Here is a 56,921-nt window from a genome sequence, read left to right as displayed (position 1 = left end):
CGGATCGGTCGCCCATGCTGATCGCGACGGATCACCGCGCGACCGAAGCCGTGATCAAAGAGGCTGGCCTGATCGCCACGATCCTGCGCAACGGCTGGTATACCGAGAACTGGACCAGCACACTTGCCGGTGCGATCAGCGCGGGGGCGATGATCGGGGCTGCGCGTGATGCCCGCTTTACCCCCGCGACCCGCGCCGATTACGCGCAGGCGCTGGCGGTGGTCGCGGCGGATGACAGGCATGCGGGGCAGGTCTATGAACTGGGCGGTGATACGGCGATCACGCTGTCCGATATCGCCGCCGAACTGTCGCGCCAGACCGGCAAGGACATTCCCTACACCGATCTGCCCGCCGATGTGTATCAGGGCATTCTGGAAAGCTTTGGCTTGCCCGCCGGTTTTGCTGCTGTGCTTGTCGATGTCGACCAGCACGCCGGCGAAGGCTGGCTGGCCGATGAGTCCGGTGCGCTGCGTCAGCTGATCGGCAGGCCGACCACGCCGCTGACAGAGGCGGTGCGCGCGGCCTTGGCCTAAGCTGCGGTCCGGGTGAATACCGCCATCTGGCTGGCGCCCCCCAAGGTCGGATGCGCGCCTGCGATGTCGTGAAACGCAGGCGTGTATCCCGCCGCCTTGGCTGCGCGCGTACACCAGGCGCGAAACCGCGCGCGATCCCATTCGAAACGGTGGTCAGGGTGCCGCATCCGGTGGGCAGGCACGCCGAGCAGCGGATTGAATTCCGCATTGGGTGTCGTGATGATGATCGTTTGGGGGCGCAACACAACGAACAAGGCGCGTTCCAGGCGCGACAATTGGTCGGGCGCGATATGTTCGATCGTCTCCAGCAGGACGGCACAATCATACCCGGCCAGATCGCCCGTGGGGTCTGTCATCGACGCATGGCGCACGTCCACCTTTCCCGCGCGAACCTGCATCCGCTGCAACCGTGCCCGCAGCCGATCCAGAGAGGCGGTGCAGATATCAAGGCCGACGATCTCTGTCAGGGTTGGCATCGCGGCCAGCCTGACAAAAAGATCGCCGTCGCCGCAGCCCAGATCCAGCACCCGCGCCGCTTTGCTGGCGATGACGGCAGCGCGGACGGCCTCGAGGCGGTCTTCGTGCAGCCAGCTTGTCATGCCGCAGGCACCGGACGGCGACAATCATGCGGTCGGGCGATCACGAAACTGGGGGCGGGGGGATCATCAATTCCGCCCGCACGCCGTCGGCTGCAAAGTCGCGCGCAAAGCTGCCACCGAACATGGCGGCGGCGCGGTCAATGATCATCGTGCCGGAGCCGCTGCCGGTGGGCGGCACAACAACCGGGCCGCCTGTTTCCAGCCAGATCAGGCGGATGCCGTCATCCTGCGGTTCCCAGTGCACGCTGATCGCGCCATCGGGCGCGGACAGGCTGCCGTATTTGACCGCATTCGTGACCAGTTCGTGCAGCACAAGGCCGACGCCCAGCGTCGCATTCGACGATAATTCGACCTCCGGACCGGCAATATCGATCCGCGTGCTGTCGTTGCGGTAGGGCGCCAGCGAGGCCTGCACCAGATCGACGATCTGCGCCTTGTTGCGGACCTTGGCATCGACAAGCACCAGATGGCAGCGCGCCAACGCCTCGAGTCTGGCGGGAAAATCGTCCCGGAAATCCTCGATCGTGTCGCTGGACCGCAGCATCAGCCGGGTCAGCGCGAGAATGGTCGCGAAGGCATTGCGCACCCGGTGGCTCAATTCCTGCATCGTGACGTCTTTTTGTTCGATCGCCATCGCAAGGTCGCGTGTCCGGTCGCGTACATCGTTTTCCAACATCGTCGCATAGGCCTGATTGCGCGCGCGTGAACGGTACAAAAGCCACAAGATCACCATGCTGGCCATTCCGACGACAAGGGCGAAGGCGGTGATCCACATCATCTGCGCCAGCCAGCGTGCCTCCATCGCGGCGCGCGAAACGCCAACGACGATCCGGCTGCCATAAAGGGGCGCATCGCTCCAGAAAAACATCCGTTCCTTGCCATCGACGCCCGATTCCACATTCAGTACGTCCGCCGATGGGATGGTATAGGCACGGTCGTTCGACCAGTTCTTGGGCCAGTCGGCAGCGCCCGGCGGCATCTGGTCGTCCAATTGCTCGGGTGGCAAGGCAGGTTCGCGGATCAGGGCCTGTCCTTCGGGACCGATCCACCACAGCGACGCGTCAAAGCCGATTTCGACTTGCTGAAAGGTCCGGCTGATCGTGGCTGGATCAAGCGATATCTGGATAAAGCCTCGCATCGTGCCATCGGCCTGCGACAGGCGGCGGCTGGTATTGATCAGCAACGCCTCGGCGGGGTATTGGGTGTCGATCAGATTGCCGATGAACAGCCTGTCGGGATCATCGCGGACCGTGGTGAAATACGCGCGGTCCCCTGCATTCAGTCGGGGGGCGGGAAACTCGCGGGTGGTCAGGACCGCATTGCCCGCAGCGTCGCCGACCCAGATCGAAACGATGGCGGTGCTGCGGCTGATCAATTGCACGAGGTCGTCATATGTGGCGCGGTCGACCCCAAAGGGATCCGCATCGCCGACGATCCGTTCCGCGTGGTCGCGTATCAGATCGGCGTTCAGCAGCAACTGGTCCGATTGCCCCGCCAACAGCCGCGATACCGTGGTGGCGGTTGATTGGACGACGTCCATCGTGCCGTCCCATTCGCGTTTGCCGATCACGGCCACAACCGACCCGATCACGAGCCAGATCAGCAATCCGGCAAATACGACGATCCTGATTTCGCGTTTGAATGTCGGCGGTTGACGGGTGGACAGGCCATCTGCCGCCAGACGTCCGTCCGTATGCTCGATCGCCATCCGCCGCTACCTATCCTGCTCGCGATTAAGATGTCAGGATAGGCTATAACAACCTTTCGGTGTCAATCCCTTGGCAAAGGTGACGCCAAGATAGTTTCGCGGTTGCACGTCATGCCGGACCATTGCCGCGCAACGTGCCCCGGTCCAGCCGCAAAAGATGATCCAGCGACAAGCGCCCGGGCCCATGGGCGAGCACCACAACCAAGGCGACAGCCCAAAGACCATGCGTCACCCAGGCTTCCGGGAAGACGAAAATCTGGATCACGGCTGTCATGACCAGCAGTCCCAGCGCCGAAAACCGCGACAAAAGCCCGAGGATCAGCAGGACCGGCAGCAAATGTTCGGCCAGTGTAGCCAGCAGTGCGGCCGTCGCAGGCGGAATGACCGGCAGCGCATAGACCTGTTCGAACAGGAAATAGGTCGAATCGGTGATCGTGAAGCCGTCGACCTTGGTGCGCGCGGATTGCCAGAACACCACAGCCGGAAAGACGCGCGCGGCCAAGGCGACGATATCCGGCGGCAGGTGATCCGCCCAGCTGTTGATCAGACGGATGACATCGCGCAGGCGCGTCACTGGTGTGCGGGACGGGGTGGTGGTGGCGTCGGTCATGTCGGAACTCCTGTCTTTATCGCGGTGATCAGCCCGTGGCGCAGCAAAAGCGTCAGCGCGGCGGTCGGGTCGTTGTGTTTGGCGGCGCTCTCCAGTGTCGCGCCTGCCGCCAATGCCGCGAGCACGGCAAATGTGCCTTGGTCAAGCGGTGCCACAATGATGCTGAAGTCCGGCGCGCGTCCGATCAGCGCGTGATCGGGTCCGGCTGTCAGCATGTGGCGCGCGGCACCTGTCTGGTGCGATTGCCAGATTTGCAGGGCAGGGTGAGGTGACTTGAACAGCTGCACCGACGGATGCAGCCCCAGCCGCAGCGTTTCCAGATCGGCCACCGCAAGCGCATCGGGCGCGACAGGCGCCGCATCGGCGGCGTGATAGGCAAGGCCGCGCGCGTATTCCAGCCGTGCCACATCACCCATGAAGGGCAGATGCCCGACCGGCGCGAAGCCGTCCAGAAAAGCGGGGAACCCAGCGCCCCAGTTCAGCAACACGGGGCTCGTCGGCGGGTCCTGCGCGATATGCACCCGCGCCATCGCGGTAAAGAAGGTCGCGCCGACCAGTTGTTCGATCACCGGAAACCGGCTCGCCAGCGCGCGTGTCAGGCTGTGCTGCACATTGTTGCGGTAAACGGAAAAGCGCTGTGCCACCTCGTCCATCGCGGGGGCGGTAAGGCCGGCAGGCGGGTCCTGCCGCCAAAGCGCGGCCTGAAACGCGTCCTGCTGGGCGGCGTGGGTATCAGGCTGCATCGGTCCGCTGCCTTTCGATATCGTGCAGGATGGCGTTCGCGCGGGTGGCCTCGGCCAGTAACACGGCGAAATCGGGGACGTCATTGTCCCATTCGATCAGCGTGGGCAGCGCGCCGGTGCGCGCCAGGACCTCTGCATAAAGCGTCCAGACCGGGTCGGCCACCGGCGCACCGTGGCTGTCGATCAGCAGCGGGCCGGATGGCAATTCTTCGGTCTCATGCCCGGCCAGATGTATTTCGCCGATAGCAAACAGCGGAAAATCGGCCAGATAGGCGCGGGGATCGAAACGGTGGTTTGTGGCCGAGACAAAGACGTTGTTCACATCCAGCAGCAGGCCGCAGCCCGTGCGGCGCACAAGCTCGGTCAGAAAATCGGTTTCCGAGATGGTCGAACTGGCAAAGGTCACGTAGGTCGCGGGGTTTTCCAGCAGCATCCGGCGGCCCAGCGTCTCCTGTACCTGATCGACATGGGCGCAGATCGTGGCCAGCGTTTCGCCGGTATAGGGCAGGGGCAAAAGATCGTTCAGCCACGCCGCGCCGTGGCTCGACCATGCCAGATGTTCGGAAAAGCTTTCTGGCTGATAGCGGTCGATCAGCTTGCGCAACCGCGCAAGGTGGGCGCGGTCAAGCCCGCCCGCACTGCCGATGGACAAGCCGACCCCATGGATCGAAACCGCATGGCGATCGTGCAGGGCGGCCAGCATCGCATGCGGCGCACCGCCGTCACCCATGTAATTCTCGGCATGGACTTCGACGAAACCGATCGTATCGGTGGCCATCATGTCGGCGAAATGCTGCGGCTTGAAGCCCAGTCCGGTCGTGCGCGGAAGCGAAAGCATGGCAAAATCCCTTTTCGTGGAAAGGGCGGGGATATGTCCCCGCCCCGGCAGGTCGGATCATGCAGGTGGCAGATCGCGATCCAGTGCTTCAAGCGAACCCATCCGCTCGCCTTCTTTTTCCATTGTCACGCAGGTGCCGGCCGGGACCAGTTTCCAGGCATTGCCCTGGTAATCCACGGTCGATGTGCCCGAACAGGTCGTGCCGGGGCCTGCGGCGCAATCATTGGCACCGGCCAGTGCAATGCCGAAGCACTTTTCCATCGTGGCGGCCTGTGCGTGGACTTGCCCGGCGGACAGGGTCAGCGCAGAGGCGAGCGAAGCGGCGAGAGTAAGCGAAAGCGTTTTGGTCGTCATGAGAGGTAACTCCTGTTGGCGGGGTGCGTCAGTGCAGTCCCGCAAAGCAATTCGCGCCGATGGGGCGATGTGTTACGCTGGTCACGCGCACGTGAATGGCTGAAAGCTCGATCATTTGTTTCTGGGCAAGTTGCGGGCCATGCCTGTAACATTTGCCCGACGCGTGGCGAACAGGGATCAGAACTTGCACACAACCGACCCTTGGGAAGATCTGATGCGCGCAGCCATCCACGGTGATACGGCGGCCTACCGCCACCTGTTGCAGGCGATCACGCCTGTGCTGCGCCGCGTCGTGCAGGCGCGCGGCACGGGCCTTGGGCCTGATGCCTGCGAGGATGTTTTGCAGGACGTCCTGCTGGCAATCCACACCAAGCGCCATACATGGGTCGAAACCGCCCCGCTGCGCCCCTGGCTATATGCCATCGCAAGGCACAAGGTGGTCGATGCGTTCCGCGCCCGCGGCCGCCGCGTCGAAGTGGCGATCGACGATTTCGCGGACGGACTTGCCGCACCGCAGGGACCCGACCCGCTGGAAGGGCGCGACATGGAAACGATGTTGAACGCGCTCGACCCGCGTGCGGCAGAAATCGTGCGAAGCTTCGGGCTGCGCGGCGAAACTACGGCCGAGACGGCGGCACGTTTGGGCATGACCGAAGGGGCGGTGCGCGTGGCGTTGCACCGGGCGCTGCGGACATTGGCGCAATTGCGCGAAAGGATGATCGAATGACGACGGATGACCTGATCGCGGCCCTTGCTGCCGACACCCTGCCGCAGCCGACCGTGGCGCAGCGGCTGGCACGGTCCTTGCCCATCGCGCTGGCGGTCAGCGTGGCGGCGTTCATCGCGTTCTGGGGGCCGCGTGCCGACATCGGCGCGACACTTGCGTCGATGGCTGTGCTGAAAACCGTGCTGCCTGCGCTGCTTTTGGTGGTGGCCGGCGCGAGCGCCCTTGCATTGGCGCATCCCGGCATGCGGGCGGACAGGCGTCTGGCGGTCATCGGCGTCTTTGCGGGTGCGGTGGTGGTGGCGTTCCTGTTCTATCTGCTGCGCGACGGAGTCTCTGGGCTGGTCATGGCCCTGTCAAAGCCCAGCCTGGTCGTCTGCCTTGTTTCGGTTCCCTTGCTCGGGATGCCGCTTTTGGGCGCCATCCTGTGGTCGCTCTCCACCGGGGCTGTGCTGCGACCGCGCCTGACCGGGGCCGTTGCCGGGCTGATGGCGGGCGGGGCGTCGGCATCGGTCTATTCGTTCTACTGCGATACGGACATGGCGCTTTATGTCATTCCTGCCTATGCGACAGCGATCCTGTTGGTGACGTTGATCGGCGCATGGGTCGGCCCGCAAGTCCTGCGCTGGTGATCTGTCGCGCATCGGGCATTTTCCGCTTCAACCCTAAAGGCGCGGATGCGATACAGGTGGCAACACCAAAAACCGAGGTCACATCATGCGCAGGATATTCCCTCTTTCCGCCCTTGCGGTCCTGTTCGCCGCAAGTTGCGCGGCGAACGGCAACACCGTCGTCACGGGGGCGGGGCCTGATGACCTGCTCAAGCTTCGCGCCGGTCCAAGCCTTGGGTTCAATGTCATCATGGGCCTGCCCGACGGCACGCGGCTTATTCGTCAGGACTGCGTGACGGAATTGGGGCAGCGCTGGTGCCGGGTGTCGCTGGCGGATGCGCCGGGGGTCACGGGATACGTTTCGGCCGATTATCTGACCGAGCAGTGACGCAAGCCGCTATTCGCCGTCGCCCTGCGTGAACGCAACGCCGTCCAGAATGGCGCAGGACCCGTCGCTGTCCGCCAGCGTCAGTTCCGCGTCCGCGACGGTAAAGCCGCAGTGCATCGGAAAAGTCGCAGCACCCAGATCGCCGTCCACGTCGCGCAGCGTGATGATACCCTCGGACAGGTCAAAGGCCCCCGTCACGCCTTTTTCCGTGCGGGTGTTCGTCATCGCGAACGTGCCATCCGTCAGAAACAGCAAACGCGTTGAACCGTATGTATATGGCGTATCCGTCGCGACGCCCGATGCCGACGCTCGGATCGTGGCCCCTGTGGACTCCAGCATGCGGCCGATGCGGTCCTCGACCGCGCGCAACTGCGCGCTGCGCGTGACAAGCACCTGCGACAACTCGCTGGTCATGTCTTGCAAGGCTTGCAACTGTTCTTCGGCCGCCAGTGTGTCGCTGGCCAACGTGTCCTGTTGCTGCGTCAGGGTATCGACGGATTGCCGAAGCGTGTCGCGTGTCGCGGTCATCTCGGCCTGTTCGGTTTGGGCGGTCTGCAACCGCTGTTCCAACGACGCCTCGGCGTCGCGCGCGGCCTGCACCCGTTCCTCGGCACCTGCGGCGTCTTGGGACAATTGCGACGCTTCGGCAGAAAGGTCCGCGATAATGCCCTGCAAATCCGCCTCTTGCTGGCGCGCGGCTTCCAGTCGTTCGCCGATGGTGGACAATTCCTGTGTGGATTCCGTGATCCTGGTCTGGGTTTCGCCCAAGCCGGTTTCGATCTGGGCAAGCTCTGCGCGGCCTTCGTCAAGCGCGGTTTGCATCGTGTCCCGCTCTGCCTGCAAGGCTGTCGTTTCCGCGTCCAGTGCCGCAGTTTCGCTGCGCGCCTGTTCAAGCTGCTGCTCCACACCTGCAAGCGCGCCGATGACCTGATCGCGGACGGCGATGGCCTCCTCCGCCTCGTCGCGCAATGCCGCGATCTGGCTGGTCAGGTCTTGTGCGGTCTGCTCCAGCGTCACTTGCTGCGCCAGCCGATCTTCGGCCTCGTTGGCGACGGACCAGAAATACAGGCCGAAAAGCCAGCCGATAAGGGCCGCGCCCGCGACGGCGACCCCGATCCAGCGATAGCGTCTTTCTTCCTGACTGATCTGCTGCATGGCTCTCTCCCGACAAAGTGCGATTTGGCCCAAGGGTTAGGGCGACACGGTTTCCAACGCCCTGTCGCCCGGAAGGTTCCCCCCAAATGGCTGGCGCGCCTGCGCGGTTGTCGCATGATGCGGGGGCTGTGGCATCGCGGGCGCCCGAGCGGGGTGCAGCGCCGAAAAGGACGACGGGCCGCGCATTTTCGGGAACCAATGTTTGTGGCGGCGGTTGCCACCACATGGACCGCATATTTTTTCCAGCACTTCTTTTGTCCGTGATCGGCGCCATTCTGGGGCTGATTGCTTTTTTCGGACCGTTTGGAAACACGGGGGTCGACGGGACGGTCGGCGCAGGACTTGCCCTTTTGGGAAGCGTCACGATCACGCTGATCGTGATCATCGTCATGATCTGGCAGCCCTTGGGTGGCTGGCGCCTGACGCTGTGTGCTTTGGCCATGTTTGCGGCCTTCCTGACGGCGATCGCAGCCTTTTTCCTGATGCAATACATGCTCGCCTTTGCCATGGCGCTCGCGTTTTTCGTGCTGATCCCCCTGATGATCAATGGTCGGAGACACCCATGAAAAAGATCCTCTTTCCCGCCGCAATGATCCTGCTGAGCGCACAAACTGCGCTTGCCCAGCAAGACAGCTGGACGTCTTTCCACGGCGATCTGGGGTCAACCAAGTTTTCGAATACCCAAAGCCTTACCCCCGACACTGTCGGTGATCTGGAACGGGTCTGGGAATACCGGACCGGCGACGTTGCCGACGGATCGGGGGATCTGCCGGAAACAGTCTGGTCGGCCACACCTGTCTATGCCAACGGCACGCTTTATCTTGGCACGCCGTTTTACAGGATCATCGCGCTTGACCCCGCGACTGGCGGGGAACGCTGGTCCTATGACAGCGAATCCGCGCTTGAACCTTTGACCCAGCCCGCGCTGAAAAACCGCGGTGTCGCCTATTGGGAAAGCGGTCAGGACGGCGCATGTGAAAAACGTGTCTACCTTGGCACGATGGACGCCGAATTGCATGCGGTCGATGCCGACACCGGCGAACGCTGCGCCGATTTCGCTGATGGTGGCGTGCTCAACGTCAACCAGTGGAACGACGTCAACGACGTTTTCCCCTTTTCGCTGCTGCAACCGCCGCTGGTTGCGGGCGACACCCTGCTGTTGGGGTGGGCTGGCATGGATTGGGAATATTCCGTCGCGCCGCCCGGCAATCTTTTGGCGATCGATGCGCGGACAGGCGAATTGCTGTGGGACACGGGGTTCATTCCAGAAGAGTTGATTCCGCGTACCGGCACGGCGAACATCTGGACCGCGATGACCGCCGATCTTGATCTGGGATTGGTTTATGCGCCGGTGTCCTCGCCCAGCCCCAATTATTGGGGCGGCGACCGGACCGATCCGATCCCGTTGGCAACCTCCGTCACCGCGCTTGACATCGCAACCGGCGAAATTGTCTGGTCTTTCCAGCATATCCGGCACGACATCTGGGATTATGACACGCCCTCGGCACCTTCGCTGGTCGATATTCCCCGCGACGGCGAAATCATCCCTGCGCTTGTCCAGGCGACCAAACAAGGCTTTCTGTTTGTCCTTGACCGCCGCACCGGAGAACCGCTCTTCCCCATTGAAGAACGCGCAGTGCCGCAAAGCACCACCCAAGGCGAAGTCACGGTCCCGACCCAGCCGTTCCCGACGCTGCCCGCAGCTCTCGGCAATCCCGAGCAATTGCCCGATGTCTGGGCTTTGTCCGATCTCGTCAGTCTTGGCCAATGTTCGCGCGAGCGCGAGCAATACCTGTATGAAGGCATGTTCACACCACCGTCTGAACAAGGGACATTGTTCTTTCCGGGCACTGCGGGCGCGACAAACTGGGGCGGTGTCGCGATTGATCCGCGCAATGGCATTCTTTACGCCAACGCGTCGCGGATCGTGCAGTTCATCCGCCTGATCCCGCGCGCGGAATACGAACAGATCAACGACGGGGGCGGCGGTAACGAGGAAGGCTTTTCTCCGCAGGCCGATTCTCCCTATGGAATCTATCTGACAGACTGGAGCAACTGGCTGGGCATTCCCTGTTGGGAGCCACCGTTCGGCACATTCTCGGCCATCGACCTTGCAACGGGTGACTTGCTTTATGAAGTGCCTTTCGGCATGGCCCAGTTCAACGGTTTCTATGGCCTGCGCGACTGGGGGTCTCCGACGCTTGGCGGGCCTGTCGTGACGGCGGGTGGGGTTGTGTTCATCGGCGCGTCGATGGATTCGCGTGTCCGCGCGCTTGATGCCGCGACCGGCGAAGAAGTCTGGTCCGATCTGGTCGAAGCGCCTGCCGTGTCGATACCTGCGGTCTTCACCCATGAAGGCGAGGATTACGTCGTCTTCGCCGTCGGCGGCAATTCGATCCTCAAGCCAGAGGTATCGGATCAGGCGGTGGCATACCGGCTTCCGCGTGACTGAGGCTGGTCGCGATGCCGCATCTGTTGCCCGCGCGTTTCAACCCGCAGCCGTCCACAGCCCATGCGGCAGCACGAATGTCGCTTGCGCGTCGGGCAGGCGGTTCGCCTTGATCGGACAGCCGTAGGCCTCGGCCAGGGCTGGCCCGCCGATGACCCGCGCGGGCGATCCAGCGTCCAGAAGCAACCCGTCATTAATCAGCCAGACATCGTCGGCCACCATCGCGGCAAGGTTCAGGTCATGCAGCACGATAACCACACCGCCCCCTGCATCGGCAAAGCGGCGTAGCACGCGCATCACGCCGATCTGGTGCGCAATATCCAGTGCGGCGACAGGTTCGTCCAGAAACAGCCAGCGGGGGCGGCCTGCGACGACCGGTTCCCAGACCTGCGCGCGCACGCGGGCCAGTTGCACACGCGCCTGCTGACCACCGGACAATTCCTGATAATACCGCCCTGAAAAGCCGGCCAGATCGACCTCGGCCAGCGCGCGCCCGATCAGGTCGGCCCGGTCCGCCTGCGTGCCGCTGGTCAGCCCAAGGCGCACGACCTCGGCCACGGTGAAAGGAAAGGCCAGCGCCGCCGCTTGTGGCAGCACGCCGCGCCGCGCGGCAAGCTCCCATGGTTTGAGGTCGGCCAGATCATCCCCGTCCAGCGCGATCCGCCCGTCATAGGCGACATCGCCGGAAATGGCGCGCAAGAGCGTGGTCTTGCCCGACCCGTTTGGCCCGATCACCGCGACGATCCGGCCGGCGGCGGCGCTGGCGCTGATCCCGTGCAACACGGGTGTCCGACCGAGAGAGGCGCGCAGAGAGCGAATGCTCAGCATCACAAATCCACCAAGCCACGGCGGCGCAGCAGGATCCACAGGAACACCGGCGCGCCGATCACCGCCGTGACGATCCCGATGGGCAGTTCGGCTGGTGCGATGATGCTGCGCGCGATCAGATCGGCCAGCAGCAAAAGCGTCGCGCCCAGCAAAGCTGCATTGACCAGCAGATAGCGGTGGTCCGGCCCTGTGGCGAGCCGCAGCAGATGCGGCACCACGATCCCGATAAACCCGATGCCGCCCGATACCGCCACGGCGGCCCCAGTCGCCGCAGCAACCGTTAGGATGGCCACATGTTTGACCCGTTGCACCGGCAGCCCGATGTGATGCGCCGCAGCCTCACCCAAGGACAGCCCGTTCAGCCCGCGCGCCAGAAAAGGTGCAGCCAGCAGCGCCAGCAGCATGACGGGACCGGCCGCCGCGATCTTGGGCCATGACGCGCCGCCCAGCGACCCCAGACCCCAGAAGGTCAGGTCGCGCAATTGCCGGTCATCCGCAATATAGACGAGGATCCCCGTCGCCGCCCCCGCCAGCGCGCCAAGTGCGATCCCCGCCAGCAGCATCGTTGCAGTCGAGGTGCGCCCCGCGCGGGTCGAAACGCGGTAAAGCACCATGGTCGACAGCCAGCCACCGATAAAAGCCGCAACCGGCACCATGTTCCAGCCCAGCCAAGCAGCGACCCATGCAGGCGCCTGTCCGCCCAGCACGATGGCCAGCACCGCACCCAGACCCGCCCCGGCACCGACACCGACCAGCCCGGGATCGGCCAGCGGATTGCGGAACAGGCCCTGCATCACCGCGCCGCCCACGGCCAGTGACGCGCCGACCAGCACGCCGGTCAGCATCCGTGGCAGCCGGATTTCCCACAGGATCAGCCAGTCGCGTGCGGGGACAGCCTCGCCCGCGAGCCAGTTTTGCAGCACAAGGTCGAGGCGCACGCCCGACGCGCCATGCGACAGGCTGAGAAGGCCGGTCAGCCCCAACAGCCCCGCCAGCCCGAAGGCCACACGCCGCGCGCGCTGGGACCTGTCGCCCGCCATCACGGGGGTATCGGCAAGGGCGACCATCAGCCTTCCCCCTCATCCGCCAGCAGGCGCAGGTGGCTGTTCAGCTCCAGCGCCGCAGCCCCCGTGCGCGGGCCAAAGCCCAGCAGATAGAGCCCGTCCATCGTGACGACACGCCCGTTGAGGGCGGCATCGGTCAGCCCCAAGGCCGGATGGGCGGTGATATCGGCACGTGTCACGGCGTGATCCCCACCACGGTCCATCATCAGGATCAGGTCAGGGTTCGCGGCAATGGCGGCCTCGTCTGTCAGCGGCTTGTAGCCTTCCAGCCCCGTGACGGCATTTGTGCCACCGGCCATGTCGATCATCGCCTCGGCAGAGGTGCCCGCCCCGCCGACCAGCAAGCGGCCCCCCTGCATCGACAGGATGAACATCACGCGCGGGGCGGTCGGCAAGGCATCGCCCGCGATCCGTGCCGCCTCCAGCTGCGCTGCGACCTCGGCCTGCAGGGCGGCGCCTGCCTCGGGCAGGTCAAGTGCGGCGGCCACAGTGGCGATCTTGGCGGCCACACCGTCAGGGGTTAGCGCCTGGGGCACCATTACCAGCGGGATATCTGTCCGCGCCAGCATATCCAGCACTTCGGGCGGGCCTGCATCATGTTCGGCGATGATCATGTCCGGGTCCATCGCGATCAGGTTTTCCGCCGACAGCGCGCGCACATAGCCTATATCGGGCAAGGCTGCGACCTCGGGCGGGAAAGATGACGTGGTATCGCGTGCGATCAAAGCCTCGCCCGCGCCCAGCGCATGGATGATTTCCGCGACAGACCCGCCCGCAGCGACAACGCGCGACGGCGTGTCGGCAAAGGCTGCAGGGGCCAGCGCCACCACCGCCGCAAGGCTGGTTGTGATTTGGCGGATCATGCCACCACCTCGCCTGCCAAGGCTTCGGCCAAAGCATCCCAAGCGCCGGTATCGGTCGCGGCCTCGCTGCGTTTGCCGAAAATCTGCAGGATCAGGCGGCCGTCCTTGTCGAACGCCTCGACCGAAATGGCGTCGCCGCGTTTGGTGGGTTTGCGCACCAGCCAGACCTCGGCCACCTTGTCGGCGCGCAGATGCAGGTTGAAACGGGGGTCCAGCACGTTGAACCACGGCCCCATCGGTCCCAGTCGTGCGACAGGGCCGGAATGGATCTGGATACAGCCGCGATTGCCGACAAAGACCATGATCGGCACGCCCTGCGCCCTCGCTTGCCCCAGCGCCTGTTCGACGGCGTTGACCGGCAGCGGCACAGCCCAGGGCGCACCGATGGACCGGTATGCGCCCAGGCGGTCGAATTTCAAACGGCTGGTCAGCGCAAGAAACTGGTGCGTATCGGTCATCTTTTCCCAAGCACTGCGCAATTCGCCCAGCTTGGCGTCGTTTACGCGCACAGGTTCGGGCAAGGCGCGCGGCGCCAGATCGAAAGGCGCGTCATCGGCCACCGCCAGATCGGTGACCAGCGCATCAAATGCGGCAAGGTCGGAGTCTGGCCCCAGATAAATCTTGTGGACCGCATCGCCTGCGGCGTCGAACACCTGCAGGCTGCGCCGTGTGCCGTCTGCCCCGGTGCGTTCGACCGCAAAACCGTGGACCCAGTGGCGCGGAAAGATCCGCAGGTCGATATCGGGGCCAAGCACCATCGCCGCATGTGCGCCTGCATGAAAATCCGTGTACTGGCCGCGCCGTTCATGCACGCAGAAATCATTGCGCGTCAGCGCCATCACATCACCCAGCGCCGCCACACGCGGCAAGAGCTGGTCAGGGTCCGCGATGATGCGGCGCACGCCATGCCCCAGATCGGCGGCAAGGATCTCTGCCTCGCGGATGCCCAGCACATCGGCGAGATCGCGTTCGCGCATTTTCGGTTTCTCGGCGCGGGCGGTGGCAATCGCCGCGGCGCGGTCGGGGGATAGAATCATGGGTTTGACCTCCGTTAGGCCCGCATTGGGCAGGCGTGGAAGCGCGAGGTCCCGGATCTGGCGTTGCCGCAAAGGGCATGGCTGGAAGATCTGGCGCAGTACTTGACTGTTTCTATCAGGTTAATTAGAACACCGCTCGTCGGGGGTCAAGACACCTTGAGACATGCCAGCCGAACAGCCAGCCGAAAACAATTTATCCGGATGGAGACTCGGAATGACGATGCGCATGCACCCCCGCAGGCTGGGCATGACCTGCCTTTTGACGACGACAGCGATCCTTGCGGCGGGCACAGCCGCCGCCCAACAGACACAACTGGACAGTGGCACCTTTCTGGGGCGGCTGATCTTTGGTGCTGGCCAGCAGAAGGTCGCGATCGACACGCCACAGGCGGTCAGCGTGCTGGACCAGCAGGACATCGACCGCGAACAGGCGGCCAACGTGGGCCAGATCCTGCGCAACGTGCCCGGCGCGCAGACCGCAGGGTCGGACCGGCCGCTGGGCTTTGCCTTCAACATCCGCGGGATTGGCGCGACGGAACAATCCGCATCCGAGGCGCGGATCATCGTCAACGTCGATGGCGTGCCGAAATTCTATGAACAATACCGGTTGGGGTCGTTCTTTTCGGACCCCGAGCTTTACCGCCGGGTCGAGGTGTTGCGCGGGCCGGGGTCGGCCACGCTGTACGGTTCGGGGGCAATCGGAGGTGTGGTGAACTTTGAAACCAAGGACGCGGGCGATTTCGTCCCCGCAGACGGCACCGGCGCGCTGCGGCTGAAGTACGGGTTTGAGAGCAACGGCAACGGCCAGTTCGGGTCGCTGATCTATGCCGCACGGCCGACCGAGGGGGCCGAATTCCTTGCCGCACTCGGCTATCGCAGGTCCGAGGATTTCGAGGATGGCGCAGGCAATCCGGTCGTCGGCAGTGAATTCGAGGCACCATCCGCCTTGCTCAAAGGCACGTTCCGGCTGAACGACACGCAGACCCTGCGGCTGTCGGCACAGCGGTTCTTGTCAGACGCGGATGATACGACGCTGGCGCAGACCGGCGGCGGTGATCCGATTGCGGGGGCCTTTGGCAATGTGGACAGGTCGGTCGTCGACGATACGCTGAGCGTGGAATGGGAAAATGCGGGCGGCGGCTGGTTCAATCCGCGCGTGCAACTGGCCTATGCGGACACGACCGTGGAACAATCCGACGCGCGCAGCACGGCGGGCGCGCCGCAGACTTGTCTGCCGTTCGCGTCCAATGCCAACGTCTTTTGCGACGTGACCTACGCCTATCGCACGACGATGCTGAAGGCCGAGAACACCGCCGATTTCAGCGGCGCGGGCTGGCAGAATTTCCTGACCTTCGGAATGCAGGCGACATCGCAGGACCGTGTCGCCGACAGTGCCGGTATCCTCGGGTTCCACCCCGAAGGCAGCGACCGCAAGATCGGCGTCTATGCGCAATCCGAATTCGTGTTCGGTGACCGGCTGACCATCATCCCCGGCGGGCGGATCGACTTTGCCGAACGCGAGGCAGGTGATGGCGTGCCGGGCGGTGAGAATGTCAGTGACGACGCCAGCGCGCTGACGCTGGCCGCCCTATACGACGTGACAGATGATATGTCCGTTTTCGGGTCGGTCGCGCGCACCGAACGGCTGCCGACGCTGGACGAGCTCTATTCCTTCTCGACCACCAAGGCCCCCGCGCTTGATCTGGACAAGGAAGAGGCAACGAATGTCGAACTGGGCCTGACCTACAGCCGCGACGGGCTGTTTGTGGCGGATGACAATCTGCAACTGAAACTGACCGCCTTCCGCAACCGGATCGACGGGCTGGTCAGCGTCACGGCCCCCAGCGACCCGGTATTCTTTGCCAACCTGTCCGAGGCCGCATTCGAACGTGCCGAGATTGAGGCGGGGTATGACATGCAAAGCCTGTTCTGCAGGCTTGCCCTGTCGACCGTGCGCGGCACCGACCGGACGTTCGACTATACCTTGCCCACGACGCCTGCCGATACGCTGGCGCTGACATTGGGCGGGCGGCTGCCCGATCAGGGGCTGGAATTCGGCTGGCGCGGTACTTTTGTCGACGACATCACCACCGCGACCCGCAGCAGCACGACCGGCGCGATCACCCAGACCGCGTTTGAGGGCTACAGCACGCAGGACATTTTCGTGACATGGCAGCCCGAGACTGGCGCGCTCGACGGGTTAGATGTGCAATTGGCGGTCGAAAACCTGTTCGACACCGAATACCGCAACAACCTGTCCTTGGACGAAGGGCGCGGGCGGAGCGTCAAGGTCAGCCTTGCGCGGATGATCACATGGTAAGGATCACACTTCTTGCCCTTGCCGTCGCAGGGTCTGCGGCGGCAGAGGATGCGGGCGGGATCGCGCTCGATCTCAACCGGCTTGATCCGGTGGACAATGCCTGTCGCCTGACCTTTGTCGCGGATAACGCGCTGGTGCCTTTGACCACGCTGGCGCTGGAAACGGTACTTTTCGATCATGCAGGGCGGGTTGCGGCGCTGACGCTGTTCGATCTGGGCGACCTGCCGCTCGGGTCGCGCCGTGTGCGGCAATTCGATGTGGCAGGGATCGCCTGCACGGATATCGCGCAGGTGCTGGTCAACGGTGTCGCGTCCTGCACGGGTGCTGAACCGGCAACTTGTGCGCAGGCGTTGCGCGTTTCGGGGTCGGTCGCGGGTGTGGAGGTGATGCAATGATCCATCTTCATCAGGCGCGCGATGCGCTGCTGGGTTTCATCGACCTTGGCGGTTGGGTCGTCGCGCTGATCATCGGGCTGTCGGTGCTGTCAGGCGCGGTCGTGCTGTGGAAACTGGTGCAGTTCTATACCGCTGGCGTCGGGCGGCACGCACCCTTGCTGGCGGCGCGTGCGGCGTCCGATGCGGGCCAACAGGCCCGCGCGCTGGCCTTGGCCGAGGCGGCGCCGTCGCATCTGGGGCCGCTTCTGGCGCTGGCCTTGCAGGCGCGCGACTCCCGCGAAAGGCTTTATACCTACGCCGAGGCGCGGTTGGCGCGGCTAGAGGCCGGGTTTCGCCTGATTGATGTCGTGGCGCAGACCGCCCCACTTCTGGGGCTTTTCGGCACCGTGCTGGGGATGATCGCGGCCTTCCGCGCGATGCAGGACGCAGGACAGACCGTCGATCCGTCCGTGCTGGCAGGCGGGATCTGGGTCGCCTTGATGACGACGGCGGCAGGGCTGGCCGTGGCAATGCCGCTGGCCGCGATCCTGTCGTGGTTCGAAGGCCGCATGGCGCAGGAACGGCGCATGGCCGAGGCGCTGATCGAAGGCGCGCTGCGCCCCGGTCTGGTGGCAGCGCAAGGGGATGCCGTCGTGCCGCGCGGTCTGGCCCATGCCTAGGCCCCTGCTGCGCAGGCGGCGGCTGTCGCTTACCTCGCTGATCGACGTGATCTTTCTGCTCTTGCTGTTTTTCATGCTGTCATCGACCTTTACCGGTTTCGGGGACCTGCCCTTCATGGCCGCGACCGGCGGGGCCCCCGCCCAAGGCACGCTGCCCGCCTTTTTGCGCATCAGCGCCGATGCCATCACGCTCAACGTGGCCGAGGTGACTTTGGCCGGTCTGCCAGCCGCGCTTGGCACGCTGGACGGCGCGCTGGTGCTGGTCGCCCCGGCCGAGGATGTGACAGCCCAACGGCTGGTCGATGTGCTGGTCGTGGCCCAGACCGTGCCGGGCGTCAGCCTGCGCCTGATCGGAGGCTGACCCGATGCGCCTTGCCCCCACCCCCCGCGCCAAGCCCGAACCGACGATTGCGCTGATCAATATCGTGTTCCTGATGCTGGTCTTCTTCCTGATCGCAGGGCAGGTGGCCCGGCCCGTGGACCCTGACTTGCGGCTGGTCGATGCCGATCTGGCCAGCGCCCGCGTGCCCGACGATGCGCTGGTGCTGCGCGCGGATGGTGCGATGCTGTGGCGCGGCCAGACAACCACGCCGGAAGAATTCGCCGCCGCACGCGCCGTGGACGAAGGTCCGCTGCGCATCCTGCCAGACCGGAACCTGCCCGCGCGCGACCTGATCGCGGTGGCCGCAAGCCTGCGCGCGCAAACGGGTCGGGATGTGCGGCTGGTCACCGAACGGGGGCTGACACGATGATGCGGCTACGCGTTCTTGGCGGGGGTGCTGCGGCATTGGCGCTGTCGGGGGCTTTGCATGCAGCGGGCCTGTTGATTGTCGTGCCGCAGGCCCCGACGACTGAGATCGCAGGCGGTGGTGTGCCAGATATCGCCGCCCTCGGTGCCGCCTTCGAGGATTTCGTGGCAGGCGCCGTGCCTGTCACCCCTGTCGCGCAGCCAGCCGTGCCGGCGACAGCGGCGGAACGCAGCCTTGTCTTGCCCGCCTCATCCGTGGCCGATCTTGCCGTGCCGGTTGCACCGGACCAGCCCGCCAGCGCCCCTGTCCCGACAACCGCAACCACGGTGGCGGTGCGCGAGACAGCGCCGCCAGTTGCGCCGGAGCTAACCCGCGCCGTGCCTGAGACGGCACCTCTTTCATCTCTGCGCCCGGTCGCCCGCCCCGCACCACGGCCTGCGCCAGTGCAACGGGCGGCCGCCCCACGCCCCGCAGGCAATGCCGAAACGGACGCCACGCGGGGCAGTGCGCAAGGTCAGGCGCAAGGGCAGGCCGCAGCGGCGGGTGCTGCACACCAGACGGACAGTGCAAGCGGGCAGGCCGCCGCTGCCGCCTATCCCGGTCAGGTGCTGCGCCAGATCACGCGACTGCGCCCGCAGCGTGCGACCGCACGCGGGATTGTCTTGGTCCGCTTTGCCATTGCGGGGTCGGGCGCGCTGGCCGAAGTCGGCGTCGCGCGCTCTTCGGGGTCGGCGACGCTTGATGCGCTGGCAGTGGACCATATCCGCCGCGCGGCCCCATTTCCGCCGCCGCCCACCGGCGCGCAGACGACGTTCAGCTTTGAATTCGTCGGCCGTTCCTGACTGCGCCGGCATTGGCTGATCGTCTTGCGCCGCTTGCCTGTAGCCCCTCGCAGCGGCGCGGCAGGCATCGCGCTGCCGCCCGGAATTGGTCAGCGACTTTGCCCTTTTTGCATTGCAAATGGCGGATGAATCATCTTTGTTAAGAGGCACAAAGCACCGCCGCCTGATGCGGGCATCGAAAATCATCCAACAGGAGCTCTCGATATGACCAGAAAAATCCTTGGCCTTTCCGCCATGTTACTGTCGTCCACACTGATCGTGTCGCAGGCGTCGGCGGAAACGATCCGCTGGGCGCGTGCGTCGGACGCATTGACGCTGGACCCCCATTCGCAGAACCAGGGCGTGACCCACAACTTTGCCCATCACGTCTATGAGACGCTGATGGACCGCGATGTCGAAGGCACGTTGACACCACGTCTTGCGACCGCATGGGCGATCAAGGACGGCGCGCCCGACACGTGGGTTTTCACCCTGCGCGAAGGTGTGACCTTCCATGATGGTGCAGCTTTCACCGCCGAAGACGTCGTCTTCTCGCTTGACCGTGCGCGGTCGGACAAGTCGAACATGCGCCAGTTGCACGTCGATGTGGCCGAAGTCACGGCCGTCGATGACTACACTGTCGAAGTCCGCATGACCGCGCCATCGCCGCTTTATCCCAACAACCTGACCAACACCTTCATCATGGACAAGGATTGGTCCGAGGCGAACAACGTGGTCGAGGTGCAGGATTATGCCGCCGGTGAAGACAATTTCGCCGTGCGCAACACTAACGGCACTGGCCCCTATATCCTGCAATCGCGTGAAGTCGACGTGCGGTCCGTGCTGACGGTCAACGAAAACCATTGGGCCGAAACCCCGCCCGAAGTGACCGAAATCATCTATCTGCCGATTTCCGACGCAGCGACGCGCGTGGCGGCCCTGCTGTCGGGCGAGGTCGATATCGTGCAGGACGTGCCTGTGCAGGACATCGAACGCCTGAGCGCGACCGACGGGATCAAGATCGAAACCGGCCCGGAAAACCGCGTGATCTATTTCGGTTACAAGTTCGGTGACGAACCTCTGGCATCGTCCAACATCACCGACAGCAACCCGTTCAACAATCCGCTGGTCCGCGAAGCGATGGAACTTGCCGTGGACCGCGATGCGATCCAGGCGGTCGTGATGCGGGGCCAGTCGATCCCGACAGGCATTCCCAACCCGCCATTCGTGGATGGCTGGACCGAAGAACTGAACACCTATCCTGCCGTCGATCTGGAACGCGCTCAGGCGCTTCTGGCCGAGGCAGGCTATCCCGACGGGTTCAGCGTCACGCTCGACACGCCCAACAACCGTTACGTCAACGACGAAGCGATCAGCCAAGCCGTCGTCGGCATGCTGGGCCGGATCGGGATCAACGTCACACTGGCGTCGCGGCCCGTCGCGCAGCATTCGCCGCTGGTCACCAGCAACGAAACTGATTTCTATCTGCTGGGCTGGGGCGTGCCGACCTTTGATTCTGCCTATGTCTTCAATGACTTGGTTCACACCAAAGAAGGCAGCTATGGTGCCTATAACGGCGGTCTGTATTCCAACCCCGACCTGGATGTAATGATCCAGTCGCTGGGCACCGAAACCGATCTGGAAGCACGTGCCGCGACGGTCGCTGAAATCTGGGACGTGGTGAAGGCGGACCGTGTGCTGCTGCCCATCCATAATCAGGTGTTGGCCTATGCGATGAACGACCGTATCACGCTGCCGGTTCACCCAGAGAACCAGCCGCTGATGACCGGCGTCACCTTCGCAGACTGATCTGTCACGTTACCATGAACCGCCTTGTCTCGGGCAACCGACGCAAGGCGGTTCTTTCATTCAGGAAGGGGTCGCCCGATGCTGGCCTTCATCATTCGACGGCTTGCGCAATCCGTCGTCGTCATGCTGTTCGTGGCGCTGATCGCATTCATCGTGTTCCGCTATGTGGGTGACCCGATCGCCAGCATGGTCGGCGTGGATACGCGGCTGGAAGATCAGGAAATCATGCGCGAAAGGCTGGGCCTGAACGACAGCGTGTTCGTGCAATTCTTCCGCTTTATCGGCAATGCAGCACAGGGCGAATTCGGTATTTCCTACCGGCTGCAGCAACCTGTGACCGAACTGATCCTGAGCCGTCTGCCCGCCACGATCGAACTCGCGGTGGTGTCGGCCACGATCGCATTGGTGTTCGGCGTGATCTTCGGCGTCTATACCGCGCTGCGTCCCAAGGCGTGGTCCTCGGCCGGGATCATGGCGCTGTCGCTGGTCGGCGTCAGCCTGCCGACCTTCCTGATCGGGATCGGGCTGATCTATATCTTCGCGGTCGAACTTGGCTGGTTGCCGTCCTTCGGGCGCGGCGAGGTCGTCGATCTGGGCTGGTGGCGTACCGGGTTCCTGACCGAAAGCGGGCTGAAATCGCTGATCCTGCCTGCGATCACGCTGTCGCTGTTCCAGCTCACACTGATTATGCGGCTTGTGCGCGCGGAAATGCTGGAAGTGCTGCGCACCGAATACATCCGTTTTGCCAAGGCGCGCGGACTGACCCAACGCGCGATCAATTTCGGCCATGCGCTGAAGAACACGATGGTGCCGGTGATCACGATCACGGGCTTGCAGCTCGGGTCGGTCATCGCCTTTGCCATCGTGACGGAGACGGTGTTTCAATGGCCGGGGGTCGGCTCGCTTTTCATCGTGTCGGTGCAGGTGGTGGATGTGCCTGTCATGGCCGCGTATCTGATGTTCATCGCGCTGGTGTTCGTGCTGATCAATCTTGTCGTCGATATTCTATATTACGTCGTCGATCCGCGTCTGCGCGTCGATGGCGGGGCAGGGAAGTAAACCATGGAAAACCGCACCCTTTTCAAAGACGTCCCCGCCGAGGACCTGATCGTGCCTGTCCGCGTCCAAGGCCGGCTGGCGCGCGCGCTGGACAGTGATATCTTTTATTCGTGGCGTACCTCGCCTGTGACCGTGGTCGCAACGCTGGTGGCCTTGGCGCTGATCCTGATGGCCCTGTTTGCGCCGTTGATCGCACCCTATGATCCGTTCAACCCCGCGAGCCTGAACCTGATGGACGGCTTCACGCCGCCCGCCAGCACGGGAGCTTTCACCGACAATTATTTCCTGATGGGGGCCGACAACCAAGGCCGCGACGTGCTGTCCACGATCATGTATGGCAGCCGTGTGTCGCTGTTCGTCGGTATCCTTGCCACGCTGTTTGCGATGACGTTGGGCGTGTCGCTGGGCCTGATCGCGGGCTATAATGGCGGCACCATCGATGCCGTCATCATGCGGATCACCGATGTGCAACTGTCGTTTCCGGCCATCCTGATCGCATTGCTGATCTTTGGCATTGCACGCGGTCTGATCCCGCCCAGCCAGCAGGAAAGCATGGCTGTCTGGGTGTTGATCCTGGCCATCGGCCTGTCGAACTGGGCGCAATTCGCGCGCACGGTGCGCGGGGCGACGATGGTGGAACGGCAAAAGGATTACGTCTCCGCCGCGCGGATCATGGGCGTGCATCCGATCCTGATCCTTTTGCGCCATGTGCTGCCCAACGTGCTGGGGCCGGTGCTGGTGATCGGCACGATTTCTCTGGCTCTGGCCATCATCGAAGAGGCGACATTGTCCTTCCTCGGGGTCGGTGTGCCGCCAACACAGCCGTCGCTTGGCACGCTGATCCGCATCGGGCAGCAATTCTTGTTCTCGGGCGAATGGTGGATCCTGTTCTTCCCCGCCGTGACACTGATTGCGCTGGCGCTGTCGGTCAACCTTCTGGGTGACTGGTTGCGCGATGCGCTGAACCCCAAATTGCGATAGGACGCGCTATGACCGAACCGCTATTGTCCGTCCGCAACCTGACGGTGGAATTCCCGACGCGACGCGGCATCCTGACCGCCGTGCAGGATATTTCCTTCGACATCATGCCCGGTGAGGTGCTGGGCGTGGTGGGTGAATCCGGTGCCGGCAAGTCGATGACAGGGGCCGCGATCATGCGGCTGATCGACAGGCCGGGCCGCATCGCCCAAGGCGAGGTGATCCTGCAAGGCCGCCGCATCGACAACCTGCCCGATGCCGAGATGCGCAAGATCCGTGGTCGCAAGATCGGGATGATCTTTCAGGATCCGCTGACATCGCTGAACCCGCTTTACCGGATTTCGGAACAGCTGATCGAGACGATCCGCACGCATCTGCCGCTGTCCGAAACCGAGGCTTGCAAAAAGGCCGTGGGCCTGCTGGACGATGTGGGCATCCCCGATGCCAGCCGCCGGATCGATGATTACCCGCACCAGTTTTCGGGCGGCATGCGCCAGCGCGTTGTCATCGCGCTGGCACTTTGCGCAGGGCCTGATCTGGTGATCGCGGATGAACCAACGACGGCGCTTGATGTGTCGGTGCAGGCGCAGATCATCGATGTGATGAAACGGCTTTGTGCCGAAAACGGGGCGGCCATCATGCTGGTCACGCATGATATGGGTGTGATCGCCGAAACCGCCGACCGTGTGGCGGTGATGTATGCAGGCCGGATCGCGGAAATCGGCCCCGTGCGCGATGTGATCAAGGACGCGCAGCACCCTTATTCCTCCGGCCTGATGGGTGCGATCCCGCGTCTGGGCGCGAACCTTGAACGGCTGACCCAGATCCCCGGATCGATGCCGCGCCTGTCGGCCATTCCCAAAGGCTGCGCCTTCAACCCGCGTTGCCCGCATGTGATGGACAAATGCCGCATCGACCAGCCGCAGGCCGTGCAAACCGCCCCCGGTCGCCGCGTGGCTTGCTGGCTTTATCCGCCGCAGGACGGTACGACCGCATCCGCAGAAAGGCAGAGCGCAGAATGACCAAGACGCTTTTGGATGTGCGCGACCTGTCGCGCCGCTTTGACGTGTCGCAGCCATGGCTGAACCGCAAGATCGAAGGGACCGGCAAACGCTTTGTCAACGCCGTCACCGAGGTCAGCTTCAGCGTCAACCAGGGTGAGACTTTCGCCCTTGTCGGTGAAAGCGGTTCGGGCAAATCGACCATCGCAAAGCTGATTGTCGGCCTTCTCAAGCCTAGTCACGGCGACATCGTGTTCGACGGCATCTCGCTCAAGGATGGGCTCAAGGGGGCAAAGGCCCGCGCCCTGCGCCGCCGGTTCCAGATGATCTTTCAGGACCCTCTGGCCAGCCTCAACCCGCGCTGGCGGGTCGTCGATATCGTGGCCGAACCCCTGCGCGTCTTTGAACGCGGGATGAGCAACCGCGACCAGCGCCTGCGCGTGGGTGAATTGCTGACGCTGGTGGGCCTTGCCCCCGAGGATGGCGTGAAATTCCCACACCAGTTTTCGGGCGGCCAGCGCCAGCGCATCGCGATTGCACGCGCGCTTGCTGCCAACCCCGATTTCATCGTCTGTGATGAACCGACATCCGCGCTCGACGTCTCCGTGCAGGCGCAGATCTTGAACCTGATGAAGGATCTGCAAAAGGAATTCGGCCTGACCTATGTGTTCATCTCGCATAACCTGCAGGTCGTGCGGCATATGGCGAACGACATCGGGGTGCTGTACCTTGGCCGTCTGGCCGAATTCGCTGAGGCGGGTGCGCTGTTCGATGCGCCCAAACATCCCTATACGCGGATGCTGCTTGATGCCGTGCCCGATATCGAGATGACAGGCCGGCGGCGCAAACAGGTCGAAGGCGAAATTCCATCGCCCATCGACCCGCCGTCGGGCTGCGCTTTCCACCCGCGCTGTCCATTCGCCAATGACCGCTGCAAGCGCGATGTGCCACTGGTGATCAACGGTGTGGCCTGTCACGCGGTCGAGGAAGGGCGCATCGGGTAAGGATCAGACGATCCGGTCCATGATGCCGCTTGAAATCTCTTCGATGTCGAAATCGGGATAGGTGAAGGTCGCGTTCGCAAAATCGAGGTCGAGGCCGTTTTCTTCGTCCCATGTCGCGGGCTGGACGATCCCGATTTCCAGCCCCGACCCGAATTCGGCCAGCGTCTCGTCCCAGCGTTCGGACCAGACCTCGCCATAGACGGCGACGCTGGCCGCGACCCGCCCGAACACGCCGACCCTGAAACTGGGCGCGGCGGACCCGCGCAGCGCCAAGTCGATGGACAGCCCCGCCAGCGGTGTCCAGTTCACATCAAGATCGGCGCCCGCATCCACGTTCAGCAGCACGGCGGCGGTGATGCCCACCTCTCCGGTCAGGTCAGCGATGGCCGCGCCAAGGCCAAGTCCGCCCGACAGCGCCAGTTCCAGCCCCGCCTCCATCCCGAAATTCAGATGGCTTTCGCCGTGGATGATCGCGCTGTCGGGATCGCCCAGCGTATAGGTCACATCGACGGATGTATCGTCGAGCGTGGCAGGCCCGATCGTGGCAAAGCCGCGCACCGACCCCGCGATGAAACCGAACACGCCGATCGACCCTACGACCGGAATGGTGACGCCGAAGATCGGGAATTCCAGCCGCGGAAAGCGGACAAGGTTACGGTCGTATTCGCGCGCCTCGAACAGGGTGATCGACGGGGGCAGGGCGATGCCGCCCGAAATCACGATCTCGTCCTCCGGTGTGTAGGCGATGCCCGCCGTGCCGGTCAGATAGGGGCCAAAGGCGATCGACACGCTGCCCGCCCCCCAGGCATCGAAGTCTTCGGTCGGCTCGGCGGTCGTGTCGAATTCGCCATCCGCGTTCAGCGGAAAATTGCCCGTAGCAAAGGAAAACGTGCCTGTCGCATTGCCCATCGCGACGGTGCCGTCGCCCCGGATCACGATCCCGCCGCGCGCATAGGTCGCCGTCAGCGCCCCCGTGACGCCCGGAAAGGCGAAAGCCGCCGTGCCGGTGCCGCCCAGGACCCATGCGCCGGTTTCGGGATCATAGGTCGCGTTGACGGTGACGGTGGCGTTCTGGATCATCGGAAATGCGGACGTGTCGAAATCCACCGTCCCGCCGATGGTTACGCCATCCGCCTCGGAATAGGCGATGGTGATCTCGGCGGGCTGGGTCTGGCCGGGCAGTTGTACCTCTGCCGTGCCGTCGAACGTCAGCCCACCGTCTTCGTCGATCCCCACGCTGATCCGACCGGAATTCAGGCCGGGGATCACACCTTCGCTGATCCCCAACTCGCCGCCGAAGGTCCAGGATTCATTCTCGTAACGCACGCGGATCGTTGCGGGATCGACGAAATCGAAGTCGAAGTCGAATTGCCCGTCGATCACCGTGCCCATGGCGGCGACGCGCCCGCGCCCGATCTGGGGCACCTCAAAGGCGGCGGACCCACCGAACAGCAGGCCCTCGTCGCCGTAAGCGACCGACAGGTTTGCCTCGGTCACGCGGAAGAACGCGAAATCCAGCCGGTCGGTGGGGATATCCACGTCGAGCTGGATGCCGTTCTCGGTCAAGCCAAGCGATGCCTCGAACCCTGTGAACAGCGGATGGGTCGAGGTCAGCGTCGCCCCGAATTCCATTGCCCAATCGTCGCTGAGGCCTGCGTCGTTGATGGTCAGCGGGCTTGCGCCTTTGACCTCGGCGCGGGCGGCCAACAGGGCAGGGCGCACCCCTTCCTTGTCGATGTAAGACCCATAGCCGTAGCGCGGATCATAGCGCAAAGGCAGCGTGATATCGGCGCCGACACGGACACGCTTGCCGCGGACCGTTTGCTTGGTCACGCGGTCGACGTAGGTGCCGACGCCCCCTTCGACCCGCCCGGTGATCCCGCCCATCTGGTCGGTCGGCGCGGCGTTCGCAGGATTGAAACCGGGGTTCACCGTCACCGCCGAAATGGTGAAGTTCTTGATGAACCTTTCGTTTCCCACAATCGGGCTGCCACGCCATTTCGCATTCGCCGGATCGCTGAGATCCACAGGCCTGTAGAACGTCCCCGCTTGGCTGAGAAACCACAGCACCGTTGATGGTCTGCCATTTGGTCCGGCAACAAGCCCCAGATCGGTCAATTCCGCCAGCGTCAGCGCCGTGACAAGGTTGCGGTTGTTATAGCGGAAATGCTTGGCCTCCTTGACCTGATCGACCGTCCAGTAATCGACGCTGCCGCCAAGGTTGTCGCCTGCGGTCACCTGCCGGAACACCAGGGCCTGACTGCGCGGCGTGCGCGCGAATTGCAGCGTGTTGCGCGCGGCATTCGCACCGACAAAGAAATTGTCCGCCCGCGCGCGGCGGTAAAGCTCGTTGATGTTTTCCAGCACGCTATTGCGGATCGTGGACCCGGCGGACCGGTTCACCGACCCGTCCAGCATCCAGATATTGGCGATGACGTCCTGTCCGCCCAACTGGTGTTCGACGTAGTGATCGGCATCAAAGAACTTCGGCTCGCCAGCCTTGTTCCATGTCGGGATCAGGAATTCCTGCCGTCCGAGCAGGTCGTCCTTGGTGCCGGACACGATCTGGTCTGTGGCCCTTATCTTGAGATAGTAAAACGGGTTGGGATCGGTGGCTGATGCGGGGTTGGCCGCCAGCGTATCGATGTAATCCGTGATCGCCGTCTTGTTGGCGTTGATCTCTTCCATCCAGATCGCGCGCTGGCGCGTTTCGCGGTTCTCGCCGCGGGTGGTGTAGGAAAACGGCGTTGCAAGCCGCGTGGTCGTGATCCCGTCCTGCGCGGTCTTGCCTTTGATCTTGCCGTTGATCGTGGGCAGTTTCAGTTCCGGCATCGTGTAGATGTTTTGCGCAAGATCAAGGATATAGCCGCTGTTCGCGGCGCGACCGGTCCAGACATCGCTGGCCACGGTCGCGCCCGGATCGTCGCGCTGGATCACCAGCGCGCCGTCGCTGCCGCGCTGTGCCTGCAAGGCATGGGTCACCTCATGCGCCAGTATCCGTTCCGACTGGGGATCGCCGGGCGCAAAGGTGCCCGAGGCCAGAAAGATCGTCTGCCCCACGGTGAAGGCATGGGTGTCGACCGCCGCCGCGATTTCATCGGACACGGCATTGTCCACCAGCCGCACACCGTCAAGATTGGCGTGGAAATGCCGTTCCAGCCGCCCGCGCACATCCCCCGGCAAAGCCGCCCCGCCGCGGTCAAGTTCGCGCGTCAGCTTCGCCGCCAGGTCCGGCCCAAGCGGGCTGCGCTGGCCGGATGCGCCCAGCGGGGTCGGCTGAAAATCAACGGGCTGCTGGCCGAAATGGGTGGCGGCGCGCTGTGCTTCGGTTTCATACTGGCTGCGGCGCGGCGCGATATAGACCGGATGGCGCGACTGGCGCAGGGCGGCATCGGCGGTCTGTGGTATGGCCGCCTCTGCGGTTTGCTGCGGTTTGCTGGCCAGCCGCCTTTCCATCGGATCAGGTCCTGGGTCCGAATTTCAGACGCACCTCTTGGCTGGTCTCCACCATGCGCCCCGCCGCGGGTTGTTGGCGCACGACCTGCCAGTTACGGCGTCGCGCCTCGGCGGCGTCGAAGGTGACGGCCGTGATGCCGATCTGCTTGAGAGCCTTTTGGGCCTGCGTTGCGGTCAGCCCGTGCAGATCGGGCATCGCGCGCGCCCCGCGGTCCGTGTCAGGGCTTGCGATCTCCAGCGTGATCGGATCGCCATGCGTGATTGTCGTGCCGGCCTTGGGCGATTGGCCGACGACCGTGCCTGCGGGCTTGTCCGTGCTGACGGTTGTGACCTTCATCGTGTCGGCATAGCGCGGGATCAGCGCATCGCGGGCCTGCTTTTCCGTCAGTCCGACAAGATTGGGCAGACGCAGGTCATCCTGTGGCCCGGTCGAGACATGAATCGTGACGTCGACCTGCCCGGTCAAGGCCGAACCGGCTGCCGGATCTTGTGCAAAGACCGACCCCTTGGCCACAGCGTCGGGGCCCGTCAGGGTCGTGATCTTGAAATCGCCCTGCCGTCCAAGCACTGCTTGGGCATTTCTGCGCGTCAGGCCGCGAAGGTCGGGCATTTTCGGGCTGTCGTCGGATTTTTGCGCGACGATCAGCCTGACCTCGGTGCCGGGGGCAACGGCCTTGCCCGCAGCGGGGTCTTGATCGATGACGATACCCGGTGTCTTGCCCTTTGCGCTATAGCTGATCGCTACCTTGTCGACGATGGCGGGCACCAGCCGTTGGCGCGCGGACTCCTCTGTCTGACCGGTCACGTCGGGCATCATGCGTTGGGCCTGACCCACGCAAAGCAAGATCCGCACATCCGCCCCGATCGGTGTATTGGCGGCGGGGTCTTGCCGGACAACAAGTCCCGCGTTGTCTGGGTCATCGACATAATCCAGCCCCAGCTCGGCAAAAGGAAGCTCGACAAGCAGCTTGCGGGCCGCATCGGTGGTCTTTCCGATCAGGTCGGGCATTTTGGTGTCAGGGACAGGTCCGCGCGACAGGGTCAGCATGATGGAGGTATCCGCCGCCAACGTGTCGCCAGCGGCAGGGTCTTGCGCGATCACGCGGCCTTTGTCGGCGGGATCATGCATCTCCTTGAAGCGCAGGGCGAACCGCCCGATCTTTGCGATCTGGGCCTCGGCATCTTGTGCCGGTTTCCCCAACACGTCTGGCATCTTGCGCAGGTTGCTGTCGCCGCCTGGCCGGTCAGGCACAAGGTCGCCGCAGCGGTCGATCAGGAAATTGCGTTCGATCATCGTGCCTTCGCGCAAGGCCAATGGTGCGCCGTCCTGCAACAAAAGGCGGTCCGCGCGGTCGCGGATTTCCAGCGTGACGCTTTTGTCGGTGCATCGTGTGTCCAGAATGTATTGCCCGCCTGCCGCGACCGTCGTTCGTGCCAGCGCCGCGCCGCCCGGCTTGATGGCGATTACGCTCAGTTCCGCTTCGGCGCCACCCGCCACGATACCCCAGATGCGGCAGGTATCGGCAGGCAACGGGCGGACGAATTCCTGGACTGCGGCGAAGGTTGCCGCCATTGCAGGGGCCTGCACTTTCACGATGTCCTCGCGCAGCGCCACATCGTGCCGCGCGAGTGCCGCGCCGTAGCCTGGCCTGCTGGCAAACCCGGACCACGCCCGCGCCGCGTCATTCGCCGACAAGGCCAAAGCGCGTTTTCGTCCATCAAGGGCCTCGGTTGTGGTCAATGCCTCCTCGACTTGTGCAAGGCGGTCCCTGAGCATCTGTTCATTGATTGACGTCTCTAACTTGCTGGACATGGTTCACCTCGATGTCAGGGGGTCAGGTTGCCGTCGCCGCCGTCCATGGCAGAGGCTATGGCGACGGTCAGTATCTGCTGGCTTGCGTGGTTCAGCAGCGTGGTATTGCCGAGACCGATGGTTATTGCAGCCGCATAGACGCCGTCACTGGGGCGTGTGTCGATCCGGTTGGCGTAGCATTGCGTCGAGTAATATCCAGCGCCCAGCAGATGCACCGCGCCGGACGTGTCCAGATTCACGCTTTTCATCGCATTGTCCGACACCTGGATGTCATAGGGCGAGATGATGGCCGTGCAGGCGGGGCGGTTTTCCTCGGGGACGAAGTTTTCGTGGTGCGTGTGGTTGTCGTTGAATTGGATCACCTCGAAATGGCGGTCATAGGACAGGCGGTAGATGGCTTTGGCCAATTGCCGCAGGATGATCGTGGAAAAGGCATAGTCCGAGATGAAGGTTTCGACCGCCTTGAGGATCGCGATGATATAGGTGAGCACTTCAAGGTACGGCACGTCCGTGTTCACCACGTTGATATTCGACCCCAGACGCGCCCGCAGCGGATTGACGCGGTTGCCAAGCGAGGTCAGGTGGTTGTCGGTGACCTGCATGGAGCCGGCTCCGCGGATATCCAGCGACATGCCGAAATTGACGACCACGGCGTTGTTCTGGATCAGCAGTGCTGTGCCGCGCGGCAGTTGAATGGTTTCTGCGGTGGTTGCGACCTCTTCTGCATAGCCCAGACGGTTGTCATAGCGGCCCGACAGTTTTTCGCGGACCTCCCGCATGCCCATCTTGTCGCGCTCGCGCAGCGGCAGGTTGGACGGGTCACCGTATTCAGGGCGGCATTGATCGACAATGATCCCGCCCGATATGCCCGATATGTTCAGGTTTTCGCTGCGTTCGATCCGCCCGATCGCGCGCAGGACATTATTATGGATGTGACCGTTGACCACCTCTCGCAGGTAGATGCCGACGCTTGGGGTGCGCACATCAAGACCGATCCGTTCGATCAGGTTGCCTGAAATGCGCGCGCCTGCGACGTAATCCAGCGCGATACCGCCGAAACCGATTTCCTGAATCTCGGCGGGCCGCAGGGTGGTGGCAACTGCGACGCGGCAGCAATCGCTGATGTGATTGCGATCAATGACCAGTCCGGCCACGTGCAATGTCCCAAAGGCCGGACGGGTCGAGATGTTCCACGCGGGCGTCGCGATGCCAGAGCCGCCCATATCGCTGATCCGGTTGTCGACGATATGGATATCCACCACGTCGCCGCCGACGAAATAGCTTTCCCAGTCAGGCTCGTCATCCTGCGGTTCGGTCTGCGGCACGGTAGGGTCTATGCCAAGGCAGCCTTGAATGGCGACGGTCGCAACCTCGATTGCGTTCTCCTCCAGGACAAGCACCGCGTCCCGCACGATGTCCTTGATCGCCTCGCCCGCCGCCTCCGTGCCCGCCGCGCGGACCAAATCCTCGGCTGTCATGCGCGAGGACCGCCCGTTGGCACGCCAGACGGCGGTGTCGCCAGAGGCCTTGCGCATCGTCCCGGCCGCGCCGCGCAGATCATCCGCCTTGCCATAGGGCAGGTCAACCGCTTTGAGTTTTGTGACATGGCCCAGCGTCAGGCCATGCCCGATGCCGCCTGAAATGACATTGTTTTCGATCCAGATGCCCAGACTGTCCGACGCCACCTGCAACCCGCCCAACGATTGCAGCGACAGATCGCCGGGTGCGCACAAAAATTCGCAATCGCGAATTTCCAGATCGCCGCCGCCGACAACCGCAAGCGGACGCAAGGCGGCAAAGTCCGCAGGCGGGATGATCGCAGGCTCTGTTTCGGCCAGAAAACGGCAGGCGCGGATGCGCAGGACCTCGTTCTCGAACAGGGCGATGGCCGATCCGCGCCCGCGCGTGGTGACCCCGTCAAGTGTCAGACCACGATTGCGCGCGCCGCCGATCGCAAGGCTGGTGTCGTCGAGGATCAGCATGTCCTTGAGCGTGACCGCGACGCAATCCTCGATCTGGAACGCCGGGTCATCAGTGCCGCTGGACAGGACCATGCTGCGCCGCCCGCAGCCGGTGATCGTGACGTTTTCGCGGCCGAGCAAACGCGCCCCGCCGGGGTGCCGCCCCGGCAACAGGCAGATACGGCCACCCTCATGCGGCAAGGCGTCGATCGCTTGCTGGATCGTGTCGAAATCACCAAAGCTCGTCAGCCCGTCGCCGACCTTGAAGGTGCAACAATCGCGCTGCTTCCACAAAGGACGCACGCGCTGTCGGCAATCATGCACATGGCCGACGACCGTGCCGCCCACGACGCTCCAGTGGATCAGCGCCAGCAGATCGGCGGACCTGTGCGGGCCATCGGGGGGCTTGCCGCCGGGGTCAAGCATCCGTTTGGGGTAAACCGTGTCATTGGCATTCACCCGCAGGCTGAAGGTCCAATGATCGCCCGGATTGCCAGCGGCTGTGAAATTCAGGACGAGGCCGGTTTCGGCCAGCCGCACGGCAGCGCCGGTCGCGGTCCCGCTGTCCATCGCTGTCGCCGCAGGTTCCCAGAAGCGCAGGAACAGGTAGGGATCATCCCCGTCCGCGACCCGCTCGTTATACCAGCCCATCAGGTCCGCCGTGATCGGCGTATCGAGCGTCAGTGTTTCGTCCTCCGGCGCATAGCCGGTACGGATCGCGTGAAACTGGCCCAGCGGCCGGGCGGTTTTCTCGCCGTTGGGCAGGACCATGTCCCATGCGCACAGCTCGACGATCTGCCCCGCGACGGGAAACAGCCCGTTTTCCGCAAAGGGAGTAACGAGCCGCAGCGTCGTCGCATCCGTGATCGTCGCGCGATAAAGGCCCTCGCCGTTACGATAGCCCCAGACGAAACGGTCGGGGGCGGTCAGCATGACCTTGATCGTGTGGTTCAGACGGCCGAAATACCCCAGCGCCATGTCGGGCGCACAGGGATTGTCGGGGGCTGGCACCGCACCGAAGGTGATCTGCAATCGTCCCTCTGACACGATGCGTGGCGATGGCGGCGTGACGCTGCCGTTCGGGGCTGCCAGCAGGTCCATCATCGCCCGTCGTGCCAAGGCGCATTGCGCATCGACATCGCGGATCGCACGGACCTTGGCCGACATGATCCCGCGCGTGGCGGGGTCGCTGCGGATCGCGACCTCGTCAAGTTCGCTGTCTTCGGTCACGCGCACAGGCACGGCGGTCGCATCCAGCACGACCGCATCATAAAGCGCATCGCCCGGCGCTGCCTGCACCTCGGCCAGTGTGGGCACCCGCAGCCGCAGATGCGGATCAAGCGCTGCCGCCTGTGCTGCGGGCTGGTCGGAAAAGCGATAGCTTGCGGGGTTCGTCAGGATCTGCCCGTCCAGCCCGTAATGGCCGGGTGCCAGTGTGAAATCGACATAGGTTTGGCCCGACAGGGCGAAACTCCCCAGATCGCCGACTTTCCAGCCGTCATCCGGGCTGCCCGCAGGTGCGATCCACTGCGCATGCAATGCCTCGGTGCGGGCGCGCTCCGCATCGAAACCGGCGTTCAGGTCGGCATCGGTGATCGCGCTGCCGCCTTCGAAATAGACGCGGTCATAGCCTTGGCGCGCGTCGTGATCTCTTGTTATCCGGCCTTTCATCGTGGCTCTCCCGTGTCTTCGTAAATCTGGATGTTTTGCCCGACTGGCAGGAACCTCGCGGCAAAGCGCGCCAGATCGGCACGCCGCTGGTTCCACGCGCGGGCATGGCCCACGCCCATCTCGGTGCCGTATTCGCCGCCGGTGGTGCATGCGGCGTCGGCAAGATCGGACAGGGCCGCGAAATAAGGATCACCAAAGCTGCGCGACTGGAAAGTGGTGCGCGGCAAGCGGCCCGCGAAGGTCTTGCATTCGAACCGGCGCGGCAGGGCCGACGGCGCTATGCCCGTGACATCCGTGTAATCCGCGACCGCTGAAAACCGCAGGCAGGATTGCTGGCGGTTCGTCACGTAAAGCGGGCCGTCAAAGATCGTGTTGGTGGCATGAATCAGGTTCGCATGGACCGCGCCGAAGACCGTGCTGTTGTCGATGAACACCCGGCTGAGATCGGTGCTGAGCGCGGGCACGTCTTCGGTGATGGAACAGATGATCGACTCCGCGATGCGGATCACGCCTGCATTCAGCAGCGACGGATCATTCCGCGTTTCGATCAACGGTCCGATGATCGACCTTTCGATCCGCAGCGATCTGATCGCGCCTTCGATCTCGGTCGTGATTGCGGGGATCGGGCGTGCGATCAGCGGGTCAAGCCGGGCCTGCTGACCGCCGGGGTCGATACTGACGTGGCGCAGCGTGACGCTGTCGAACGTGCCGTCGAGGATCAGCCGCGCGGGCGGGACCGGGAAGGGATCCTCGGGGTTCACCAGCGCAGTCGTCAGCGCCGCTTCGGCCATGATCCCCAGCCAGATACCGTCGATGATCAGATTGTTGGGCTGCCCCTCGGTGCCGAAGATCGTGAAATCCAGCCCGCCTGCCGGACCGCGCGAGACAAGGTAAGGCCTGGTCTGGTCCGCCGCTTCCAGCCGCAGATCGCCTGCGACATTATGGCTACGCATGACGGGGTCCCATTGCCAGACATGGCGGCGGTTATCGGCCAGAATGGCCGTGCCGCTGGCGGGCACGGTCACAGATACCTCGCTGTTGGCGTCGATCACGGGCGGGCCTGCGGGCACCCCGCTGCCGCGCGGGAACGGCCCCGCGCCGACACGGTGGAGCGTGCCGATATGATGATAGCGGGGGTGGAACCTTTGCGGTGGCGGGCCGACGGGGTCCAGTGCGGCAGGAAACTGCACCCGCCCTGTGGTCACATCCACCAGCAGCGCTGCCTGATCGGGCCAGCGTGCGGGCGGCATCCAGCCAGCGAGGTTCGCCGCGACCAACTGGTAGGGATGCAGCGCGCGCGCATCCGCAAAAGGGCCTATATCGAGCAGCAGGTCATCGGCAATCTGGCGCAGCTTGGGTGCTGCGGGCTGCACCATCTCGCGCAACAGATCCCCCCAGAATATCCCGAAATCCGCCACGCTCAGCCGGTCGCGGACGATCCGTCGGAAATCCGTGTCGCTGGCAAACGTGATCCCTGACCACGGCCCAAGCGCTGTCGTCAGATCGGGGTCGTCGATTGCGGCCAGTCCCGCCTCGGTGATCATGAAGCCCGCGTCGTTGAACCGCGCGCAGCGCATCGGTGTCGGAAATTCCTCTGGCCCGCGTGGCCAATCGCCCAGCCGGTGATCGAAACTGCCCGCATGGAAAAGCGCGATATCGCGGCCGGACGGATCAAGCGTCAACTGCGTGGTGTCCAGCCAGAACGGGCTGGCCATGTCGATCCGGTAGGTTTCGACGGGAAACACGTTCAGATGGATCGTCGCATAGTCAAAGGACGCAGCCTTGCCCTGCCGCGGCCCGAAATCGGGCAGGCGCGCCCATTCGTCAAAGGCGGGCAGTGCGGCATCGTCGGTGCGCAGCCCCGTCAGGTGCGGCAGACCCGCGACCCAGCCCCCAGACAAGGGCGCGCGCCGCCCGTATCCCATATCCAGCGGATGCGGCGGACGGGCCAGCCAACGCTCGATCTCGCGGACATAGCCGTCGGTGCCAAGAATATCGCCGATCAGTTGGTCCAGCAGATACCGCGTCGTCTTGCGCCGGTTGTATTGCATCATGTTCGCGACACTGGTGCGATTGGCGCGCGCGTTCTGCGCGCTGAGCGGGGTCGCGCCCACCAGATCGCCAAGGTAATCCACCGCCCAATCATCGGCCAGGTCGATCGAGGACGCGGTCCAGACCCGGTCGATGTCGCGCCGCATGACAGCCGCGACATCAGCGATGGTGCGCACCAGCAGATCAAGGCTGCCGTCGCCGTGATCGTCGGTCCAGTAGGTTTCGGGAATCCACGCCTTCAGCTTGTGAAAGAAGTAATCCTCGAAACCGTCGCGGGGCAGGGGCGTGGTCATCGCAGCACCTCGATGTTCAGGGTCGCGCGCAGATAATGGCCTGAGGCTATGGCGAAAGCGGGGGCAGTTTCACTGCCATCCAGCGCCAGCCGCTCGATGCGCAAAACGCCCGGGATGGCGTCCAGCGGACGCAAAAGATCAGCGCGGCTGTAGCCGTGCCCGATCCTGATGCGGCGCAAGGCCAGCTGCCCGCGATAGGGATCGAAATAATGTCGGTCGATGGCGCGGCGGACATCCTCTGCCACGGCATCGGGCGCGATCCGCACGGTCAGGTCGATGGTGCCGTCCTGCGGGATGGCCTCGCGCACATCGACAAGGCTTGCTTCGGGGGCGCGCGCGGTCAGATAGGCGCGCAGGCTGGCGGCAAGCGGTGCATCCAGCCCGCCGTCGAAGATCACGGTCGTTTCCACTGCCCATTGCTTGCGCGCGCGCGTCCAATGGACACGGGTATCGGCCGCCAATGCGCCGAAATTGCGTGCATTTACATTGTAATCCTGCGCAGACACGCAGCGGTCATTGGCGATGATGCGGGCCGGCAGCACGTCGCGCAGGTCTTCGGCCGTATCGCCCGCCAGCCCGCCAAGCGCGGAGAACGGGTTGAACACCTTGGCCACACCGGCAATGCGCCCTGCGGGCGTGTTGATTGTGCGGGGGGCGGGGTTTTCGCCGGTTGTGCCGTGGCGATAGCGTGCGACGACGTTCTTCTGCCCGGCCTTGGGCGCGCCGCCAAGGATGATTGTCGCCTGTCCGTCCGCCTCGACCTTGAGGGTGTAGACCCGGGCGTCGTCCGTCACGCCAAGCAGGTGCGCGGCATAGGTCCACGGGACATTGTTGACGAAAAGCTCGATCGCCGGGGTGGGGTCGGTATCGGAGCGCCGCAACCAGGTCAGCGGCTTTTGCGCCAGCCGGAAATGCTGGAACCTGCGGCCCGTGGTATTGCCGAGCGTTTCGATCACGGTCTTGCCCTGATCCACATCGATGAAATTGCCATAAACCGTCACTGGCGCCTTGAGGAGGGTCGACGCATCCTCCACCTCGCTCAAGACAAGGCTGGCCTGCTGATTGTGCGGATGAACCTCCAGCCGCGCCGTGACCCCCACCGCCTTGTCCTGCGCATCGACGACCACGAAAGGCCCCATATGCTCGGGGCTGTCGCCAAGGTATTTTTCGACCAGCGCGATGCGCCCGCCGAAATCCGCAAGGCCCGCCTGCGCAAGCGGGGCCCCGATCAACCTTGCGCCGCGCAGCGGGCGGGCAAAGACGCGATATTGGTCCGCGGCAGGCAGGGGGGTGGCGATCTCCAGCCAAGTATACGTGGCAAAGACAGGCCTTTCGCCGCCCACCAACTCCTTGTTCACGACATGAACTCTTGCGACCTGCGACAGGGTCACAGACCCGGTGTCATCGTTCGCCACGACGATCTGCTGTCCTGCGTGATACTGCGGCTGCACACCCGCGATCTGCAGGAACATGTTCCCCGCCGAAAGCCTGCTTGGCGTGGCCGAGGCTACAGCGATCCCGTCGCTGTCGCTGCGCGTGGCGGTCTGGTCGCTTGCAAAACCGAAGACCGACAGGTCGGCCACGGCGATGCCTGCGAAATCGTCCAGACCGTCGTCAAGGATCAGCTCTGCATAGGTTTCGCCCGACGGAAATTTGTCGTTTCTGATCTCGCGCAGCATGGTGGCCTTGGCGGTGCCGTCTGCGGCGACAAAGACCACAGGCTCATCGACGCGCAGGTTGCGCAATCCGTTGCCGACGGCGATGAAGGCGGGGTCGAACACTGTTCCGCGCGGCATGATCGCGGTCAGTTTGCTGCGCGCGGGGTCGATGGCGGCCTCGCCCACCGTCTCGAACGGCAAGGCACCGTGCGTGTCGCCGCCTTCTGACGTGATCCCGAGCGCAGGCCCGATGACGAAAGGCGCCTTGGCATCCGCGACCGCAACCAGACGCGCCGTCGCCGCAAGGTTCGGGCGCGGCGCATAGCCTGTCAGCTTGGCCAACTGGCGCAAGGACGCGTCCTGTCGCGCGGTCAGCAGATGCTGTTCGCGCATCCACGCATCATTGTAGAACGACAGATTGTCCCAGAGGTAAGCCACCCAATCCAGCACCATCATGCCGATGTCGCTGCCTTGGCCCGATTGCCAATGCGCAAAGCTGCTGCGGCGTGACATCGCCTCAAATACCGTGACCCGGTGTTCCGCAAAAATGCCCGGGATCGGGCGGCCGAAGGCATCGAGCCCGCTGGAAAACCGGGGCGGGCAAAGGCAATCGCGGTCGGTTGGGTGCGGGCTCATGACGCGGCCTCCGCGGGGATGGCGGTGTCGAACACCTCGATCCGGCCAAGGTCGGGGCGGGTCGCGTCATGCCGCAGGATCGGGATCTGGTCAGCGGCGGACAAAAGCGCGGTTTGGGTGAAGGGAGTGAAATCGGCCTCTCCGCGCCAACGGTACCGGATCGCGCGGATCGCGGTCACGCCGGGCTGCGCGGCGATGCGGCTTTCCAGATCGGCGCGGAACAGGGCGCTTCCAAAGCTGAGGTTGTTGGGATGGAACAGCGCATCGGGGCTATCGCCCGCAAGATCCGCGATCAGCGCCTCGACGATATGGCCAAAGGGTACACGCGGGTCGTGGCAGATCGCGATGCGCAGGTCGATGGGCCGCAAGGCCGCGTCGGTCAGATAGGCGGGCCGGCCCACAAGACGGATTTCCTCGATGAAGGATTGCACCTCGGCGCGCAGTGGGGGCGACAATCCGATATGGTCGCGCGGATCGACGGCGATGAAATTCGCAGCCCAGCAACCCGTCCAATGTGCGGTTGCAATGGTTGCGTCGATGTCGTCGCGCGCGCTGATCAGCTCTTGAAAATCGGCGTTGCGCACCGCGCGCAGTTTCTGCGCCTTATGGAAATGTGGCACCGTCAGCTTGGCCAGGGCGATGTTCTCGGCAGGGCGGGCGTCCGCAAACCGAAACGGGTTCCAGCAGGACATGATCTGCGCGGGCATGACGGGCGCATCCAGACAGCGCGCGGCGCTGGCCGACGTCTCATCGACATGGGCTGCCAGAAAAAGCCGGTTCGCGGGCAGGTTCGCGGCACTGGCCCATGCCGTACGGTAGCGCACCTCGAACAGGCTGCCGCGCGCGGGCAGGATACCGAAAGCCCCGGTGCCGAAACGCAGACAAAAGCCCGGATCACCGATATAATCGCGGTGCGTCTTGCGGGTGCCGTTTTCCACATAGGACAGGATGGGCCCCCAGTGGCCAGGCTCCACCGTCGCGGCCTCGTCGGTCGGGGTCTGCGTCAGCATATCGGTCACGACGGACCACGGCGCCAGCGCTGTGCCGTCCATCGCGATCCGCGCCAGCGACACATGCGGCTGATGGACGGGGTCCCAGGCAGTCGCCGTATCCGCCAACGACCATGCCAGCCCGTCGGCCACGGTCATCGTCAGCGGAAAACGGTACAGAACGGGGCGCCCCGCATCATTCAGCGGTTTGGGGCCTTCCCGCTCGATTGCGGTCGGTATGTCTTCGGAAAGCGCCCCGATCGAGAACCTTTCGCACCATGTCTGCCCCGACATGACCGGCACCAGATTGGCGCTGACATAGCACTCTCTCAGCGCCAGATCGAAGGCCAGCGCATCGGCGGCGCGCCAGTGCAGGCGGGTGGTGGCCACGCCGAGCAAGGCATCCGTTTCCGCGACAGGGTCCTGATCCAGCGTCACAAGGAACCGGCGCAGCGGGTCGGATTGCGATATGGGGCGGGTTTCGATCACCACCTGCGACCCCGCGCCGATCCCCGGATGCACCAGCCCGCGCCCGCGCACCGACAGGCTGCGCGCGCCCTTGCGGGCAAAGGCGCAGGTCGGGTCGGGAACATGGGCGGGAATGTCGGTCCAATGGGCATTGGTCAGCCACGTCCGCGCCGCGTTGATCGCATCAAGGTTGTCACCGATCTCGAACGTGATCACGGCCCCCGCATCGCCATAGCCGTACAGTCGGGTGCCTGCCGTTACCGGCACATCCCAATCGGTCACATCGGCGATGGCGAAATCCTCTGCCGCAATGGCGGGCGGCTGGCGGTCGCCGTCGTAATGGCGCAGCACGACAAGGCCCGTGGCCGGGCGTTCGGGGGCCAGCCGATAGCCCAGAATGCGCGTCAGTTGTTCGAACGACCGGCGGTCCTGCAAGTGGTCGAATTGCGTTTCAAGCGCGTAGCGGTCCTGAATATAGGCGAATTCATCGCCAAGGGCCGCGATCACCTCTTTGAGCATCACCGCCTGATCGGCGGGCATGTCCATGTCCCAGCGCGGATAGCGCAGCATTGAAAAGGCGCTGAACACCTGATTGAAGGTGCCGAAGTCGCGGGCGAGGTAATCGACCGGAAAATCCACCAGATCGCGCGGTTCGGCTTCGCCGTAACAGGCGCAGTCGAACACGGTGGGGCAGCTTTGCTTGAACGAAAACCGCGCCGTCCGGCTGAACGGGTCAAGCCGTTGCCCGGCGAGATCGGTCAGCGTCAGTTCTTGCTCCTCGAAGCTTGCGCCGCTGTCAAAGGTGATGGCCAGCACCTCGCGCGTGCGGCCCTGGCTGTCGGTATGGGCAGCGAAATCCTGCGCGAGCACCAGACCTTCCGCGCGGGTCTGCACGCCGACGCAGCGGATGCCGATGTCGGCAGCGGGCAGCGCCGCGTCAAGTCCTGTCGGGTCCAGCACGAAATAGACAAAGACCTGCGCATGATCGGCCTCATTCACCGCGACAAAGTCGATGCCGGTTTGCAGGTCGGGGTCCTGCTCGGCCAGAAGGATGCCGCGCCCACCGGACATCATGGCCCCACCTCGGCCAGCGTCTTGACCTGCGCGCCGGTGGCAAGGATCGTATAGACGACCGTTACCTCCAGCCGCGTCAGCGCGACCTGCCGTGTCGTCACGGAATCCACCCCGATCACCTTGTCGAGCCATTTCGCCAGCGCGCGCGACACCTGCGCCTCGACCAGCGATGTCAGTTCATCGTTGAGCGGGGCGAACAGCAATTGCGACAGGGGCGTGCCAAAGTCGGGCCGGTTGATCCTCTGGCCCTGGGCGGTCATCAGCACCTGCAGGACAAGGCCGCGCACATAATCCTCGTAGGTTTCGGATTTGGCATAGCGGCCACGGTCGCTGTCGAACCGCAGCGGATAGGCCAGCGCGTCGAAATGGTCAGACCTTGACAGTGACATGGCTGTTCCCCGGATTGATCTGCAATGGCCCCGATGATCCTGGCACGGCCGTATAGCCGACCCCGATCGAGCCTGCGTTGACGACACCGATCCCGCCCGCCGTGACCCGCGTGCCGGTCATCGTCCATGTGCCCGTCACCGTCATCACAGGCGAGGAGCCCGGAAAAAGCGGCACGTCGGTCTGCACCGACAACGGCAGGTTGCCCGAAGTGACGCGCAGGTTCGTCGGCACGAAACTGGCCGCGCGGCCTTGTGCGCTGTCGCTGATGTCGGTGGCATTGGTCAGCGTGGCATTGGACATGACCTAGACCACCTTCAATGCGGCGTTCTTGACATCAAAAGCCGTGCCGTCCAGCACTACCTTGCTGCCCGCCGCATCATGCGTGATGCTGTCACCGCGCAGCGTGATCTCGCCGCCCTTGATGGTGATGGACCCGCCGTTCTTGATCGTGATTTCAACAAGATCCTCGGCGTCCTTGATGTTGATGCGTAAGGACTGCGTCTCGAAATGCACGCGCCCCACGTCATAATCCTGCGCGTTCAATTCGCCCTCGCGCCAGAAGAACCCGCAATAGACCATCCGGTCGATCCGCCCCGACAGGAATTCCACCCAGACGCCTGTGCCTGCGGGAGGCATCGCGAAAAAGCCGATTCCGTCGCCCGCATAGGGCACGCAGGCTTCGGCCCAATTGCCCTCGGCATCGGTCAGCCCGTCGACCTTGATGCGCAGACGTCCGCGTTTCTTGGGGTCGTCGTTGTCGGTGACGTCGCCGCGGTACTTGCCGTAAAGCTGGCCTGTGCTGGGGCGCACCATTTCGTCGATCGTGGGGCCGCGGCGGGGGATATTGGTCATGCCGGCGCTCCTTCCAGCAGGGTTTCGGTGGTGTCGGCGGCGGGCAGATCGCCGTCGCTTTCCAGAACAAGGTCCATGAAATGGTCGTCGATGCGGATGACATGCACGGCTTCGCTGATGCGGAACTGGATCTCGGCCAGCGCGGGTGCGACGCCTTCCAGCACCGCAAGGTCGTGCGGGCGGCAGATGGTCCTGATCCGGCGCAGCGTCGTGGACAGCTTGACCCGCCTGTCGAACCCGCGTGCGGTTTCAAGCGCAAGGTTGACGGCCTCATCCTCGGGGGTGGCCCGCACCACGCGCGGTACGAAGAACACGACAGGTGCGTCAGGATCGCCCGCTTCGGCAAAGGGGTTGGCCCCTGTGTCGGGGATCTGCCCGCCAAGGCCGGTATTGGGCTGTGCGGTTTCCATCACGGCAACCTCTTGGCCGTCGCTCATCACCTCAAATTTCATCACATTTGGGCAGGCGCGACCGGTGACATGGACCTTGAAGGTGATCGGCCCCGCTGTCGCGTCGCCGCCCGGCAAGGGCAGGGGCGGCGGTCCGGCACCCAACGCCGGCCCGCCGATCTTGGCAACAAGATAGGGGGATTGCCCCCAATGGACCGTAGGGGTGATCGTCACGTTGGGCGGGCGCGGGTCCAGCGCATCAAGCGCGCCGCCAAAGGCATCCTCGGCGACGGTGGCGTAGCTGACCCAGAAATTGAACCCGACCGCCACCGCCTGATCGCGCAGGAAATCAAGGTTGTTGCCGTTCTGCGCCAGAGGATTTTCGTCGGCGTCCAGCGTGTTGTTCTCGGGCGCATCGACCTCGCAATCGGGAAAGTCGAGCCGGATCAGCTGCGTCATCACATCGCTGACATGGCCCGACCATGACCCGGTGAAACTGCGGCCCGCCATGACGGCGCGGATATCGACACCTTTGTACAGGATCGTGGACCCGATCCCGCCTTGGGTTTCATGGGTTTCGATTTCCGTGACCTTGCCTTGAAACAACACGGTCCAGTCGTCGTCGCGGTCGGGGCGGACCAGCACCGCGACCTTGCGACCGACATCCAGCAGGCGGCGGTCGGTGTCGCTGCGCCGGTCGGGGATATCATGCATCAGGATGCTGAAACTCGTCAGGTCATTGAGCTTGTGTTCGCTGCGCACCTCCATCACGCAGGCGCGCTGGGCATCCGTCCAAGGGGTGCCTTCCGCGCCGCTGACGATCTTGATGGTGCTCAGCATGATCAGCTTTCGTCCAGAGGGATACGGATGCGGTATTGGAACAGCACGGCATCGGGCAGGATGCGCGCGTTATGCGCGGTCAGCAGCCAGAACGCCTCGGGGTCCTTGAGGTAATGCCACGCCAGATGGTCAAGCCGCTGCCCTTCCTTGGAAAGATGCGTGCCGCGGTTGCGGCGCAGCGGAATCTGCGGCGGCAGGACCGCCAGCACGGTTTCGCCGCGCCTGTCCTGCGTCTGGTAAATTTCGGCGTAGCGGGCGTAACGGCTCGTCTTGGCGAAGGTGGCCATGGGTCAGGTCCTAGATCGGGGCGACAAGCCGCCATAGCGGCGAGATGTCGGCGGCGGAAACAAGCGCGCTCAGGTCTTGCTGGACGCGGGTATATTCATAGGCGGCAATGGCGATTTCGGCGGCAGGGGAATTGGCACAGCGGAACTGGTCGGGGGTCATCACTTTCATCGACAGCGTGACGGTGGCGCGCACCGGATAGTAAAGCTGGTCGTGCTGGTGTTCGGTGATCGAGAAACTTTCGATCTGCACCGGCAGAATGATCCGCGCGCCCAGCCACAGGATCACCGGCGCAATCTCGGGCGGGGTATAATCCTGTTCGATATTCAAAAGATCCGACACCGAGGCCACCAGATCGCCCAAAAGCCCTTTGGACGGTTCGATCATCTTGCGCAGGGCGGACAGGCGCGCCTCGACGCTCAGGAAATTGATTGGGATCGCGGAATTTTTGGCGGCATAGGGGTCAAGCACGATCTTGAACCCGGTAAACGACTGCGGCACCGTGATCGGCTGCACACCGGCGCCGGGGGCGGGCACGTCGTTTTCGGTATCGACCTTCCATGGCGTGAAACTGCGGGTCAGCTCGGTCGGGTTGATGTCGAATTGCACGATATTGGGGATGGCATTGGCGATGCCGGTGATCCCCGCACCGGGAAAAAGCTGGATCAGCGCGCCTTGGACGGTTTTTCCGGGGGGTTCCGACAGGCTCATCTGCCATCCTCCTGCGTGCGACCTGTGCCAAAGCTCTCGAGTTGCTGCAATTCGCGCCGTGCGGGCAGGCGGCCGTTGGCGCGGGCCTCGGCCAAGGCGGCGCTGCGCAGGCCTGGGACGGTCACACGCGGCCCGCCCTGCGGCGCCAGCGCCACGGCGTTCAGAACGACCGCCTTGATCCGCGATCCGGTAAAGGCGAAACTTTCGGCCAGCAGCAGCGAAAACGCGATCACCTGACTGGATGGTCCGAACGGCTGCAACGCGAGCTGCCACAGGGCGCGGCGTTCGGCGGCTTCGGGAAGCTGGAAATCGAACACCTTGCGGATGCGGCGGTGCATTGCCTCGTCGATGTCCATCGGGCGGTTGCTGGCAAAAAGCGCCACACCGTCGAAGCGCGTTTCGATCAGTTGCAGAAAATAGGCGGTGTCGTGGTTGTAGGACCGCGCGATTTCATTGCGGGTTTCGGTGCGCTTGCCCACGATCGCGTCGAATTCGTCGATGAACAGCATCGCCCCCGACCCGTTGGCCGCATCGAACAGGGCGCGCATGTTCTCGGCGGTCTCGCCGATGTATTTGCTGGTCAGGCTGGCGGCATCGACACGGTAAAGCGGCATCCCCGCTTCGGCGGCCAGCACCCGCGCGGTCAGGGTCTTGCCGGTGCCGGGCGGCCCTTGCAGCAGGGCGGTCAGGGCGCGTTCCTGCGCATAGACGCGGGCGACCTCGGCGTCCTGCCACAGATCGGCATGGGCGCGGATTTCGGCAACAAAACCGCGCAGCGCGGTTTTCAGCCCCGGTTCCAGAACAAGATCGTTGAAACCCATGTGGGTGGGGAGGGCGACCGCCCAATCCTGCAGCGCCTCGGTCTTGCGTGCGATCTGGGCGGCTTGCGGTTGTGGCGTGGTCAGCGGGTCCAGCGCGATGATGCGCGTGCTATGGGGCGGCGTGATGCGGACCCCCTTTTGCCTGACCCCGATCTGCACCTGTGCGCCAGGCACCAGCACCGGATCAAGGCAATCCTGCGCGGCTTTTGCCCAGAACAGGCCTGCGCCCTGCACATGGGCAAAGCGGTGGATTTTCAGGATGTCGAGATCGCTGAGCGGCGTGGCGCTGTCCCGGACGCACCAGATCGCAAGACCGGTCTGCGCGGTGATCGCGGCCATCGTCGTGGCAATGTCGCCGCCGTCGCCCGGTGCGACCAGACAGATCACCGGCACATGCTGCGCGACAGCCGCAAGGAACGGCGCGAAGGCGGCTGTATCGCCGTCCCGTTGGGCGGGCTCGGGCCGCGACAGGCGCTTGATGAGGCGCGGCTCGAGCCCCGGCTTTCCCGCCAGCCATTCCAACACGGCCAGGTCAAGCTCCAGCGCGACAGGCTGGCCCGGCCCCATGTCGCGCGCATGGACCAGTTGCCACAGGTTCAGCGGGCTGTCGCTGGCATAGATCGGTGCGGGACCGTGATCGAACAGGCGACGCACAAGATATTCGGTGACATAGGCAAAGCCTGATTGTTCCGCGAAACGATGGTAAAGCGCAGGGTCGGTATGGCAGGCGATCAGGCAGTGCAGCAGGTCGCGTTCCGCCGCGCCCAGCCGGAACATCCGCGCGAGCCGGTCAAACCGGGCAAGGTCATGCGCCAGCGCGGCGTCGTTTTCCTGGCCAAGTGCCGCCTTGACCCGTGCGGTGATCGCGTTCAGGTCTGCATGGAAATCCGACGTGAACTTGTTCATCACGCGCCCCCCATCCAGAACGGCTGGCTGACCGCGTCCCGCACCCAAAGCTGGACAAAGGCAAGCGCCGTTTCATCGGCGGCGGCGTCGAGGATGACATCCACACCCAGCGCGTCCGCGATCGCGCATTGTCCCGCAGCCAGGCCGTCAGGCGCGTCAGCCACCTGATAAACGGTGCCTCCGATGGCCAGCCGGATAAAGCTGCCGTGGTCGATCTCCGGCGCCAGCGCGGTCAGGTCATAGCCGCCGTCAAGGCTGATACGATACCGGCGCCCCGCGACCGGCGCGATGTCCGCGATATGCGGATGCAGGGTGATCGAGACCGGGTTAGAGGGCATTTCGACCGGATGCAGGTTGCCGTCACGCGTCATGTATTCGGTCTTGAAAAGCCTGATCTGCGCCGGTCCGGGGGAGAGCGCCAGCGCCGTCGGTACGCCTCCGACTGGCCGACGGATATTGTCGGCCCATGTGATCGTCACGCTGTCACGATCACCGACGATCGCCCAGCCAAGCAACTGATTATCGGCAAAATCGACACGAAACCGTTCCTGTCCTGCGGCGACCGGCAGGGTCAGTTCGACACCAGCGCCTGGATCTATCCCGCGACCTTGCAGCACGATCTGCCGATCCGGCGCATCAGCGCCGATGAACATTTCGGCGGGATTGCGCGGGAAAGACCGTTCCACAAGGCCCGCGCTTGTCGGCACGCGGGCGGTGATGCGGCTTTGCATGAACGTGATGCGCGGGCCCATGCTGGGCACGACCAGTTCGCCAATCGACAGGATCGGACCAGAAAAGGATAGCGGCGTCTCCGGCTTCAGCCTGACGTTTTTCACCTTGAAATACAGGCTGGGGCGGATCGCGCCGCCCTCATATCCGGCCCAGATATTCAGCGCTTCGCCGTCTGTCTTGGTCAGTACCTCCAGCTCGAAAGCATTGGCGTCATCGGCCAGAGCCGCATCCAGGACGGCGACCCCGCCGATCATCAGCTCATCGTTGACCGTGCTGCGGTCGATGAGCGTCGCAAGCGCATGACCCAGCAGGTCCTGCTCGGCCAGATGTGCGCTTTGCGCTGCGTTGTGATGCGCCGTCAGGTGATAATAAAGCGTCAGCGGTTTTGAAAAGCTCATCGGCATCGGCGGGTCGATGGCGGGATTTTCGTGGATGGTCTGTTTGCCTTCAGGGTGAAAATGAAACAGGAAAATGTTGACCAGATGCGCCTGCGGGGCTACGTCCAGCGGCGACAGCGCGCTGGTGTTGACGACGTAGGCGTTCGCCAGCCGCGATTCGATGTTCAGCTTGAACAAGGCTTGCAGGCTGGCCGTGACTGATGACAGGCTGAAAACGCTCATCCCGCATGCCCCCCGCTGTTCCAGACAGAGGCAAAACGGATTGGCCCGATGCGGGATGCGTCCTGCGCGCTTTGCGGTGCCGGGCGCGGTGGCGGGGCAATGCGGGTTTCATGATGGTGGTGGATTTCGCGCACGACCTCGCGCGTGACTTCGCGGATCGTTTCGGTTTCTGCGGGAGGCGGCAACTGCGATCCGTCGGGTTCGAAATCGGCGGGCGTGATAACCGGCGCGACAGGGTGCGGTGTCGGGCCGTGCAACCCCGCCAACGTGCGCGCGAGATGCGTCTCGAGTGCGGCCAATGCGGTGGTCATATCGTCTTGCGGGGGATCGGCAGTGTCTTTGTCCGGCCGTTGCGGCGAGGTCGGGTCATCTGGCGCCGGATCGGCCACGGCCACGATCCGTGACGGATGGTCATGGTGGTGCAGATGGGTTTCCGTGTGGTGCAGATGCGTCTCGTGCAGATCCTGCTGGTGGATGACCTGCACGGCCAGGTTTGTCGCGTCAGGCACATCAAGCGGGGTCGCCTCTGTGCCGGCGGTGTCGGGTTCGCTGACCTCGGCGGGCGTGATCGTGGCTGGGGATGTGGCCAGGCTTGGCGCGGCTGGCAGGACCCGGTCGTCAGGCTGGGGCACCGGCGCTGCGACCAACGATGGCTGCACCGGGGGCGGGTTCTGTTCCGGGATGGCGGTGACCTTGGGTGCTATCTGCGCGGGCGCGGGGGCGAGGGTGCCGTCGGGTGTCAGGTCCGGCGGTGCGGCGACTTCGGCCATCCAGGGCATCTGGGCTGGCGGCGTGTCGGCTGCGGGCCCGTAGCTCTGGATCAGTTTGTCGAAATACCCGCTCATGCCCGACCCATCCCTAACGCGCTGCGTGACTGCGCATGGTGTCGATCAGGGCCATCCGGTTGGCCCGGCTCAGTGCAAAGATATCGGCAGTCCGCCAGTGATAGGCGGTGGCCAGCAGATGCACCTGCATCAGGACCTGTTTCAGCCGGCTGCGCAGTTTCATCACGACCCAGTCGCGCAGTACGAAACGAAACGATTGCTCGGTCTGGCAGGCAGGGCAGGGGCTGGTGATGTCTTCTTGCAGAACGGGACAGGATTTTTCCAGATAGGCCTCCAGCGCCTGAAGTTCTTCGGCGGCGATGACACCCTGCTTTTGCCAGACGGCGCGGGCCAGTCCTTCGGCGGTCGGCGAGGTTGTCCTGACAAGGTCACGGCTGGGCAGGCGCAACGGATGCCCACGAAAATCGGGCAGCCTGTGCGGCACCACCTCGGCGGCGAGCAGTCCGGCATAGGTCGACAGCGAAAATTCCACGCCGTATTTCTTTTGGCAGGACCGGCAGGTGATATTGTGGCCGATGGCATCGCCGAATGTCGTGGCACAAAAATGCGCAAGCATCAGTTCGGCGTCGACAATCGGCAGCGCACCCAGATCCTGCGGCTGGATCAGCCCCGCGTCAGGCAACAAGACCGCACAGAGAATCCGGTCGGGGTCCGCACCGATGTCGAACAGCGCCGCATCGTCAAGCGGCGCGAACGCATAACGGTCACGCCCGTTGATACCGTAAATGACCTGTCCGGCTGCGGGTTCCAATTTTCAACTCATGCCTCCAGGTATTTGGTCTGGCTATATTCATACTGGATCGTGAAAGAGAGAAACGTGTTCGCCTCGGCGTTGGAATCGAGCGCGTCCCACGCGATCGACGTGGGCAGACAGGCGTAAAGTTCATGCTGAATCCGTGGACGCATCTGGCTGTCGTTCACCTTGATCAGGATATCCTTTTTCATGTCGTCGATGGAAATGCGCCCGGCGCTGACCGGGCTGTGGACCAGTTCGAACCAGTTCGGCAGCGCCACATCAAGCACCTGCGCCTGTTTGATTTCGCAGGCCTCGTAGGTGACGGCACCGGGGCTGTAGACAGAATAAAGCTGTGTGCCGCTTTTGGAGGCGTTGGCCGCCACACTGCTTTTGATCGCACCGATCGCAGTCACTGCGGCGACCAGTTCCTGATCGAGATACAATTCGAAAAACGCGTTTGTCAGCGGGATGGACCTGACAGTGACCGGAACGATGGCCATGAAAGCCTCCTTTTATGCCGATGGCTGCTGGAATTTGTGCTTGATATGCAGGTGAATGAACTCGGTCGGAAAGTTGGGTGCGAACATGACCCAGACATTCAGGACACCAAGCTGGATATCCGCCAGCGATGTGGTGAACGCATTGCATTGCACGTCATAGGCCGCCTCGGCGGTGGTGCCGCGAAACGCACCTTTCTGGTACAGCCCCTGCATGAAGGATTTCACCATAAGTTCGATATTCGCCCAGGTCGTGGGGTTGTTGTTCTGGAACAGAAACCCTTCGAGGGCGCGGGACACCGAATTCTTGATGAAATCGGTGGTCATGCGCACGTTGATATACGCATAGTCGCGGTTGCTGAAGGCGTCGTCGCCTGCCAACGTGCGCGCGCCCCAACACACGACCCCGGTCGATTTCGCGCGCAATGCATTGATCGCGCGGGGGTTGATGACACCGTTGTCCGCTTCTGACATCGGATATTCCAACCCGGTCGTGCCCGTCAGCGGGGCGGATAGCCCTGCTGCGGCGCGCCAGACGCCCGACCGGCCGACAGTGCTCGCGATGACACCGGCAAGCGTTCCACACGGATCGACATGCATTTCGCGCGCGCCGACGGCGGTGCGCACGCGCGGCCAGAAGGTGCAGGACACTTCGGGCAGGATGCCGGTCTTGAAATCGGCCGCATCGGCGACGACGGCATCGACATTCGACCAGGTGCCGTTGTCGCTGCGCGGGTCGATGATCAGCAGCGCGTTCTGGTCGCGGCAGAAACTGCTGGCAGCACCCCAGACCATGGATCGTGCCGCGTCAGTCTGGTTGTGCCCGCGCGGCAGGATCATCATGTTGAAGATGTCGACCTCGCGCGAAATGATGCGGAAGATCGTCTCGTAATGCTCCAACAAGGGGGCGCTTCCGTTGTCGCCGAACACGCCACCGTCCTGCCCCAGCGCGGCGCTTGGACGGGTTGCCACAGCGCCATTGAAATAGTTCGTCACAACAGCCGGGATCGCCGAAACCGCGGCGGCGCGGGCCGGACCAACCGCGCCGTCGGTCCTTTGGCCCGATATGCGCAAGCCGTGCCGTGCGAAGCGCCAGGCCGTTCCGACCGTCGCGTTCAGCGCCGCGACCAACCCGTCAAGGTTGATGCGCAATCCGTTCAGCGACAGCGGGGTCGCGGGGTCGCCGTCATCCAGCAGCGCCGCAGCCCCCGCCGTGCCCCAAGCAAGTGCCGCGGTCGTGCCCGCGGCGGTGCCATCGGTGAAATTGATCGTGTAAGGTGCGGGTGCGGGGGCCAACAGGCCTTCGATCGTTGCGAAATCACCAGGTGCCGGAAAGGGGCGCGTGTGAAAGCCAGAGATTTGCGGTCGGAAACCCGAATAGACGGCGACCTCGACCCCGCCGCGCGCCGCGCCCAGTGCCAATGCGCCGGTGGCGTCATTGGCAAGTGCAGGCAGGATACGGATCGACCGGGTGCCGTCGATGGATGTGACTGCGATGCGCAGCGCGACTCCGGTTGCATTTCCCTCCAGCCTCGCGCCGACGCGTGCCGACAGGTTTTGCTGCCCCAGCACTGCGTTGATCTGAGCTGCAATGCCGGTCAGTGTCGCAGTGGGATCGCCTGCCACGATGGCCGGACCAAGATTGGCGATGGCAAGGCCGGACCCGTCAATTTCCACCATGATCGTCGGATCGGTCAATGCGGCGAAAGCCGTCAGAAACGCATCGGCATCTGCAAAGTAAATCCCCGACTGGCTGAACAGCGTTGCCGAATTGTCGACGTTCAAAGGCGGTGTCACTGTGCCACCGGGGTCATCATCGACGATTGCTGTGACCAGTTTCGATACGCCATTGACCTGAATTTCGATGTAATTCGGCGCATTGCGATCCATCGTCAGGCTGGGATAGCGTTCCTCCGCCACGCGACCCAACCGCCCCTGCGCATCGATCGTCTCGCGGTAGACGGTCAGGTTGAAGGTCAGCTCCGGGTCCGGTGTGGCGTAATCGACCACTGCACGGATCTGGTCGCCGGACACGCCCGCGTCCAGCGCGCGCAGGGTCAGGACGTCGACCCCCGCTTCGTTTGCAAGGGTGATATCGGACGGCACCGCCCCATTCGCCGCACGCACCACAATGGCATCGCTGCCCCCCGCGGTGAAGAACTGACGCATCTGCACGCCCAATTCGCCATAGCCCATGTCGTCGCCGAAATGTTCCACGAACTGGTTGAAATCGCGCAATCGCACGGGGACGCCCATAGGTCCCTTGCGCGCCATGCCCACCGCCAGAAGTCGGTTTGACACCGCGCCCCTGACAACGGCCAGACCTGAAGGATGTTCGAATGTCCTGACACCGGGAGATAAAGCAACAGACATGACCTTGCCCCTTGGTACATAATGTTGCCTGAATGGTGACACAGCGCCGCTTTCTTCCTAGAAAAATATCCGGACGGTTCACGCTATAGGCGAAATTGCGCCGATCACTCGCGCAAGATATCGTCGCGTGCCTAGGTGATTTATATGATAAAAGGCCTGCAAATTTATGATATTACGACATTTTCGGAATTTCGGACCCCGCTGCAAAACGATCTGGAGACATCACGTTTCAGTGATACTTGCGTGATGTATTGTTGCGCATTGCGGGACAGAAACACGCGCCCATTACGCGCAGGACCCCCCCGATCATGGGAATCGCGACCTGCTCGCGCCTGTCGAAAGACAGTATTTTTACCTGCTTCCGGCATCATCCATGGGCGTTCTGACAGATCTTCTTGGATCATATGGCATTGCAAATCGGTCCATATGGCCTTATCTGGCCAATAGGATCGTCAGGAGGACGCAATGGAAAACCGTGTTCTGGATCGCATCGCGCCCGAACGACAGGCGGTCGCTCTCAAAGCTTATGCGCGGATCGCCGCGGCGTGGTCGCTGAGCTTGCGGGACGCGGCTGCGTTGGCAGATCTGTCGGATTCGACATGGAAGCGCGCCAGAAAGCCCGGTTTCGCAGGTGATCTGACGCATGACCAGATGTTGCGCCTGAGCGCGCTGGTCGGGATCTACAAGTCGTTGCAGCTCTATTTCGGCGCACCGATTGCAGATGAATGGGTCAGACTCCCCAATCGGGGGCCTGAGTTCGACGGCGCGCGGCCTGTGGACGCAATGATCGCGGGCGGGCTGCCGAAAATCCTGCGCGTGCGCGGATATGTCGATGCGCTGCGGGGCGGGGTGTGAAGACCACCGCGCTCCGGGACCGGGCGCTGGTCCGGCTGATTTCGGAAACCCACCACAAGCCGCCGGTGTTGCGCGGGCTGGTCGACAGCGACGCCGAAGCGGCGCTGCTGGCCGAGATCGAAGGGCAGACCAGTGCCCGGCTGATCGCCGAACGCGACGGCAGCCCGGCGCTGGACCGTCGCGAACTGGCCTTCGCGCGTCGGTCGCAAGACCTGCGCCTTTACGGCCAAAGCCATATCAACGCCGCCTTCACCTATACCCGGCCCACGGGCAACCGCTTCAATGATGGCGGGCGCGGCGCATGGTATTGTGCATGGGACATGCTGACGAGCGCACAAGAAGTCGGGTTCCACCGCACGCGCGAGCTTGGGTTCATCGGTCGCTATGAGGATGAGGCGCGGTATGTCGAACTGCTGGCCGATTTCATCGGCGACTTTCCCGATCTGCATGGTGATGCGCATCCCGCGCTCGACCCTGATCCGGGGCGCGGCTATCCGGCGGGGCAGCGCCTTGCCGCCGCATTGCGCAGCGAAGGCCATCGCGGGCTGATTTATCCGTCGGTGCGGCATCCGGGCGGACGATGCTTTGTCGCTTTCGATCCGGGGATCATCCAGAACGTCAGGCCAGGGGCAAGCTGGCGGCTGATCTGGGACGGCACGCCCGCCTTCACGATCGCGGGGATTTAGAGCGCATGCGGTTCCTGATCACCGGCGCCCGCGCGCCTGTCGCGCTGCATCTGCTGCGTCTGCTGGCAGGGGCGGGGCATGTGGTGCATCTGGCTGACAGCCTGCGGCAACCGCTTGCGGCAGCCTCGAGGCTGCATCAAGGCTATCACGTTCTGCCATCGTTGCGCGCCGATCTGCCGGGCGCGACACAGGTGTTGCGGCGGTTGTTGCGTGATCTAGAGATTGATTCCGTCATCCCGACCTGCGAGGAGGTGTTGTATCTGGGTCGCATCTGGCGCGACAGCGCCATGCCTGCGCGCCTGTTCGCACCGGATGCAGCCCGTCTGGAACAGGTCCACGACAAATACAGATTCATCTTGTTGTGCGAGGAACTTGGCCTGCCCGCACCGCAGACCCGCCTGCTGCGCAACGCCGCAGATGTGGACGCCCTTGCCCCAGAGGCGTCGGGTCTTGTGTTCAAACCCGTCTGGTCCCGGTTCGCGACGCAGACCGTGATCCGGCCCGCGCGTCTGGACCGGATCACCCCCGGCCCGGCCGCGCCTTGGGTGGCGCAGGATTTCATCGCGGGGCAGGAGTTGTGCGTTTACGCGGTCGCCCATGCCGGACGGGTCACGGCGTTGTCGGCCTATCGCGGGTTGATCCGCGCTGGTTTGGGCGCTTCTGTCTGTTTTGCGCCGGTGCAGGATCAGGGTGTGACCGCATTCGTGACGCGCTTTGTTGCAGGCACGGGCTGGACCGGCCAGATCTCGTTCGATCTGATCCGCAGGCCTGACGGGACGGTCCTGCCCATTGAATGCAACCCGCGCGCCACGAGCGGGCTGCATTTCTTCCGCGACCCTGCGCCTTTTGCGGCGGCGATCAGTGGCGCGGCTGTCGCGGTGCCGGATGTGACGCAACCCCAGGGCGTGCCGCTGGCGCTGTGGCTCTACGGTCTGCCGCAGGTCCTGCGCGCAGGCGGCTGGCAGGCGTTCCGCCAAGCGCGCGCGACGGTCGGCGACGTGATGGACTGGCCGGACGATCGCTTTGGTATTGCCAAGCAACTGCGCCCCTTGGCCGAGATTGCCCGGATCGCGCGACGTGACCGGACCAGCCTGCAAAAGGCCGCGACCCGCGATATCGAATGGGACGGCCCGGATCAAAGGTCGATCTGATGCCGCCGCGGTGCTGTTGCGCTCGCGGGCGGGTCGCCTGCGATGATCGCCATGATATCGCGGCGCAGGAAATCCAAGGGACCGATCACCGGATCGGGTGAGCCGGCAAGCTGCGCATTTTCAGAGGCTGCGCGCAACACGCGACGGTCCTGCGCCAACGCGATGGCGAAGAGCGGCTTGAAGGCCAGGGCCTTGATTTGCCCCACGACGCGCTGCCGGGGTCCGGCAAGCCAGCCGATCCCTGCGACCGTCTGTGCATCGGCCTGTCGCAGATGAAACGTCGTGGCCAGCACAAGCCCACGCGGCCCCCAATATTCCAACTCTGCGATACCGGGGTGCCGAAACCGGCCGATCGTCGTGGTCCGCGCGCCGTCCAGCAGGCGGCTGACCAACCCGTCCTGTCTGTCCTCTCCGGTATATCGCGCCTCGACCCAATCCTGGCCCCCGGTGACATCCACCGTCACGCGCTGGCGGCGGGCGTACAGACCGCGCAGCAGCCCCTTGTGGGTGAAATGGGTATGGGTTGCATCAAGGATGTTTTCGGCCACATCCGCCAGCCGCCCGCGCGCGCTGCTTTTGACAAGGCGCAGCGCCGGCGACTGATGTGCCATGACATGGGTATAGGGCAGGGCATCGGGCTGGCCGCGTGCAACAAAGACGGCCCCTTGCTGTTCGGTGACGGCATAGCGGGCGATCCGTGTGCGTGGCAGATCACCGATGTGGCCCGGGATCGCCACGCAAGTCCCATCCGTGCCGAACCGCCAGCCGTGATAGGGACATTCCAGAGTGTCTTCCACGACACGGCCGCACGACAACGGCATCATGCGGTGCGGCCAGCGGTCCACCAGCACGCTGATCCCACCTTGGGCGCGGAACAGCACGACTGGCACGCCGTCATGCATCACCCGCAAGGGACGTTTGCGAAGCTCGCGCGACAGGGCGACAGCTTGCCAATGATCTGCGGTCATAATGCGAACCTTTGCAGCAAGGGGATACCGACACGCACCAGAACGCGTCTCATGAAACGGACCGCGCTGCGCTGGGGACGCGGCAGATGGGCTGCGTAAACGGCGGTGTATTCGATCACCGGCACCGCCTGCCTGTGGCGTTTGAAGCTGGCGGCGCCCGCGCTCATGTTGAAGAACAGACCCTCGGCCAGCGCGATGTCCTGCGCCATTGCCATGACCATGCGGTACAGCCCTTCCTGTTGCGGGCGGGTGGTGTCGTAGCCGACAATCGGTTGCGTCAAGGTACGCCCATTGACGAATAGCCCGGTGACGGCGACCAGTTCCCCATCCATTGCACGCAAACCGCGCAGGCGCATCAGCCCGGCCCCATGCATCCGCCGCAGGTAAAGCGCGCTGTAGCGCGGGTTCAATGGCGTGTATTTGTCGATATAGAGCATCTCGTAAAGCCGGGCCGCCCGCGCATAGTCGGCGTCGGTCACGCCATCATCGGCGACGAGGCGCAAATCGGTCTGCGCGAGCGCGCGGCGGTCGCGTTTCATATTCGTGCTATGCGGGTCGGACGCCGCGCCGTCGAACAGATAGATCTGGCGTGCCGGCAGCAACTCGAAACCGGCAGCGCGCAACGTCTCGATCGTCGCCCCATCCGCGACGGTGTTGAGCGAGCGCAGCACCAGAGCGCGGTCCGGATACCTTGCGGTCAGGCTGTCGCGCATTTCGGCCACGGCCTGCGCCGCCAATGTCGGGACCGGATTGGTCGAAAACAGCTAGTTGTTGATCTGCACCTGATGGTCGATGCCGCTGGCGCGCACGATGGGCGCACAGGCGTGAACAAGCGCGCGGATCGCCAGCAAAAGCGCGGGATGCGACCGGAAATGACGGGTTTCGTCGATGGCA

General features: G+C 63.9%; 52 protein-coding genes (2 of these 52 only partly in view). 20 read left to right on the top strand and 32 right to left on the bottom strand.

Annotated features, from left to right (window positions below; all coding sequences use genetic code 11):
- Positions 1-533, top strand: partial view of an SDR family oxidoreductase gene (locus H147_RS0109035; RefSeq protein ID WP_019955036.1) — the 3' portion only. 313 nt of this gene lie to the left of the window's left edge; the window shows 533 of its 846 coding nt (coding positions 314-846); its start codon lies beyond the left edge, outside the window; it ends in the stop codon at positions 531-533.
- On the opposite strand, the gene H147_RS0109030 is transcribed toward H147_RS0109035, so the two are convergent.
- From H147_RS0109030 to H147_RS0109005, 6 genes are all read right to left on the bottom strand, one after another.
- Positions 530-1,132, bottom strand: a complete 603-nt coding sequence (locus tag H147_RS0109030; RefSeq protein WP_019955035.1) for a methyltransferase domain-containing protein — start codon at positions 1,130-1,132, stop codon at positions 530-532. The genes H147_RS0109035 and H147_RS0109030 overlap by 4 nt on opposite strands.
- Before the next feature lie 40 nt (positions 1,133-1,172).
- Positions 1,173-2,840 (bottom strand): HWE histidine kinase domain-containing protein, encoded by a 1,668-nt coding sequence (locus H147_RS20330; RefSeq protein ID WP_019955034.1) that lies wholly within the window; start codon positions 2,838-2,840, stop codon positions 1,173-1,175.
- Between the two features lie 109 nt (positions 2,841-2,949).
- Entirely contained in the window at positions 2,950-3,450 is a 501-nt protein-coding gene (locus H147_RS19560) for a DoxX family protein (RefSeq protein ID WP_019955033.1), read from the bottom strand.
- Complete coding sequence (locus tag H147_RS0109015) at positions 3,447-4,193, bottom strand: HvfC/BufC N-terminal domain-containing protein (RefSeq protein ID WP_019955032.1); 747 nt, start codon at positions 4,191-4,193, stop codon at positions 3,447-3,449. Before H147_RS0109015 ends, H147_RS19560 begins: the two co-directional genes overlap by 4 nt.
- Positions 4,183-5,031 carry an MNIO family bufferin maturase gene (gene bufB / locus H147_RS0109010; protein WP_019955031.1) on the bottom strand — a complete coding sequence of 283 codons (849 nt, stop codon included), beginning with the start codon at positions 5,029-5,031 and terminating at the stop codon, positions 4,183-4,185. The genes H147_RS0109015 and bufB overlap by 11 nt, the downstream gene beginning before the upstream one ends.
- Positions 5,032-5,088: 57 nt before the next feature.
- A complete protein-coding gene (locus H147_RS0109005; RefSeq protein ID WP_019955030.1) occupies positions 5,089-5,385 on the bottom strand; it encodes a BufA1 family periplasmic bufferin-type metallophore in 297 nt (98 codons plus the stop codon).
- A 139-nt stretch (positions 5,386-5,524) separates the two neighbouring features.
- Between H147_RS0109005 and H147_RS0109000 the strand changes: the two genes are divergently transcribed.
- The 3 genes from H147_RS0109000 (at position 5,525) to H147_RS0108990 (ending at position 7,108) form a co-directional block, all read left to right on the top strand.
- The gene (locus H147_RS0109000) at positions 5,525-6,112 is read left to right on the top strand and encodes a sigma-70 family RNA polymerase sigma factor (protein ID WP_019955029.1); all 588 of its coding nucleotides are present in this window, start codon (positions 5,525-5,527) and stop codon (positions 6,110-6,112) included.
- Positions 6,109-6,741: an NrsF family protein gene (locus H147_RS0108995; protein WP_019955028.1), complete on the top strand. Its 633-nt coding sequence runs from the start codon at positions 6,109-6,111 to the stop codon at positions 6,739-6,741. Before H147_RS0109000 ends, H147_RS0108995 begins: the two co-directional genes overlap by 4 nt.
- An 85-nt stretch (positions 6,742-6,826) precedes the next feature.
- Positions 6,827-7,108, top strand: a complete 282-nt coding sequence (locus H147_RS0108990; protein WP_019955027.1) for an SH3 domain-containing protein — start codon at positions 6,827-6,829, stop codon at positions 7,106-7,108.
- 9 nt (positions 7,109-7,117) lie between these two features.
- On the opposite strand, the gene H147_RS0108985 is transcribed toward H147_RS0108990, so the two are convergent.
- Positions 7,118-8,263, bottom strand: coding sequence for a coiled-coil domain-containing protein (locus tag H147_RS0108985; RefSeq protein WP_019955026.1), 1,146 nt, complete (start codon positions 8,261-8,263; stop codon positions 7,118-7,120).
- Positions 8,264-8,487: 224 nt separating this feature from the next.
- Here H147_RS0108985 and H147_RS0108980 point away from each other — a divergent pair, with 224 nt between their 5' ends.
- Both H147_RS0108980 and H147_RS0108975 read left to right on the top strand, forming a co-directional pair.
- Entirely contained in the window at positions 8,488-8,829 is a 342-nt protein-coding gene (locus H147_RS0108980) for a hypothetical protein (RefSeq protein ID WP_019955025.1), read from the top strand.
- Positions 8,826-10,715: a pyrroloquinoline quinone-dependent dehydrogenase gene (locus H147_RS0108975; RefSeq protein WP_019955024.1), complete on the top strand. Its 1,890-nt coding sequence runs from the start codon at positions 8,826-8,828 to the stop codon at positions 10,713-10,715. Before H147_RS0108980 ends, H147_RS0108975 begins: the two co-directional genes overlap by 4 nt.
- 36 nt (positions 10,716-10,751) lie before the next feature.
- On the opposite strand, the gene H147_RS0108970 is transcribed toward H147_RS0108975, so the two are convergent.
- Genes H147_RS0108970 through H147_RS19555 form a run of 4 tightly spaced genes read right to left on the bottom strand, consistent with a single transcriptional unit; the run spans position 10,752 to position 14,504 of the window.
- The gene (locus H147_RS0108970) at positions 10,752-11,540 is read right to left on the bottom strand and encodes a heme ABC transporter ATP-binding protein (protein ID WP_026352389.1); all 789 of its coding nucleotides are present in this window, start codon (positions 11,538-11,540) and stop codon (positions 10,752-10,754) included.
- Positions 11,540-12,607, bottom strand: coding sequence for a FecCD family ABC transporter permease (locus H147_RS0108965; RefSeq protein WP_019955022.1), 1,068 nt, complete (start codon positions 12,605-12,607; stop codon positions 11,540-11,542). Before H147_RS0108965 ends, H147_RS0108970 begins: the two co-directional genes overlap by 1 nt.
- Positions 12,607-13,467, bottom strand: coding sequence for a heme/hemin ABC transporter substrate-binding protein (locus H147_RS0108960; RefSeq protein ID WP_019955021.1), 861 nt, complete (start codon positions 13,465-13,467; stop codon positions 12,607-12,609). Before H147_RS0108960 ends, H147_RS0108965 begins: the two co-directional genes overlap by 1 nt.
- Positions 13,464-14,504 carry a hemin-degrading factor gene (locus H147_RS19555; RefSeq protein ID WP_051108193.1) on the bottom strand — a complete coding sequence of 347 codons (1,041 nt, stop codon included), beginning with the start codon at positions 14,502-14,504 and terminating at the stop codon, positions 13,464-13,466. Before H147_RS19555 ends, H147_RS0108960 begins: the two co-directional genes overlap by 4 nt.
- Before the next feature lie 214 nt (positions 14,505-14,718).
- Between H147_RS19555 and H147_RS0108950 the strand changes: the two genes are divergently transcribed.
- The 11 genes from H147_RS0108950 to H147_RS0108900 all read left to right on the top strand — a co-directional run bounded on the left by H147_RS0108950 (position 14,719) and on the right by H147_RS0108900 (position 25,299).
- A complete protein-coding gene (locus tag H147_RS0108950) occupies positions 14,719-16,824 on the top strand; it encodes a TonB-dependent receptor domain-containing protein (RefSeq protein WP_019955019.1) in 2,106 nt (701 codons plus the stop codon).
- The gene (locus tag H147_RS0108945; protein WP_019955018.1) at positions 16,818-17,219 is read left to right on the top strand and encodes a hypothetical protein; all 402 of its coding nucleotides are present in this window, start codon (positions 16,818-16,820) and stop codon (positions 17,217-17,219) included. The genes H147_RS0108950 and H147_RS0108945 overlap by 7 nt, the downstream gene beginning before the upstream one ends.
- Positions 17,216-17,878, top strand: coding sequence for a MotA/TolQ/ExbB proton channel family protein (locus H147_RS0108940; protein ID WP_019955017.1), 663 nt, complete (start codon positions 17,216-17,218; stop codon positions 17,876-17,878). Before H147_RS0108945 ends, H147_RS0108940 begins: the two co-directional genes overlap by 4 nt.
- Entirely contained in the window at positions 17,871-18,239 is a 369-nt protein-coding gene (locus H147_RS0108935) for a biopolymer transporter ExbD (protein WP_019955016.1), read from the top strand. The genes H147_RS0108940 and H147_RS0108935 overlap by 8 nt, the downstream gene beginning before the upstream one ends.
- 4 nt (positions 18,240-18,243) lie before the next feature.
- Positions 18,244-18,630 (top strand): ExbD/TolR family protein, encoded by a 387-nt coding sequence (locus H147_RS0108930; protein WP_019955015.1) that lies wholly within the window; start codon positions 18,244-18,246, stop codon positions 18,628-18,630.
- Positions 18,627-19,469: an energy transducer TonB gene (locus H147_RS0108925; protein ID WP_019955014.1), complete on the top strand. Its 843-nt coding sequence runs from the start codon at positions 18,627-18,629 to the stop codon at positions 19,467-19,469. The genes H147_RS0108930 and H147_RS0108925 overlap by 4 nt, the downstream gene beginning before the upstream one ends.
- Before the next feature lie 204 nt (positions 19,470-19,673).
- Positions 19,674-21,257: an ABC transporter substrate-binding protein gene (locus tag H147_RS0108920; protein WP_026352388.1), complete on the top strand. Its 1,584-nt coding sequence runs from the start codon at positions 19,674-19,676 to the stop codon at positions 21,255-21,257.
- A 78-nt stretch (positions 21,258-21,335) separates the two neighbouring features.
- The gene (locus H147_RS0108915) at positions 21,336-22,316 is read left to right on the top strand and encodes an ABC transporter permease (RefSeq protein ID WP_019955012.1); all 981 of its coding nucleotides are present in this window, start codon (positions 21,336-21,338) and stop codon (positions 22,314-22,316) included.
- Positions 22,317-22,319: 3 nt separating this feature from the next.
- Positions 22,320-23,297, top strand: a complete 978-nt coding sequence (locus tag H147_RS0108910) for an ABC transporter permease (protein WP_019955011.1) — start codon at positions 22,320-22,322, stop codon at positions 23,295-23,297.
- 8 nt (positions 23,298-23,305) lie between these two features.
- The gene (locus H147_RS0108905) at positions 23,306-24,316 is read left to right on the top strand and encodes an ABC transporter ATP-binding protein (protein WP_019955010.1); all 1,011 of its coding nucleotides are present in this window, start codon (positions 23,306-23,308) and stop codon (positions 24,314-24,316) included.
- A complete protein-coding gene (locus H147_RS0108900) occupies positions 24,313-25,299 on the top strand; it encodes an ABC transporter ATP-binding protein (RefSeq protein ID WP_019955009.1) in 987 nt (328 codons plus the stop codon). Before H147_RS0108905 ends, H147_RS0108900 begins: the two co-directional genes overlap by 4 nt.
- A gap of 3 nt (positions 25,300-25,302) precedes the next feature.
- On the opposite strand, the gene H147_RS0108895 is transcribed toward H147_RS0108900, so the two are convergent.
- The 18 genes from H147_RS0108895 to H147_RS0108810 are packed head-to-tail and all read right to left on the bottom strand — an operon-like array spanning position 25,303 to position 52,295.
- The gene (locus H147_RS0108895; RefSeq protein WP_019955008.1) at positions 25,303-28,755 is read right to left on the bottom strand and encodes an eCIS core domain-containing protein; all 3,453 of its coding nucleotides are present in this window, start codon (positions 28,753-28,755) and stop codon (positions 25,303-25,305) included.
- Between the two features lie 4 nt (positions 28,756-28,759).
- Positions 28,760-30,532, bottom strand: coding sequence for a PASTA domain-containing protein (locus H147_RS0108890; RefSeq protein ID WP_019955007.1), 1,773 nt, complete (start codon positions 30,530-30,532; stop codon positions 28,760-28,762).
- A gap of 50 nt (positions 30,533-30,582) precedes the next feature.
- Positions 30,583-34,200 carry a right-handed parallel beta-helix repeat-containing protein gene (locus H147_RS0108885; RefSeq protein WP_019955006.1) on the bottom strand — a complete coding sequence of 1,206 codons (3,618 nt, stop codon included), beginning with the start codon at positions 34,198-34,200 and terminating at the stop codon, positions 30,583-30,585.
- On the bottom strand, positions 34,197-36,545 hold the full coding sequence (locus H147_RS0108880) for a hypothetical protein (RefSeq protein ID WP_019955005.1): 2,349 nt from the start codon (positions 36,543-36,545) through the stop codon (positions 34,197-34,199). The genes H147_RS0108885 and H147_RS0108880 overlap by 4 nt, the downstream gene beginning before the upstream one ends.
- A complete protein-coding gene (locus H147_RS0108875; RefSeq protein ID WP_019955004.1) occupies positions 36,542-38,839 on the bottom strand; it encodes a baseplate J/gp47 family protein in 2,298 nt (765 codons plus the stop codon). Before H147_RS0108875 ends, H147_RS0108880 begins: the two co-directional genes overlap by 4 nt.
- Positions 38,836-41,370 carry a baseplate J/gp47 family protein gene (locus H147_RS0108870; protein WP_019955003.1) on the bottom strand — a complete coding sequence of 845 codons (2,535 nt, stop codon included), beginning with the start codon at positions 41,368-41,370 and terminating at the stop codon, positions 38,836-38,838. The genes H147_RS0108875 and H147_RS0108870 overlap by 4 nt, the downstream gene beginning before the upstream one ends.
- Positions 41,367-41,759, bottom strand: a complete 393-nt coding sequence (locus H147_RS19550; RefSeq protein ID WP_019955002.1) for a GPW/gp25 family protein — start codon at positions 41,757-41,759, stop codon at positions 41,367-41,369. Before H147_RS19550 ends, H147_RS0108870 begins: the two co-directional genes overlap by 4 nt.
- The gene (locus H147_RS0108860; RefSeq protein ID WP_019955001.1) at positions 41,740-42,060 is read right to left on the bottom strand and encodes a hypothetical protein; all 321 of its coding nucleotides are present in this window, start codon (positions 42,058-42,060) and stop codon (positions 41,740-41,742) included. Before H147_RS0108860 ends, H147_RS19550 begins: the two co-directional genes overlap by 20 nt.
- Positions 42,061-42,063: 3 nt before the next feature.
- Complete coding sequence (locus H147_RS20325; protein ID WP_019955000.1) at positions 42,064-42,612, bottom strand: phage baseplate assembly protein V; 549 nt, start codon at positions 42,610-42,612, stop codon at positions 42,064-42,066.
- Positions 42,609-43,841 carry a hypothetical protein gene (locus H147_RS0108850; RefSeq protein WP_019954999.1) on the bottom strand — a complete coding sequence of 411 codons (1,233 nt, stop codon included), beginning with the start codon at positions 43,839-43,841 and terminating at the stop codon, positions 42,609-42,611. The genes H147_RS20325 and H147_RS0108850 overlap by 4 nt, the downstream gene beginning before the upstream one ends.
- A 2-nt stretch (positions 43,842-43,843) precedes the next feature.
- On the bottom strand, positions 43,844-44,128 hold the full coding sequence (locus H147_RS19540; protein WP_019954998.1) for a hypothetical protein: 285 nt from the start codon (positions 44,126-44,128) through the stop codon (positions 43,844-43,846).
- Between the two features lie 10 nt (positions 44,129-44,138).
- Positions 44,139-44,837 carry a hypothetical protein gene (locus H147_RS0108840; RefSeq protein WP_019954997.1) on the bottom strand — a complete coding sequence of 233 codons (699 nt, stop codon included), beginning with the start codon at positions 44,835-44,837 and terminating at the stop codon, positions 44,139-44,141.
- Entirely contained in the window at positions 44,834-46,564 is a 1,731-nt protein-coding gene (locus H147_RS0108835) for an ATP-binding protein (RefSeq protein ID WP_019954996.1), read from the bottom strand. Before H147_RS0108835 ends, H147_RS0108840 begins: the two co-directional genes overlap by 4 nt.
- A complete protein-coding gene (locus H147_RS0108830) occupies positions 46,564-47,916 on the bottom strand; it encodes a Pvc16 family protein (RefSeq protein WP_019954995.1) in 1,353 nt (450 codons plus the stop codon). Before H147_RS0108830 ends, H147_RS0108835 begins: the two co-directional genes overlap by 1 nt.
- Positions 47,913-48,761: a hypothetical protein gene (locus H147_RS0108825; RefSeq protein WP_019954994.1), complete on the bottom strand. Its 849-nt coding sequence runs from the start codon at positions 48,759-48,761 to the stop codon at positions 47,913-47,915. The genes H147_RS0108830 and H147_RS0108825 overlap by 4 nt, the downstream gene beginning before the upstream one ends.
- Before the next feature lie 13 nt (positions 48,762-48,774).
- Positions 48,775-49,512, bottom strand: a complete 738-nt coding sequence (locus H147_RS0108820) for a hypothetical protein (RefSeq protein WP_019954993.1) — start codon at positions 49,510-49,512, stop codon at positions 48,775-48,777.
- An 8-nt stretch (positions 49,513-49,520) separates the two neighbouring features.
- Complete coding sequence (locus H147_RS0108815; protein WP_019954992.1) at positions 49,521-49,997, bottom strand: phage tail protein; 477 nt, start codon at positions 49,995-49,997, stop codon at positions 49,521-49,523.
- A 12-nt stretch (positions 49,998-50,009) separates the two neighbouring features.
- Positions 50,010-52,295: a phage tail sheath family protein gene (locus tag H147_RS0108810; protein ID WP_162561651.1), complete on the bottom strand. Its 2,286-nt coding sequence runs from the start codon at positions 52,293-52,295 to the stop codon at positions 50,010-50,012.
- A 537-nt stretch (positions 52,296-52,832) separates the two neighbouring features.
- Between H147_RS0108810 and H147_RS0108805 the strand changes: the two genes are divergently transcribed.
- Genes H147_RS0108805 through H147_RS0108795 form a run of 3 tightly spaced genes read left to right on the top strand, consistent with a single transcriptional unit; the run spans position 52,833 to position 55,059 of the window.
- A complete protein-coding gene (locus tag H147_RS0108805) occupies positions 52,833-53,222 on the top strand; it encodes an antitoxin Xre-like helix-turn-helix domain-containing protein (protein WP_019954990.1) in 390 nt (129 codons plus the stop codon).
- Positions 53,219-53,908: an RES family NAD+ phosphorylase gene (locus H147_RS0108800; protein ID WP_019954989.1), complete on the top strand. Its 690-nt coding sequence runs from the start codon at positions 53,219-53,221 to the stop codon at positions 53,906-53,908. The genes H147_RS0108805 and H147_RS0108800 overlap by 4 nt, the downstream gene beginning before the upstream one ends.
- A 5-nt stretch (positions 53,909-53,913) precedes the next feature.
- Positions 53,914-55,059, top strand: a complete 1,146-nt coding sequence (locus H147_RS0108795; protein WP_019954988.1) for an ATP-grasp domain-containing protein — start codon at positions 53,914-53,916, stop codon at positions 55,057-55,059.
- Here H147_RS0108795 and H147_RS0108790 read toward each other — a convergent pair.
- The 3 genes in view from H147_RS0108790 to H147_RS21240 are tightly spaced (at most 51 nt apart) and all read right to left on the bottom strand, a layout consistent with a single transcriptional unit that may run on beyond the window.
- A complete protein-coding gene (locus H147_RS0108790) occupies positions 55,044-56,027 on the bottom strand; it encodes a Rieske 2Fe-2S domain-containing protein (RefSeq protein ID WP_019954987.1) in 984 nt (327 codons plus the stop codon). The two genes, H147_RS0108795 and H147_RS0108790, sit on opposite strands and share 16 nt — an antisense overlap.
- Positions 56,024-56,740: a GNAT family N-acetyltransferase gene (locus H147_RS21245; RefSeq protein ID WP_245541127.1), complete on the bottom strand. Its 717-nt coding sequence runs from the start codon at positions 56,738-56,740 to the stop codon at positions 56,024-56,026. Before H147_RS21245 ends, H147_RS0108790 begins: the two co-directional genes overlap by 4 nt.
- A 51-nt stretch (positions 56,741-56,791) precedes the next feature.
- Positions 56,792-56,921, bottom strand: the 3' portion of a protein-coding gene (locus tag H147_RS21240) for a hypothetical protein (RefSeq protein WP_211216534.1). Its footprint extends 212 nt past the window's final position; 130 of the gene's 342 nt are visible here — the last part of the coding sequence; the start codon falls outside the window, past its right edge; the stop codon is at positions 56,792-56,794.

This window comes from Yoonia vestfoldensis DSM 16212 (assembly GCF_000382265.1).
In the GTDB taxonomy this organism is placed as follows: Bacteria; Pseudomonadota; Alphaproteobacteria; order Rhodobacterales; family Rhodobacteraceae; genus Yoonia; species Yoonia vestfoldensis.
This window is presented reverse-complemented; position numbering and strand designations above follow the sequence as displayed.

What these genes read in the sequence shown, in the direction of transcription:
- H147_RS0108985 (WP_019955026.1), bottom strand. Translation starts at nt 8,263, where the DNA reads ATGCAGCAGATCAGTCAGGAAGAAAGACGCTATCGCTGGATCGGGGTC.
- H147_RS0108870 (WP_019955003.1), bottom strand. Translation starts at nt 41,370, where the DNA reads ATGATGTCCGGTGGGCGCGGCATCCTTCTGGCCGAGCAGGACCCCGAC.
- H147_RS0108795 (WP_019954988.1), top strand. Translation starts at nt 53,914, where the DNA reads ATGCGGTTCCTGATCACCGGCGCCCGCGCGCCTGTCGCGCTGCATCTG.
- bufB (WP_019955031.1), bottom strand. Translation starts at nt 5,031, where the DNA reads ATGCTTTCGCTTCCGCGCACGACCGGACTGGGCTTCAAGCCGCAGCAT.
- H147_RS0109030 (WP_019955035.1), bottom strand. Translation starts at nt 1,132, where the DNA reads ATGACAAGCTGGCTGCACGAAGACCGCCTCGAGGCCGTCCGCGCTGCC.
- H147_RS0108805 (WP_019954990.1), top strand. Translation starts at nt 52,833, where the DNA reads ATGGAAAACCGTGTTCTGGATCGCATCGCGCCCGAACGACAGGCGGTC.
- H147_RS0108910 (WP_019955011.1), top strand. Translation starts at nt 22,320, where the DNA reads ATGGAAAACCGCACCCTTTTCAAAGACGTCCCCGCCGAGGACCTGATC.
- H147_RS0108895 (WP_019955008.1), bottom strand. Translation starts at nt 28,755, where the DNA reads ATGGAAAGGCGGCTGGCCAGCAAACCGCAGCAAACCGCAGAGGCGGCC.
- H147_RS0108815 (WP_019954992.1), bottom strand. Translation starts at nt 49,997, where the DNA reads ATGGCCATCGTTCCGGTCACTGTCAGGTCCATCCCGCTGACAAACGCG.
- H147_RS0108840 (WP_019954997.1), bottom strand. Translation starts at nt 44,837, where the DNA reads ATGAGCCTGTCGGAACCCCCCGGAAAAACCGTCCAAGGCGCGCTGATC.
- H147_RS0108915 (WP_019955012.1), top strand. Translation starts at nt 21,336, where the DNA reads ATGCTGGCCTTCATCATTCGACGGCTTGCGCAATCCGTCGTCGTCATG.
- H147_RS0108995 (WP_019955028.1), top strand. Translation starts at nt 6,109, where the DNA reads ATGACGACGGATGACCTGATCGCGGCCCTTGCTGCCGACACCCTGCCG.
- H147_RS0108860 (WP_019955001.1), bottom strand. Translation starts at nt 42,060, where the DNA reads ATGTCCAATGCCACGCTGACCAATGCCACCGACATCAGCGACAGCGCA.
- H147_RS19550 (WP_019955002.1), bottom strand. Translation starts at nt 41,759, where the DNA reads ATGTCACTGTCAAGGTCTGACCATTTCGACGCGCTGGCCTATCCGCTG.
- H147_RS0108850 (WP_019954999.1), bottom strand. Translation starts at nt 43,841, where the DNA reads ATGCTGAGCACCATCAAGATCGTCAGCGGCGCGGAAGGCACCCCTTGG.
- H147_RS0109015 (WP_019955032.1), bottom strand. Translation starts at nt 4,193, where the DNA reads ATGCAGCCTGATACCCACGCCGCCCAGCAGGACGCGTTTCAGGCCGCG.
- H147_RS0108980 (WP_019955025.1), top strand. Translation starts at nt 8,488, where the DNA reads ATGGACCGCATATTTTTTCCAGCACTTCTTTTGTCCGTGATCGGCGCC.
- H147_RS0108945 (WP_019955018.1), top strand. Translation starts at nt 16,818, where the DNA reads ATGGTAAGGATCACACTTCTTGCCCTTGCCGTCGCAGGGTCTGCGGCG.
- H147_RS0109000 (WP_019955029.1), top strand. Translation starts at nt 5,525, where the DNA reads ATGCCTGTAACATTTGCCCGACGCGTGGCGAACAGGGATCAGAACTTG.
- H147_RS0108975 (WP_019955024.1), top strand. Translation starts at nt 8,826, where the DNA reads ATGAAAAAGATCCTCTTTCCCGCCGCAATGATCCTGCTGAGCGCACAA.
- H147_RS20330 (WP_019955034.1), bottom strand. Translation starts at nt 2,840, where the DNA reads ATGGCGATCGAGCATACGGACGGACGTCTGGCGGCAGATGGCCTGTCC.
- H147_RS20325 (WP_019955000.1), bottom strand. Translation starts at nt 42,612, where the DNA reads ATGACCAATATCCCCCGCCGCGGCCCCACGATCGACGAAATGGTGCGC.
- H147_RS0108905 (WP_019955010.1), top strand. Translation starts at nt 23,306, where the DNA reads ATGACCGAACCGCTATTGTCCGTCCGCAACCTGACGGTGGAATTCCCG.
- H147_RS0108825 (WP_019954994.1), bottom strand. Translation starts at nt 48,761, where the DNA reads ATGAGCGGGTATTTCGACAAACTGATCCAGAGCTACGGGCCCGCAGCC.
- H147_RS0108965 (WP_019955022.1), bottom strand. Translation starts at nt 12,607, where the DNA reads ATGGTCGCCCTTGCCGATACCCCCGTGATGGCGGGCGACAGGTCCCAG.
- H147_RS0108875 (WP_019955004.1), bottom strand. Translation starts at nt 38,839, where the DNA reads ATGAGCCCGCACCCAACCGACCGCGATTGCCTTTGCCCGCCCCGGTTT.
- H147_RS0108830 (WP_019954995.1), bottom strand. Translation starts at nt 47,916, where the DNA reads ATGAGCGTTTTCAGCCTGTCATCAGTCACGGCCAGCCTGCAAGCCTTG.
- H147_RS0108990 (WP_019955027.1), top strand. Translation starts at nt 6,827, where the DNA reads ATGCGCAGGATATTCCCTCTTTCCGCCCTTGCGGTCCTGTTCGCCGCA.
- H147_RS0108900 (WP_019955009.1), top strand. Translation starts at nt 24,313, where the DNA reads ATGACCAAGACGCTTTTGGATGTGCGCGACCTGTCGCGCCGCTTTGAC.
- H147_RS0108970 (WP_026352389.1), bottom strand. Translation starts at nt 11,540, where the DNA reads ATGCTGAGCATTCGCTCTCTGCGCGCCTCTCTCGGTCGGACACCCGTG.
- H147_RS19540 (WP_019954998.1), bottom strand. Translation starts at nt 44,128, where the DNA reads ATGGCCACCTTCGCCAAGACGAGCCGTTACGCCCGCTACGCCGAAATT.
- H147_RS0108880 (WP_019955005.1), bottom strand. Translation starts at nt 36,545, where the DNA reads ATGACCACGCCCCTGCCCCGCGACGGTTTCGAGGATTACTTCTTTCAC.
- H147_RS0108885 (WP_019955006.1), bottom strand. Translation starts at nt 34,200, where the DNA reads ATGAAAGGCCGGATAACAAGAGATCACGACGCGCGCCAAGGCTATGAC.
- H147_RS0108960 (WP_019955021.1), bottom strand. Translation starts at nt 13,467, where the DNA reads ATGATCCGCCAAATCACAACCAGCCTTGCGGCGGTGGTGGCGCTGGCC.
- H147_RS0109005 (WP_019955030.1), bottom strand. Translation starts at nt 5,385, where the DNA reads ATGACGACCAAAACGCTTTCGCTTACTCTCGCCGCTTCGCTCGCCTCT.
- H147_RS0108790 (WP_019954987.1), bottom strand. Translation starts at nt 56,027, where the DNA reads ATGACCGCAGATCATTGGCAAGCTGTCGCCCTGTCGCGCGAGCTTCGC.
- H147_RS19555 (WP_051108193.1), bottom strand. Translation starts at nt 14,504, where the DNA reads ATGATTCTATCCCCCGACCGCGCCGCGGCGATTGCCACCGCCCGCGCC.
- H147_RS0108950 (WP_019955019.1), top strand. Translation starts at nt 14,719, where the DNA reads ATGACGATGCGCATGCACCCCCGCAGGCTGGGCATGACCTGCCTTTTG.
- H147_RS19560 (WP_019955033.1), bottom strand. Translation starts at nt 3,450, where the DNA reads ATGACCGACGCCACCACCACCCCGTCCCGCACACCAGTGACGCGCCTG.
- H147_RS0108925 (WP_019955014.1), top strand. Translation starts at nt 18,627, where the DNA reads ATGATGCGGCTACGCGTTCTTGGCGGGGGTGCTGCGGCATTGGCGCTG.
- H147_RS21245 (WP_245541127.1), bottom strand. Translation starts at nt 56,740, where the DNA reads ATGCGCGACAGCCTGACCGCAAGGTATCCGGACCGCGCTCTGGTGCTG.
- H147_RS0108835 (WP_019954996.1), bottom strand. Translation starts at nt 46,564, where the DNA reads ATGAACAAGTTCACGTCGGATTTCCATGCAGACCTGAACGCGATCACC.
- H147_RS0108890 (WP_019955007.1), bottom strand. Translation starts at nt 30,532, where the DNA reads ATGCTCAGGGACCGCCTTGCACAAGTCGAGGAGGCATTGACCACAACC.
- H147_RS0108935 (WP_019955016.1), top strand. Translation starts at nt 17,871, where the DNA reads ATGCCTAGGCCCCTGCTGCGCAGGCGGCGGCTGTCGCTTACCTCGCTG.
- H147_RS0108920 (WP_026352388.1), top strand. Translation starts at nt 19,674, where the DNA reads ATGACCAGAAAAATCCTTGGCCTTTCCGCCATGTTACTGTCGTCCACA.
- H147_RS0108940 (WP_019955017.1), top strand. Translation starts at nt 17,216, where the DNA reads ATGATCCATCTTCATCAGGCGCGCGATGCGCTGCTGGGTTTCATCGAC.
- H147_RS0108930 (WP_019955015.1), top strand. Translation starts at nt 18,244, where the DNA reads ATGCGCCTTGCCCCCACCCCCCGCGCCAAGCCCGAACCGACGATTGCG.